At 38.8% G+C, this 57,671-nt stretch carries 55 protein-coding genes (2 of these 55 cut by a window edge); 15 read left to right on the forward strand and 40 right to left on the reverse strand.

Going from position 1 to position 57,671, the window contains the following annotated elements:
* A protein-coding gene (locus ACW6NC_RS01605) for an ATP-binding response regulator (protein WP_457863365.1) crosses the window boundary here: on the forward strand, positions 1-1,964 show its 3' portion. Its footprint begins 457 nt before the window's first position; 1,964 of the gene's 2,421 nt are visible here — the last part of the coding sequence; its start codon lies off the left edge, out of view; it ends in the stop codon at positions 1,962-1,964.
* Here ACW6NC_RS01605 and ACW6NC_RS01610 read toward each other — a convergent pair.
* The 9 genes from ACW6NC_RS01610 to ACW6NC_RS01650 form a co-directional block, all read right to left on the reverse strand.
* Positions 1,954-3,297, reverse strand: a complete 1,344-nt coding sequence (locus ACW6NC_RS01610) for a sigma-54-dependent transcriptional regulator (RefSeq protein ID WP_457863367.1) — start codon at positions 3,295-3,297, stop codon at positions 1,954-1,956. The two genes, ACW6NC_RS01605 and ACW6NC_RS01610, sit on opposite strands and share 11 nt — an antisense overlap.
* A 412-nt stretch (positions 3,298-3,709) precedes the next feature.
* The gene (locus tag ACW6NC_RS01615) at positions 3,710-4,051 is read right to left on the reverse strand and encodes a hypothetical protein (protein ID WP_457863369.1); all 342 of its coding nucleotides are present in this window, start codon (positions 4,049-4,051) and stop codon (positions 3,710-3,712) included.
* A gap of 474 nt (positions 4,052-4,525) precedes the next feature.
* Positions 4,526-4,933, reverse strand: coding sequence for an alternative ribosome rescue aminoacyl-tRNA hydrolase ArfB (arfB, locus tag ACW6NC_RS01620; protein ID WP_457863371.1), 408 nt, complete (start codon positions 4,931-4,933; stop codon positions 4,526-4,528).
* A 5-nt stretch (positions 4,934-4,938) separates the two neighbouring features.
* Positions 4,939-6,492, reverse strand: a complete 1,554-nt coding sequence (locus ACW6NC_RS01625) for a DUF4301 family protein (RefSeq protein WP_457863373.1) — start codon at positions 6,490-6,492, stop codon at positions 4,939-4,941.
* Positions 6,493-6,496: 4 nt separating this feature from the next.
* A complete protein-coding gene (locus ACW6NC_RS01630; RefSeq protein WP_457863375.1) occupies positions 6,497-7,060 on the reverse strand; it encodes an AAA family ATPase in 564 nt (187 codons plus the stop codon).
* Positions 7,021-7,653: a nicotinamide riboside transporter PnuC gene (gene pnuC / locus ACW6NC_RS01635; protein ID WP_457863377.1), complete on the reverse strand. Its 633-nt coding sequence runs from the start codon at positions 7,651-7,653 to the stop codon at positions 7,021-7,023. The genes ACW6NC_RS01630 and pnuC overlap by 40 nt, the downstream gene beginning before the upstream one ends.
* The gene (locus ACW6NC_RS01640) at positions 7,637-7,897 is read right to left on the reverse strand and encodes a thiamine-binding protein (RefSeq protein ID WP_457863379.1); all 261 of its coding nucleotides are present in this window, start codon (positions 7,895-7,897) and stop codon (positions 7,637-7,639) included. Before ACW6NC_RS01640 ends, pnuC begins: the two co-directional genes overlap by 17 nt.
* Positions 7,898-7,974: 77 nt before the next feature.
* Complete coding sequence (locus ACW6NC_RS01645; protein WP_457863381.1) at positions 7,975-8,667, reverse strand: phosphoglycerol geranylgeranyltransferase; 693 nt, start codon at positions 8,665-8,667, stop codon at positions 7,975-7,977.
* Positions 8,668-8,671: 4 nt separating this feature from the next.
* Positions 8,672-9,316, reverse strand: coding sequence for a 4'-phosphopantetheinyl transferase family protein (locus ACW6NC_RS01650; protein ID WP_457863383.1), 645 nt, complete (start codon positions 9,314-9,316; stop codon positions 8,672-8,674).
* 65 nt (positions 9,317-9,381) lie between these two features.
* On the opposite strand from ACW6NC_RS01650, the gene ahcY reads away from it, so the two are divergent.
* Positions 9,382-10,698, forward strand: a complete 1,317-nt coding sequence (ahcY, locus tag ACW6NC_RS01655; protein WP_457863385.1) for an adenosylhomocysteinase — start codon at positions 9,382-9,384, stop codon at positions 10,696-10,698.
* Between the two features lie 66 nt (positions 10,699-10,764).
* Here ahcY and ACW6NC_RS01660 read toward each other — a convergent pair whose 3' ends face one another.
* From ACW6NC_RS01660 to ACW6NC_RS01675, 4 genes are all read right to left on the reverse strand, one after another.
* The gene (locus ACW6NC_RS01660; protein WP_457863388.1) at positions 10,765-11,133 is read right to left on the reverse strand and encodes a hypothetical protein; all 369 of its coding nucleotides are present in this window, start codon (positions 11,131-11,133) and stop codon (positions 10,765-10,767) included.
* An 87-nt stretch (positions 11,134-11,220) separates the two neighbouring features.
* Complete coding sequence (rpmA, locus tag ACW6NC_RS01665) at positions 11,221-11,481, reverse strand: 50S ribosomal protein L27 (RefSeq protein ID WP_075325607.1); 261 nt, start codon at positions 11,479-11,481, stop codon at positions 11,221-11,223.
* Between the two features lie 30 nt (positions 11,482-11,511).
* The gene (rplU, locus tag ACW6NC_RS01670) at positions 11,512-12,003 is read right to left on the reverse strand and encodes a 50S ribosomal protein L21 (RefSeq protein ID WP_457863390.1); all 492 of its coding nucleotides are present in this window, start codon (positions 12,001-12,003) and stop codon (positions 11,512-11,514) included.
* A gap of 99 nt (positions 12,004-12,102) precedes the next feature.
* Positions 12,103-12,567 carry a DUF4199 domain-containing protein gene (locus tag ACW6NC_RS01675; protein ID WP_457863392.1) on the reverse strand — a complete coding sequence of 155 codons (465 nt, stop codon included), beginning with the start codon at positions 12,565-12,567 and terminating at the stop codon, positions 12,103-12,105.
* A 181-nt stretch (positions 12,568-12,748) separates the two neighbouring features.
* On the opposite strand from ACW6NC_RS01675, the gene ACW6NC_RS01680 reads away from it, so the two are divergent.
* Entirely contained in the window at positions 12,749-14,071 is a 1,323-nt protein-coding gene (locus tag ACW6NC_RS01680) for a M16 family metallopeptidase (RefSeq protein ID WP_457863394.1), read from the forward strand.
* 19 nt (positions 14,072-14,090) lie between these two features.
* A complete protein-coding gene (locus ACW6NC_RS01685; protein ID WP_457863396.1) occupies positions 14,091-16,154 on the forward strand; it encodes a M16 family metallopeptidase in 2,064 nt (687 codons plus the stop codon).
* Between the two features lie 57 nt (positions 16,155-16,211).
* Here ACW6NC_RS01685 and ACW6NC_RS01690 read toward each other — a convergent pair whose 3' ends face one another.
* The 5 genes from ACW6NC_RS01690 to mutY all read right to left on the reverse strand — a co-directional run bounded on the left by ACW6NC_RS01690 (position 16,212) and on the right by mutY (position 20,705).
* Positions 16,212-17,117, reverse strand: coding sequence for a DMT family transporter (locus ACW6NC_RS01690; protein ID WP_457863397.1), 906 nt, complete (start codon positions 17,115-17,117; stop codon positions 16,212-16,214).
* A 68-nt stretch (positions 17,118-17,185) separates the two neighbouring features.
* Positions 17,186-17,749 (reverse strand): gliding motility lipoprotein GldD, encoded by a 564-nt coding sequence (gldD, locus tag ACW6NC_RS01695; RefSeq protein ID WP_457863399.1) that lies wholly within the window; start codon positions 17,747-17,749, stop codon positions 17,186-17,188.
* A complete protein-coding gene (locus tag ACW6NC_RS01700; protein WP_457863400.1) occupies positions 17,746-19,068 on the reverse strand; it encodes a gliding motility-associated protein GldE in 1,323 nt (440 codons plus the stop codon). The genes gldD and ACW6NC_RS01700 overlap by 4 nt, the downstream gene beginning before the upstream one ends.
* 21 nt (positions 19,069-19,089) lie before the next feature.
* A complete protein-coding gene (locus ACW6NC_RS01705) occupies positions 19,090-19,536 on the reverse strand; it encodes a single-stranded DNA-binding protein (RefSeq protein WP_457863401.1) in 447 nt (148 codons plus the stop codon).
* Between the two features lie 119 nt (positions 19,537-19,655).
* A complete protein-coding gene (mutY, locus tag ACW6NC_RS01710) occupies positions 19,656-20,705 on the reverse strand; it encodes an A/G-specific adenine glycosylase (RefSeq protein ID WP_457863402.1) in 1,050 nt (349 codons plus the stop codon).
* Positions 20,706-20,830: 125 nt separating this feature from the next.
* Here mutY and ACW6NC_RS01715 point away from each other — a divergent pair, with 125 nt between their 5' ends.
* The gene (locus ACW6NC_RS01715; protein ID WP_262506692.1) at positions 20,831-21,139 is read left to right on the forward strand and encodes an HU family DNA-binding protein; all 309 of its coding nucleotides are present in this window, start codon (positions 20,831-20,833) and stop codon (positions 21,137-21,139) included.
* 295 nt (positions 21,140-21,434) lie between these two features.
* Positions 21,435-22,976 (forward strand): Rne/Rng family ribonuclease, encoded by a 1,542-nt coding sequence (locus ACW6NC_RS01720; RefSeq protein WP_457863403.1) that lies wholly within the window; start codon positions 21,435-21,437, stop codon positions 22,974-22,976.
* Positions 22,977-23,049: 73 nt separating this feature from the next.
* Here the strand turns inward: ACW6NC_RS01720 and ACW6NC_RS01725 are convergent, their stop codons facing one another.
* On the reverse strand, positions 23,050-24,495 hold the full coding sequence (locus ACW6NC_RS01725; protein ID WP_457863405.1) for a serine hydrolase: 1,446 nt from the start codon (positions 24,493-24,495) through the stop codon (positions 23,050-23,052).
* 103 nt (positions 24,496-24,598) lie between these two features.
* On the opposite strand from ACW6NC_RS01725, the gene ACW6NC_RS01730 reads away from it, so the two are divergent.
* Positions 24,599-25,081 carry a regulatory protein RecX gene (locus tag ACW6NC_RS01730; protein WP_457863406.1) on the forward strand — a complete coding sequence of 161 codons (483 nt, stop codon included), beginning with the start codon at positions 24,599-24,601 and terminating at the stop codon, positions 25,079-25,081.
* A 7-nt stretch (positions 25,082-25,088) separates the two neighbouring features.
* Here ACW6NC_RS01730 and ACW6NC_RS01735 read toward each other — a convergent pair whose 3' ends face one another.
* From ACW6NC_RS01735 to ACW6NC_RS01795, 13 genes are all read right to left on the reverse strand, one after another.
* Positions 25,089-25,958: a cupin-like domain-containing protein gene (locus ACW6NC_RS01735; RefSeq protein WP_457863408.1), complete on the reverse strand. Its 870-nt coding sequence runs from the start codon at positions 25,956-25,958 to the stop codon at positions 25,089-25,091.
* Positions 25,959-26,054: 96 nt separating this feature from the next.
* Positions 26,055-26,477 (reverse strand): monovalent cation/H(+) antiporter subunit G, encoded by a 423-nt coding sequence (gene mnhG, locus ACW6NC_RS01740; protein ID WP_457863410.1) that lies wholly within the window; start codon positions 26,475-26,477, stop codon positions 26,055-26,057.
* Positions 26,474-26,749 (reverse strand): cation:proton antiporter, encoded by a 276-nt coding sequence (locus ACW6NC_RS01745; RefSeq protein WP_457863412.1) that lies wholly within the window; start codon positions 26,747-26,749, stop codon positions 26,474-26,476. Before ACW6NC_RS01745 ends, mnhG begins: the two co-directional genes overlap by 4 nt.
* Positions 26,746-27,225 (reverse strand): Na+/H+ antiporter subunit E, encoded by a 480-nt coding sequence (locus tag ACW6NC_RS01750; protein ID WP_457863414.1) that lies wholly within the window; start codon positions 27,223-27,225, stop codon positions 26,746-26,748. Before ACW6NC_RS01750 ends, ACW6NC_RS01745 begins: the two co-directional genes overlap by 4 nt.
* Complete coding sequence (locus ACW6NC_RS01755) at positions 27,225-28,748, reverse strand: proton-conducting transporter transmembrane domain-containing protein (protein ID WP_457863416.1); 1,524 nt, start codon at positions 28,746-28,748, stop codon at positions 27,225-27,227. The genes ACW6NC_RS01750 and ACW6NC_RS01755 overlap by 1 nt, the downstream gene beginning before the upstream one ends.
* Complete coding sequence (locus ACW6NC_RS01760; protein ID WP_457863418.1) at positions 28,745-29,098, reverse strand: Na+/H+ antiporter subunit C; 354 nt, start codon at positions 29,096-29,098, stop codon at positions 28,745-28,747. Before ACW6NC_RS01760 ends, ACW6NC_RS01755 begins: the two co-directional genes overlap by 4 nt.
* A 3-nt stretch (positions 29,099-29,101) precedes the next feature.
* A complete protein-coding gene (locus tag ACW6NC_RS01765; protein ID WP_457863420.1) occupies positions 29,102-29,515 on the reverse strand; it encodes a Na+/H+ antiporter subunit B in 414 nt (137 codons plus the stop codon).
* A gap of 10 nt (positions 29,516-29,525) precedes the next feature.
* Complete coding sequence (locus tag ACW6NC_RS01770) at positions 29,526-31,835, reverse strand: putative monovalent cation/H+ antiporter subunit A (protein WP_457863422.1); 2,310 nt, start codon at positions 31,833-31,835, stop codon at positions 29,526-29,528.
* A 294-nt stretch (positions 31,836-32,129) separates the two neighbouring features.
* Positions 32,130-32,417 carry a F0F1 ATP synthase subunit epsilon gene (locus ACW6NC_RS01775; RefSeq protein ID WP_457863424.1) on the reverse strand — a complete coding sequence of 96 codons (288 nt, stop codon included), beginning with the start codon at positions 32,415-32,417 and terminating at the stop codon, positions 32,130-32,132.
* A gap of 41 nt (positions 32,418-32,458) precedes the next feature.
* The gene (gene atpD / locus ACW6NC_RS01780) at positions 32,459-33,973 is read right to left on the reverse strand and encodes a F0F1 ATP synthase subunit beta (protein WP_457863426.1); all 1,515 of its coding nucleotides are present in this window, start codon (positions 33,971-33,973) and stop codon (positions 32,459-32,461) included.
* Positions 33,974-34,235: 262 nt separating this feature from the next.
* Complete coding sequence (gene glmS / locus ACW6NC_RS01785; protein ID WP_457863428.1) at positions 34,236-36,083, reverse strand: glutamine--fructose-6-phosphate transaminase (isomerizing); 1,848 nt, start codon at positions 36,081-36,083, stop codon at positions 34,236-34,238.
* A 33-nt stretch (positions 36,084-36,116) separates the two neighbouring features.
* Positions 36,117-37,679, reverse strand: a complete 1,563-nt coding sequence (locus tag ACW6NC_RS01790; RefSeq protein ID WP_457863430.1) for a DUF4270 domain-containing protein — start codon at positions 37,677-37,679, stop codon at positions 36,117-36,119.
* Between the two features lie 12 nt (positions 37,680-37,691).
* Positions 37,692-38,504 carry a glycogen/starch synthase gene (locus tag ACW6NC_RS01795; protein WP_457863432.1) on the reverse strand — a complete coding sequence of 271 codons (813 nt, stop codon included), beginning with the start codon at positions 38,502-38,504 and terminating at the stop codon, positions 37,692-37,694.
* 110 nt (positions 38,505-38,614) lie between these two features.
* On the opposite strand from ACW6NC_RS01795, the gene panC reads away from it, so the two are divergent.
* The 6 genes from panC to ACW6NC_RS01825 are packed head-to-tail and all read left to right on the forward strand — an operon-like array spanning position 38,615 to position 44,536.
* Entirely contained in the window at positions 38,615-39,463 is an 849-nt protein-coding gene (panC, locus tag ACW6NC_RS01800) for a pantoate--beta-alanine ligase (RefSeq protein WP_457863434.1), read from the forward strand.
* A 6-nt stretch (positions 39,464-39,469) separates the two neighbouring features.
* Positions 39,470-39,820: an aspartate 1-decarboxylase gene (gene panD / locus ACW6NC_RS01805; protein ID WP_457863436.1), complete on the forward strand. Its 351-nt coding sequence runs from the start codon at positions 39,470-39,472 to the stop codon at positions 39,818-39,820.
* 4 nt (positions 39,821-39,824) lie between these two features.
* Positions 39,825-40,793 (forward strand): lysylphosphatidylglycerol synthase transmembrane domain-containing protein, encoded by a 969-nt coding sequence (locus ACW6NC_RS01810; RefSeq protein WP_457863439.1) that lies wholly within the window; start codon positions 39,825-39,827, stop codon positions 40,791-40,793.
* A gap of 33 nt (positions 40,794-40,826) precedes the next feature.
* Entirely contained in the window at positions 40,827-41,975 is a 1,149-nt protein-coding gene (locus ACW6NC_RS01815; protein WP_457863441.1) for an alpha/beta hydrolase, read from the forward strand.
* 20 nt (positions 41,976-41,995) lie between these two features.
* A complete protein-coding gene (gene radA, locus ACW6NC_RS01820; RefSeq protein WP_457863443.1) occupies positions 41,996-43,360 on the forward strand; it encodes a DNA repair protein RadA in 1,365 nt (454 codons plus the stop codon).
* 42 nt (positions 43,361-43,402) lie between these two features.
* Complete coding sequence (locus ACW6NC_RS01825) at positions 43,403-44,536, forward strand: peptidoglycan DD-metalloendopeptidase family protein (RefSeq protein ID WP_457863445.1); 1,134 nt, start codon at positions 43,403-43,405, stop codon at positions 44,534-44,536.
* Here the strand turns inward: ACW6NC_RS01825 and ACW6NC_RS01830 are convergent.
* The 6 genes from ACW6NC_RS01830 to ACW6NC_RS01855 form a co-directional block, all read right to left on the reverse strand.
* Complete coding sequence (locus ACW6NC_RS01830; RefSeq protein ID WP_457863447.1) at positions 44,533-45,567, reverse strand: aldo/keto reductase; 1,035 nt, start codon at positions 45,565-45,567, stop codon at positions 44,533-44,535. The genes ACW6NC_RS01825 and ACW6NC_RS01830 overlap by 4 nt on opposite strands.
* Before the next feature lie 24 nt (positions 45,568-45,591).
* The gene (locus tag ACW6NC_RS01835; RefSeq protein WP_457863449.1) at positions 45,592-46,539 is read right to left on the reverse strand and encodes an OmpA family protein; all 948 of its coding nucleotides are present in this window, start codon (positions 46,537-46,539) and stop codon (positions 45,592-45,594) included.
* A gap of 19 nt (positions 46,540-46,558) precedes the next feature.
* Positions 46,559-47,320 (reverse strand): exodeoxyribonuclease III, encoded by a 762-nt coding sequence (locus tag ACW6NC_RS01840; protein WP_457863450.1) that lies wholly within the window; start codon positions 47,318-47,320, stop codon positions 46,559-46,561.
* 107 nt (positions 47,321-47,427) lie between these two features.
* Positions 47,428-50,403 carry a GEVED domain-containing protein gene (locus tag ACW6NC_RS01845; RefSeq protein ID WP_457863451.1) on the reverse strand — a complete coding sequence of 992 codons (2,976 nt, stop codon included), beginning with the start codon at positions 50,401-50,403 and terminating at the stop codon, positions 47,428-47,430.
* Positions 50,404-50,521: 118 nt separating this feature from the next.
* A complete protein-coding gene (locus ACW6NC_RS01850) occupies positions 50,522-52,057 on the reverse strand; it encodes a glycine--tRNA ligase (protein WP_457863453.1) in 1,536 nt (511 codons plus the stop codon).
* A gap of 63 nt (positions 52,058-52,120) precedes the next feature.
* Positions 52,121-53,005, reverse strand: a complete 885-nt coding sequence (locus ACW6NC_RS01855; RefSeq protein ID WP_457863455.1) for a hypothetical protein — start codon at positions 53,003-53,005, stop codon at positions 52,121-52,123.
* Positions 53,006-53,344: 339 nt separating this feature from the next.
* On the opposite strand from ACW6NC_RS01855, the gene ACW6NC_RS01860 reads away from it, so the two are divergent.
* Positions 53,345-54,958, forward strand: coding sequence for an Ig-like domain-containing protein (locus tag ACW6NC_RS01860; protein ID WP_457863457.1), 1,614 nt, complete (start codon positions 53,345-53,347; stop codon positions 54,956-54,958).
* Here the strand turns inward: ACW6NC_RS01860 and ACW6NC_RS01865 are convergent.
* Entirely contained in the window at positions 54,945-55,724 is a 780-nt protein-coding gene (locus ACW6NC_RS01865; protein ID WP_457863459.1) for an amidohydrolase, read from the reverse strand. The genes ACW6NC_RS01860 and ACW6NC_RS01865 overlap by 14 nt on opposite strands.
* A 102-nt stretch (positions 55,725-55,826) precedes the next feature.
* On the opposite strand from ACW6NC_RS01865, the gene ACW6NC_RS01870 reads away from it, so the two are divergent.
* Positions 55,827-56,333, forward strand: a complete 507-nt coding sequence (locus tag ACW6NC_RS01870; protein ID WP_457863461.1) for a DUF1440 domain-containing protein — start codon at positions 55,827-55,829, stop codon at positions 56,331-56,333.
* A 1-nt stretch (position 56,334) separates the two neighbouring features.
* On the opposite strand, the gene ACW6NC_RS01875 is transcribed toward ACW6NC_RS01870, so the two are convergent.
* A protein-coding gene (locus ACW6NC_RS01875; protein ID WP_457863463.1) for a ligase-associated DNA damage response DEXH box helicase crosses the window boundary here: on the reverse strand, positions 56,335-57,671 show its 3' portion. It continues 1,135 nt past the right edge of the window; the window shows 1,337 of its 2,472 coding nt (coding positions 1,136-2,472); the start codon falls outside the window, past its right edge; the stop codon is at positions 56,335-56,337.

A 57,671-nucleotide genomic window follows, 5' to 3' on the forward strand; every position in this document is an offset into this window, starting at 1 on the left:
CTTTTAATGCGAATAATTACGAAGAGCGCTTTGCCAACCTCGAGCCCCATCAAAGAAGGGTGCTTATCAGACTACTGGAATTCTCCGAAGAAGAAAATGCGGAACAGCTAACCAACCGAACCGCAGATTCCCTTATAGGGTCTGTAAAAAATGTGCTTAGCGAACTTGAAACCGCAAACCTGGAATTTCGCCAGCAAATTATTGAAAAAGAGAATGAACTTCTGGATAACGATCTAATATTAAATCAACAACTTCGAAGTGTCCTAGCTACTATTGAGCAGGAAGAACGAGAGGCCTCACTCATCCGTGCGCAAAGTTCAGAAAATATGTTGAAGGACACTTCAATGATTATGATCGCAGCCGGTTCGATCAGTATTATTATCATCCTGGTTTTCCTTTTTCTTATCATCAAGGATGTCAGCCGAAGTCAGCGTTACCGAAGCCAGCTGGAAGAGGCCAAAACCTTTGCCGAATCACTTTTGAAGAGCCGGGAACATTTCATGGCAGCCATTACTCACGATCTGAGATCTCCATTGAACACGCTCATTGGCTATACGGATTTGATGGGTAAAACTGCACTAAACACCAAGCAGAACCACTATTTAACCCATGTTAAGAAGTCGTCAGATTTCATACTAAGGCTTGTCAATGATTTGCTTGACCTTTCCAAATTAGAAGCCGGAAAAATGCTGGTAGAGAAGTTGCCATTTAATCCTAAGAAATTAATTGAGGATAGTGTGCATAGTTCTTTACCCGGGGAAAATAACAAAGATGTCGAGATCATAATAGACATGGCGCCTGAAACCGATGTCCAGGTGTTAAGCGATCCGTTCAGAATAAAACAAATCATCGCAAACCTGGTTACCAACGCTTATAAATTCACACATGAAGGTGAAATTAGAATTAGCAGCAGGCTCAGAAAAGATATTGAGGACAGTTATACCCTTATCATTTCGGTAAAAGATTCTGGAATCGGAATTCCAAAGGAAAAACAAGAAGAAATATTTGAAGAGTTTTCCCAGGAGAATAATAAAATTGAGAAACAATATGGAGGTACTGGGCTTGGACTTACCATTTCCAGGAGTCTAACCAACCTGCTCAAAGGTAGACTAGAATTGATTAGTGCAGCTGGAGAAGGCAGTGAATTCATCATATATATACCGGTGGTCCGGATTGAAAATCAAGAGAAAATCATTCCTGAAGAGAAAGAACAAACTCCTGCTCCAAAACTGCTTAAAAATAAGAAGGCATTAGTCGTGGATGATGAACCTTCTCAACTGGCGCTCACCCAGGAATTGGTTAAGTCTTTAGGTCTTACCTGTGAAAGTAGTTTAAATGGGTATGATGCCTTAAACAAACTGAAATCAGGGAACTTCCAATTGGTGCTCACCGATATTCAAATGCCGAGAATGGATGGTTTGGAGCTTATCTCGAAAATTAAAGAGAACCCGAAAATTAAGAACGTACCGGTGATTGCGATCTCGGGCAGGACAAGCCTTGATCCTGACTTTTATATCAAGGCAGGATTTGCAAAAAGCCTCATAAAGCCTTATAAACCCCAAGAGCTTTTAAATAGTATTGCTGAGATATTCGAAGTTAGCTTTAGGCCTAATAATTATCTCGCTCCCGGCAAAAAACCAGGGACCGAATATGACCTTGAAGAGATCTACCAGTTCTCAGGGGGTGATCACAAGGCTATGCACATCATTATAAATGCCTTTCTGGAAAGTTCAGAAAAAAACCTGAATGCCCTAGAGAAAGCTTTTGAAAAACAGGATCAGGAAAAAATGGCTAACGTAGCTCATAAAATGCTACCTATGCTTAAACAAATGAAGGCACATTTTATTGCGGAAAAGCTAAGAGAGATTGAAACTCATAAAGAATTAAACAGATCTGAATTTATCGGCTTAATTAAAAATATTCGGTTATTAATGAATCATCTCAAAAGTGAGCTTACAGCTTAATTCCGTATTGCTTTAATTTATTGTAAAGGGTTTTGCGGTCTATAGAAAGTAACCTGGCCGCTTTACTTTTGTTTCCACCAGATTTTTCTAAGGCTTCAAGGATGAGTTGTTCCTCATTTTTATTTTTAAATAAACCGTACTCAGTTTCAGTTTTTTGTGCCGTTGAAATTTCATGAGGCAGCACTTTTAATGGGATCAAATCGTCCTGGGTCAAAAGTACAGCACGCTTGACCATATTTTTTAATTCTCTTAAATTTCCGGGCCAATTGTAATTTTTAAAAGCCTCGATAGCTTCTTCCGTAAAGCCGATCACATTTTTTTCAAGCTCGGTATTTGCTTCATCGAGAAAATATTCCGCAAAGATCATAAGATCTTCTTTTCTATCTTTTAGGGCTGGCACCTTTATAGAAAATTCATTTAACCTGTGATAAAGGTCTTCTCTGAATTCTCCTTCTCTTACTGCCTGGGCAAGATCTTCATTAGTTGCAGTGATCACACGAATATCAACTTCAATTTCGTTGTTACTCCCAACGGGTTTGATCCTTCTCTCCTGAAGGGCGCGAAGTAATTGCACCTGGAGCTCATAGGATAAATTTCCTATCTCGTCTAGAAACAAAGTTCCCCCATTGGCAGCTTCAAAGTGACCAGTTTTATCATTGATCGCCCCGGTAAAAGAGCCCTTAAGATGACCAAAGAATTCACTAGATGCAAGTTCTCTAGGGATTGCCCCACAGTCAACCGCTATAAAAGCTGCATTTTTCCGCTTACTCTGTGAATGTATACTTTTGGCAACCTGCTCTTTCCCTGTTCCGCTCTCCCCTATTATAAGAACTGACATATTTGTCGGTGCAACAAGCTCAATATAATCGTTAAGTTTACGGGAAGCATCACTGACACCCTTTACAAAACTATCTTTTTGAGACGTGGATTTTTCAGGCTTGACTGGTTTTTCGATTTCGGCTGCACTGGCCTGATGATGTTTTAAGGCATTTTCAATAGTTTGGAGGATAGATTCAGGTCGAAAGGGTTTAGATACATAATCAAAGGCGCCATCTTTCATCGCTTGCACTGCCATACTTATCTCAGCATAGCTAGTCATTACAATGACCTGGGTTTTGGAATTCTTTGCCTTCACCTCCTTTAAGATATCTAGGCCATCTTTATCCGGAAGTCGAACATCGGTAAGAATAAGGTCAAAATCCTTTTCATTTATATTTTTCAACGCTTCTGTAGCCGTGAAAACAAGCCCAGCCTCATAGTCTCTTTTTTGTAAGAACGTTTTAAGCATCGTGCCGAAAGCGACATCATCTTCTACTATGAGGATTTTAGTCATAAATAATGCTGAATTAAAATGTATGGTGCAAATTTAACAATCTTAGGTTCATAGATTTTAAAATTAAGCATAAAAAAAGAGATCAAATCAATTGACCTCTTTTTTCGACAAATCTAAAGAATATACTTGTCGGTTACTTATTGGATCCATTTAACAGAAAAATATAGAATATCTTCAACATCTTCCAAAATGACTCTTTTTAAAGTGTTAGTTGATCAAAGAATCCTTGTTCCCTGAGAGTCATTTTTTCAAATTAAATATCAATTAAATTGATAAAAATTCTAATTTTTCCGTTGCCGAAAGAGTTGGCATCTCTGTAGTTTTCGGCCAGTGGTTAAAACCGCCATAAGCTATGGTAGGGCATAATATGGCGGTTTAAATTGGTTAGTTAAGAGTTAAAAACGACTCGGATTTATTTATCCTTGTCATCTTTATCTATCCAGTTACCGTCCTGGTCTGCATAAACTTTCTTTTTCTCACCTTCTACATTAAGCGAAAGTTTATACACTGTTTTCCCGTCTTTCTCTTTTACCCATGCTTCTTCGGTTACTGCACCGTTAAAGTCAGTCATGACAGCATCCTTAACCGGCTGTGGAAGTGCTACGACATCAATTTCTTGGAAATCTTTTTGTTGCTGAGCATGAGCTTCCACTTGCGTATTGGCTTCTACCTCTCCCTCAACCTGGGCATTTGCATTTTCAGTGTAAAAAAACATTGCGGTTACTGCTAGTAAGCTTAATCCTAACTTTTTCATAACTTTTAGTTTTAGTGTGTTTATATTTTAGTTGCTAGATATAAAGGAACAATTATACCAATTCAGTTAAATTGATGTCAAATCACTGATATACAGACGTTTTAACTTTTAGGGGTTTGTTGTTCCGGTTAATTTTATGTGGAAATTCACTAATTTTAAGAGTTCTTTATGTGGAAATTCCGACCACATTTCTTCAAATAAGTGTACCTCAAAATAAAAAAGAGGCCCTAAAGCCTCTTTTTTCTCCGAAAATCTAAATTATACAACAGTTATCCAAGCTGTTGAGTTTAGTTAGTTTGAATCAAGTTTTTATCAAACTCCAAAGGTCTTAAGTCAAAATCGTACCATTTCAGAAATAAAAATACATTGACCTGATAACTAAACTATTAGGTTTACATGCAAAAAATAAGGGAATAAAAAAACTGGGGAAATCATTATCACCTTCTACAATTATGTAGAAAAATTACACAGTCACTAAGGGGATTGAGGGGGATTTTTTCTTCTAGCCTTTTTATCTGCCTGAATCTTCTTTTTCTTTAAACGTTTTTCCCTAGCTGCAAGAGATGGTTTAGTCTTTTTTCGGGGTTTGCGTTTTTTAAGGGCTTCTTTAATCAAATTAAGAAAGCGAAGGGTTACATCTTTTTTATTTTGATTCTGACTCCGGGAAACATCACTCTGGAGCGTTAATTCCCCTGACCCGGTAATCCTGTTAGCTAATTTCTTAAGAACCCTGATTTTTTCTTCATCTGATAAAGCTTCCGAATTTTCCACAGGAAAATAGAGTTCCACTTTAGATGAAGTCTTATTTACATGTTGGCCGCCGGCCCCGGAACTCTTAACTGCCTTAAAGTGTAATTCCTGTATTATTCTTTCCTGGTCCACTAACTTTACTTTGTACGATGATTCGGTTTCAGCAGATCCGATACAGTCTTAACGGGATTAAAAGTAGTCACCGGCACTTCTACAAAAACCGTATTCCAAAAGGCCATCCCCCCATTCCAAAGACCTGGACGTTCTAGAGCTTTCAATGGCTTTCCATCTTTGGTTTTATGAGCAATAAAGCTCATTCGTTCATCGACATACTTATGAAGATCGTATTTCTCACCTTTCCAATTATAAATCCCGCACACGATATCCACCGGATTGAAATGAGTGGAATTATTTAGTATCTTGAGTTGTTCCTTATTTTCCTTATCGATTTGAGCTCCTTCAATAATCTGTAGGTTTACTTCCCCTGACTCATCTTTAACTAAAAAGGGACCCCCTCCAGGTTCTCCCTCATTTTTAACCATTCCACAAACACGTAAAGGCCTATCAAGTTTCTCGCAGAGATATTGAGTCTTCTCTTCTCCCGTGAATTTATTGAAAGAAGTCGTTATTTCCACAGTGAGCTCATTTTCTATAAAATGAGCAATCTCATCAAGCTTAGCCTCAGAATTATTCCCAGCTTCCAATAGGTTTAAATAATTAAATATCTGCTCCTGAAGTTGAAGGATTTTTCCACCCAACATTTTTTTATGCTCTACAACATCCCCAAGATTCTTCTCAAGCACTACATTATCTATATTTTTAATAAAGATAAGATCAGCCTCCTGATTATTGAGGTTTTCAATTAGAGCTCCATGTCCACCAGGTCTAAAAAAGATATGGCCTTCTTCATCCCTAAAAGGTTCATTTTCCTGGGTTACTGCAATGGTATCTGTTTTAGGATCCTGATAGGAATAGGTTATTTCAAAATTTGTTTCGGTGGCCTTTTCCACTCTCTCCTTTATGGCCTCAAATTCATTTTTGAACTTATCCTTATCCCCGTGGGAAATCGTAAAATGTAACCTGGCCTGGCCATTTACGTTTAAGTATCTGGCAGCACCGTAGAGGTGTTCTTCAAAAGCAGTAGCAATTCTGTTTCCATATTTATGAAAAGGAACCAGCCCCTTTGGAAGACTATTAAGATTAAGACCATCTTCATAGAGCATTGTCTTGACCAGAATCAATTGCTGTTCATCCTTAGGTTTATTATCAAAAGTTGAATCCTTCTCGCTGGCTAATTTCAGAGCCTGGTAGTAAAAAGGTAACTGTTCCATCCCTTCAAAAAACCGTTGGAGTGAAGCATCCCCTTTTCGGTCCAGATAATCCCTAATGCTTTCCTGTTCAAAGTCAAATTCATCGGCGAATTTATGAAGGGCCTTAAACATTCTGGTAGCGGCACCCGAAGCCGGCACAAACTTTAGAAAATTCAATTGAGGTTTTCTATCTTCATAATGTGCGATAAAGTCTTTTTTTTCTTTTTCGGAATAAACAAATATCCCATTACCAGGTGTCGCAGCCTTCTGAATATCAACTTTTATATTACCTTTTTCAAATAATTTAAGTTGGCGTTCTACTTCTTTTGAACTTAATCCTTTCTCCTCAATCTGTAAAATATCAATTTCGCTGAATCCCACGTCTTTACGTTTTTAAAAGTTTATTAATTTCCGAAACCGCAGTTTGAAAACGCTCGTTTAAATCACCTTTTAGAACCACATAGGGCTTTCCGGTGAGAATTAAAGCTTCTTCAAATCGCTTAAACATCCCAATACGGTCCAGGGGTTTATCCCGAAGATCGTCGGGAGTCCAGGGAACGTCAATATACATCAAAAAGTATATATCGTACCGGTTGTTTAACGCATGTTTAAGAAGTTGCGGATCGCAGAATCCATTGTAATACGCTTCAGAATACACTTTTAATTCTAATAGGTCCGTATCGCAAAATAAAATCTTATTCGATTTTTCGGCCAGTTCATTTTCTCGCCGTATTTGCCCGCCAGCGATTGGCAACATATCCTTTGGTTCACAAACTTTTTTTTCTAAATCCCATTTTTCTTGTAGGTACTCCCTCATATGTTCCTCTACCCATCGGGTATCGAAATGCTCCGCCAGCATTTTGGCAAGAGTAGTTTTTCCAGTGGATTCCGGCCCAAAAAAGACAGCCTTTAAGACGGACGAAGGTCGTTGCGCAAGTGTTTCTTCCATGCTTTGTAGCCGTATATAGCAATTATGGTAAATACAAAATATTGAATTGCCGTGAAAGTAAGTCCTTTATAGAAATACAAAGGAACTGAAATGACATCTCCAATAATCCAGAAAATCCAATTCTCGATCTTTTTATTGGCCATTTGCCACATTCCCACAAAGAAAATAGCAGTAGTTAGGGTGTCCACATACGCTGTCCAGTTATTCCATTTATCGAACCATCGGTAAACAATGAAAACAAACAAAAGCGTACCTACGAAGATGAATAGGCTTTGCCAGTTTTCCTTATTGGTAGTATTGGTAATCGGAGTGAAATGGGTAGCATCTATTTTTCGCGTCCAAACATACCACCCATAAATGCTCATGGAAAAATAGTAGGCGTTAATCATCATATCCCCTAATAACTGCCATTGCCAAAGCAAAAAAACGAAAATGAGGGTACTGATAATCCCCGTAGGATATACCAGGATATTATTTTGTTTTGAATACCAGACCGATAAAAATCCAAAGATCACCGCAATGAGCTCAAGAACTATATATAAAGTAGGGTACCCTGAATATTGGTCGAAGAAAAAATCAAAAATCGGCTGCATAATCGCTGCGGTCAGATTTTACAATTTTCATATACAGCAGTCCTCGATCAATGGCTTCAAAAGCAGCCTTTATTTCTGTATTAAGCAAGGCCATCACTGTGTCATAATCTCCATACACTTGGGTGCTCAAAGGGTTCTCTTTTACAGTCAACCCGGAAGTACGAATTTTCTTTATAAAATTAATGATCGCAGGTTCAAAATCATCCTGAATGGGAGTCAAAGTAAGTTCTACTGAAATTTTCATATTTGGGATTTTTAGCTCAAAGCCAAATTTAATAGTTTGAAGTTAAGAATGGGAAAGAGAAAACAATTAATCTGCTTTCATCTTTCAAAATGGGATCCCATAATTAACAAATCAACCCCTGCCTCATAGGCTTCCTTTTGTTGAATTGTGGTCCGGATACCACCACCTACTAATAAAGGAACATCTATGGCTTTCTTTACGGCTGTAATTATCTCCTGAGAAACTGGTTTCCTGGCACCACTACCGGCTTCTAGGTAGATAAGCTTCTTTCCGGAATACTGTCCTGCAAGTGCAGTATTTACTATAGTATCTACCTCTAATTGAGAAATGGGCATGGTATTACTTACTCTTTGAACCGCAGATTTACTACCACCATCAATTAAAATATAGCCCGTTGGTATAATTTCAAGGTCAGAATTTTTCAATTTTGGAACTGATTTCACTTGTTGCCCTATAAGATATTCAGGATTTCGTCCAGAAATTAAACTAAGAAATAAAATCGCATCGGCCTCTCTAGTGATTTGCGTATGATCGCCCGGGAAAAGAAAAACCGGCAACTGAGTTTTAGCCTTTATAACTTTTACGATTTCCTCTGTTTTTTTTTGTGCAACTGTGCTCCCTCCTATAAAAATATGGGAGGTGTTTCCTGGTATTCTACTAAGAAAATTCTTGGCTTGATTTTTTTCGAACTTATCTGGATCTATAAGAATAGAAAGTAACTTCCTGTTTTGTGCAGCTGCAGCTTCGATCTCCCTGTAAAAATTCAGCATCGAATCAGTTTTCTAGAGACTTCTTGACCCAACCATACACGCAGGTAAACCCTTCGAATTCCAAAAATTCCATCTCATAATAGGATTTTTTTCCTTTGAAGAACACCTTTGCTGTGGTCCTTGAATCATCAAAATCGAAATCCGTCACATTAATATGCTGCAAAAAACCTAAGCCCGGTTCTGCGAACATTTTATAGACAGACTCCTTAGCTCCCCAAACTATAGTGAGTTTTCGGATCAAGGCATCTTCGTTAGCTAAGGTATGGTATTCTTTTAGCGGTGTAAATTTATTAGCTATTTTCAGAATTTTTTCTCGCTGTTTTTCAATATCAATCCCCACCTTTGCCTCACTTACAATGATACCCGTGAAGTTAAAGGAATGTGTAATAGAGATATTCTTCCCATCCTTCAAATGGGGTTTTCCTATTTTATCATAATAAAGATCGGCATCCACATAACCAGCTTCAGCTAACAAATGACGGATACTCATAAATCCTCTGCGATGAATTTCAGATTTCATTCCATCTACCCTGCTTTGGCAATGATCGGTGAGTTGGATCCCTTCACTAAGCGCTTTAAATTCCTCTTCCACCTTCCAAATGAAGACTTTAGTATGGGCGTTTGCTGTTATTGTTTTGTAAAGTGGCATGTAGGTTTGTTATAGATTCCTTATTTTTGCGAGACAAAAAATTGCTAATATTCAAATATAATAATATGTCGACTAAAACAGTGCCTTATACCGCTTATAAAGTTAAGGATATTTCCCTTGCTGATTGGGGAAGAAAAGAAATAGCACTTGCCGAATCTGAAATGCCGGGACTAATGGCACTTCGGGAGGAATATAAAGATGAACAGCCTCTAAAAGGGGCACGTATAGCGGGCTGTTTACATATGACCATTCAAACAGCTGTGCTGATTGAAACCTTAGTGGCCCTTGGAGCTGAAGTAACCTGGAGTTCCTGTAATATTTTCTCCACTCAGGATCAAGCCGCTGCTGCCATTGCTGCTGCCGGAATTCCGGTTTATGCATGGAAAGGAATGACTGAAGAGGAATTTAACTGGTGTATTGAACAGACCCTATTTTTTGGAGAAGATCGCAAACCCTTGAATATGATTCTTGATGATGGGGGTGATCTTACCAATATGGTCTTTGATAAATATCCTGAGCTCGCCAAGGGAATCCGAGGCCTCTCTGAAGAGACCACTACTGGAGTCCATCGTCTTTATGAAAGAATGAAAAACGGTACCTTAGTAATGCCAGCCATTAATGTAAACGATTCTGTAACCAAATCGAAATTCGATAATAAATATGGGTGCCGCGAGAGTGCAGTAGATGCTATTCGCCGGGCAACCGATATTATGCTTGCAGGAAAACGTGTAGTGGTATGTGGCTATGGAGATGTTGGAAAAGGTACTGCGGCCTCATTTAAAGGTACAGGCGCAATTGTTACCGTTACAGAAATAGATCCAATTTGTGCACTGCAGGCAGCCATGGATGGTTTTGAAGTAAAAAAACTCGAAAGCGTAGTAGACAAAGCAGATATCGTAATCACCACCACTGGTAACAAAGACATAGTAAGAGGTGAGCATTTCCAAGCAATGAAAGATAAGACCATCGTTTGTAATATCGGTCACTTTGATAACGAGATTGATGTAAGCTGGTTGAATGAAAATTATGGCGAGACCAAAGACGAAATAAAACCACAGGTCGACAAGTACACCATTAACGGGAAGGATATAATTCTTTTAGCTGAAGGCCGATTAGTGAATCTTGGATGCGCTACAGGGCACCCCAGTTTTGTCATGAGCAATTCATTTACCAACCAGACTTTAGCCCAGATAGAACTTTGGAAAAATGCGGATAAATATAAAAACGAAGTGTATATGCTTCCTAAGCATTTAGATGAAAAGGTCGCAAAACTTCACCTGGAAAGAATCGGTGTGGAATTAACCGAGTTAAATCCAGACCAGGCCAAATACATAGGTGTAGAAGTAGAAGGTCCATTTAAGCCTGAATATTACAGATACTAATAGATTTCCGCAAAGGCGATAAACTTTTTAAAAATCCCTTTTGAATACTATTTCAAAAGGGATTTTTTATGGAATCATAAACCAGGTAAACAAAATGATTGCGATAAGCACAACAAGTCCTACGAGAATTAAAATCACCCATTTATTAATCATGGGTTTATCTCTGGAGTCTGGAAGGCGACTTCTATGGGTTGTTTTAAAATGCGTCTCTCCACCGGCATTGGCATAACCATGTTGGGTAAGGATCCTGTTAGCCCTTTCCTGCTGTTGCTCTTCAACCTGAATTCTGCTTTCTGAAGATTTAATGTCTCTATTTTCGTTCGCAGCGGTTTCTGTATCGAGAATTTTAAAGTTAATACTTTCTCTGACAAAAATCTCTTTAATACCCGAGACCTCAGTAATATCGGCAGTCCTATAGACAGTTATGTATTTCATTGCTTAATCGGTTGGTTTACTTAAAGATACAAAAAAAGCCTCTTCGTTTCCGAAAAGGCTTTTGATTTTAATCTAAAGCAAAGTCAATTAAGCTTCAAAGGGTTCAATTGAAACGTATGATTTATTGTTCTTTGTTTTAGAAAATTTTACAACACCGTCTACTTTGGCGTGTAAGGTATGGTCTTTTCCTGCATACACATTCTCTCCTGGATTGTGCGCAGTACCTCTTTGTCTAACGATGATGTTTCCGGCTACGGCAGCTTGTCCGCCAAAGATCTTCACGCCTAAACGCTTCGATTCTGACTCTCTTCCGTTCTTGGAACTACCAACTCCTTTTTTGTGTGCCATTTTATTTTAGGTTTTAAGTAGTTTAATTAATTAACTTAAAGCTTCTATTAATTCAGCTTTCTTCATTGAAGAATAACCTTCAAGTCCTTTTTCTTTAGCCATCTCTTTTAATTCAGCGACAGTATACTGGCTCAAATCTTCAGATTTCTTATCGGCTTTGCTTTCTTTTTTCGGCTCCTCTTTTTTTGCTGAAGAAGCTTTCTTTCCACCTTTAACATCAATGCTTTCAATTACGATTTCGGTTAAAGCCTGACGGTGTCCGTTCTTTTTCTTGTAACCTTTACGTCTTTTTTTCTTGAAAACAATTACTTTGTCCCCCTGAAGGTGACGGGAAATTTTTGCTCCTACAAGAGCGCCTTCTATAGCCGGGGCGCCTAAAGTAATGTTGTCACCATCGCCAGTAAGAAGTACCTTGTCAAAAGAAACGCTGTCTCCTTCTTCCCCTGGTAAACGATTAACAAACACTTTCTGGTCTTTTGCAACTTTAAATTGCTGCCCTGCTATCTCTACAATTGCGTACATAGTGTTTTTATTAGATTTATGCTTTACAAACGCCTGCTTTTTAGCAAGCGGGTGCAAATATACTCCTAATTAATTAATTCACAAACTCTTCTAAAGTTTTTAATATGTATGCTTTTTCCCTTCTTTGGTGTTCCAGGAATCTTTGTAAAGTTGCATAAAAGCCAAGGTAAGCACAATACTGGTAGCAAAACCCATCAAGGCAACTGTAAAGAGCAACATCCCGATATTGATAAACCAATCGTCTACCCACATGGTTACTATTTCATCCTTAAAACCAGGATCGATTTCAGTGGCATAAATCCCAAAGAAAATGGTGAAGATTATCGTTGCATTAAACCCGGTCAAAAGACCAGTCATAAAACCTTTTTGATATTTAAATTTATTCCCTGCAGAAAGCCTGTAATATTTAATCGCTTCCCACATCCCAAAAGCCATTATCACCCCGTTGAACAAACTGAAAACAGGGTATTTATGAGCTCCGAATAAGGAGAGTATTAAAAAATAAGCAATCAGACCTGCAGCAATAGCTACTCCATGTTTTATTGGAATACTGAATTTTTTCATAGTTCACATTTGGTTTTACACTAGTAAATTTCTTAAAAAACTACCGGTTTCACCCTTAACACCTTGTTAATTTTGGATCTAGCGTATTTCTAAGTATTATCTTTTGAATTTAATTCAAATTTTGTAACAATTCTGTATTTCCAGGGACTAATTACTGTATTATTAATAAAACCAACTAAACATGTTTAAACAACTTAAGCTTACTGCCTGCGCCTTATTGGTTAGTGCAGCAGGAGTTGCCCAGGAGGTAGAATTCATAGAGTACAACCTGGATAATGGATTACACGTCATACTTCATCAGGATAAAACAGCTCCTGTAGTTTCGACTTCCGTGATGTATCATGTGGGCGGGAAAGACCTGAAAAATGATAAAACAGGATTTGCTCACTTTTTCGAACACCTTTTGTTCGAAGGCACCAAGAATATTAAAAAAGGGGAGTTTATGTCAATTATAAACTCAAACGGAGGTTCTTTTAATGCCACCACCTCATTAGACAGAACATATTATTATGAGACTTTCCCTTCCAATAAATTGGAACTTGGCCTATGGCTTGAATCTGAAAGGATGCTTCATCCCGTTATAGGTCAGGAGGGTGTAGATACTCAAAATGAGGTTGTAAAAGAAGAAAGAAGAAGAAGTTATGATAACCGTCCTTACGGGAACCTACTTCAGGTTGTACAACGCAATCTTTTTACAGAGCATCCCTACAAAGATCCGAATATCGGCAACATGGAAGACCTTGATGCCGCAACCCTGGAGGAGTTCAATGAATATTTCGATGAATACTACGCTCCAAACAATGCCACCCTGGTGGTTGCCGGGGATTTTGAAATAGAAGAAACTAAAAAACTTATTGAGGATTATTTTGGGGCAGTACCTTCGGGAAATGAGGTTTCCAGAAAACGTATTGAAGAAGAACCGATAAATACTACAGTGACCGATACTTTTTACGACCCAAACATACAACTACCTATGTTCCTCCTGGCATATAGAACCCCGGGAATGGCAACTAAAGATGCTCAAATACTCGATATGGTTTCTTCCTTACTTTCAGGAGGAAAATCTTCCAGGCTTTACAAGAAACTTGTAGATGATCAAAAGCAGGCGCTTCAGGTTTCTGCTATAAACCTGGCTTTTGAAGATTACAGTGCTTATGCAATCTTAAGCTTGCCTCTTGGAGATACCGAATTAGAAACCTTAAAACAGGAAATCGACGAGGAAATAGTTAAACTTCAAAACGAAACAATTTCTGAAAGAGAATTTCAGAAACTTCAAAATACTTTTGAGAACAGGTTCGTAAACGCCAACAGCAGCGTTTCGGGAATTGCAGAATCTCTTGCAACTTACCATGTACTTCATGGAGACACCGATTTAATTAATGAACAAATAGATATTCTACGCTCTATTACTCCTGAAGACATTAAAAGAGTAGCCAATGAGTATCTAAACAAAAACCAAAGAGCAGAGATATACTACCTCCCAAAATCGGATGATGTTCAATAAAAATTATAAAGAAAATAAAATGAAAAAATATATTCTTACTATAAATGCCCTATTGTTTCTGTCATTTTCAAGCATTGCACAAATAGATCGAAGCACTCCCCCGGAAGCGGGCCCTGCGCCAAAGATCAATCTAGAGAAGCCTCAAAGCTTTACTTTAGATAATGGTCTTAAGGTAATGATTGTGGAAAACCATAAGTTACCAAGGGTTAATATGACTCTCATACTGGACAACCCCCCTCATTCAGAAGGAGAGAAAGTAGGTGTATCCTCTTTAACCGGTGGTTTGCTAGGCACCGGTACTAAGGAAACTTCAAAAGACGAATTTAATGAAGAAGTAGATTATCTTGGCGCAAGACTTAATTATAGTGCTGGAAGCGCTAATGCCAACACTTTATCGAAATTTTTTCCAAGAGTTTTGGAGTTAATGGCTGAAGGTGCCCTGCAACCCAAGTTCACCAAGGAAGAGTTTGAGAAACTTCAACAACGCCAAATTGAGAATCTTAAAAGCAATGAAAAGGATGTGGCTTTTAATGAAAGACGTTTAAGAAATGTTCTGACCTATGGAAAGGAGCATCCTTATGGCGAGTTCAGTACTCCGGAAAGCCTGGAAGAAGTGAGCCTGGAAGAAGTTAAATCATATTATAATACTTACTTCGTTCCCAACAATGCCTACCTGGCCATTATTGGAGATGTAGACTTCGACGATGCCAGGGAACTGGTTGAAGAAAATTACAGTGACTGGAAGTCAAAGGAACTTCCAAAAAAAGAACTACCCGAGGTACAAAATGTTGAATCTACCCAGATTAACATTCTTGATATGCCAAACGCAGTTCAAAGTCAGATCGCGGTAGTGAACAGTGTAGATTTCAAAAAGAAAAACGCTGATTATTTCCCTGCTATCATTGCCAACCAGATCCTTGGTGGAGGTGGTGATGCCCGTCTTTTTATGAATTTAAGGGAAGATAAAGGTTATACTTATGGCGCTTATTCTTCATTGGGAAACGATAGATATGCCTCTGCCTTTACAGCAACTGCACAGGTCCGTAATGAAGTAACAGACAGTTCGGTTGTTGCTTTCCTTGAGGAGATCCATAGAATTCGCACTGAGAAAGTTTCCGAAGAGGAATTAAGTAATGCCAAGAATAAATATGTAGGAAACTTCGTGCTATCTCTTGAGCAGCCGTCTACAATTGCAAGATATGCTCTTGATATTGAAACTGAAGACCTACCTGAAGACTTCTACGAAACCTATCTGCAAAAGATCAATGAGGTGACTGTAGAAGATGTTCAACGTGTAGCACAGAAATATTTTAAGCTGGATCAGGCAAGAATAGTTGTTGCCGGAAAAGCTTCAGAAATTGCAGGAAATCTTGAAAAGATTGAATTCAACGGAAAAACATTGCCCGTGAAATATTACAACAAACTCGGCCAGGAAGTTGAAAAACCAAAGGCAAAAGAAATTGATGCATCAGTAACAGTAGATAAAATTTACGCAGATTATATAAAAGCTATTGGTGGCCGGGAAGCCGTAGAAAATGTTGAAACAGTAGTAATGCTAGCTGAAGCCACCGTTCAGGGAATGGCTTTAAACCTGAGCATGAAAAGGACCACAGACGGCAAGTTAAAACAGGAGGTTTCTGTTGGCGGAAATGTAATGAGCAAACAAGTTTTTGATGGCGAAACAGGCTTTGTAGTAGTCCAGGGACAAAAAACACCTTATAACGAGGACCAGATCAAAGCCGCTAAATTGGACGCCAATCCATTCCCAGAGCTTGAAGTCGGAAATGCAAGTCTAGAAGGAATGGAAAATGTTGAAGGAAGAGATGCTTATGTTGTAGCTCTAGGAGAAAGTAACAAAGCTTACTATGACGCCGAAACCGGTTTAAAGATAAAAACGGTACAAACCGTTTCTCAAGCGGGACAAACTATGAGTATTCCTACAGGGTATAGCGACTATCAGGAAGTAGAAGGAGTGAAATTCCCTTTTTCTATCCTCCAGGCCGCAGGTCCACAAACCTTTGAGTTTAATGTAACTGAGATCCTTGTGAACGAAGGTGTTACACCAGAAGATTTTAAAGAATAGTCTTTTTTATTAATGTTAGAGGGCGAGAAAACCGGCTATATAGCTGGTTTTCTCTTTTCATACCGCTTGCTTTCTGAATTTACTAAACAATTTTTTCGACCGGTTTACTATGAAAACTCCTGCCAGGATAACCATAGCAGATATCAATTGCCAGAGACTAAAAACTTCTCCATCCAAAATTCCCCAGCCAAGTGCTACCACAGGAATAGTATAAGTCACCGAGGTGGTAAATACCGGGTCTGATATCTGCACTAGCTTATTAAAAATTATCATGGCTATTCCCGTCCCGATTATCCCTAAAACAGCTACATAAGCGATCGAAAGTTGAATCCCGGGATTAGTTATTTCTTTCTGAAGAAAACCTGAAAAAAACAAGATAGCAGATGCAGGAATAAGCAGCACTGCAAAGTTACCGGCAGCTATTGCCAAAGGGGAAATATCTTCCATTTTTGTTTTAAGAATATTTACATTTACTGCATAACAGGCGGCAGCCGTAATCACCAATAGAGAATACATATAATTTTGATCAGGGTTTATTTTGGCGCCACTAAGTACCAAGCTAATTGCTCCTAATAAGCCAATTCCCACTCCAATAAGCTTATTTTGGGTAAATACGGCTCTGAAAAAGAAAGCGCCAAAAATAAGCGTTAGGATAGGAGTGGTAGCATTTAAGATGGAAGCAATGGCACTATCGATTTCGGTTTCAGCGAAGGCAAATAAATAAACCGGAAAAAAAGATCCCAAAAATCCAGAAATTACAATCCATTTCCACTGGCTCTTAGAAAGCCTTTGCAGGCTTTTAAAACCCACCAGAATAAGAAAAAGCGCTGCAAAAATAATTCTGAAAGAACCAACTTCGGTGGCGGAAAGCCCAACAAGACCTTTTTTAATAAGAATAAAAGAACTACCCCAAACCAGCGATAATAATATAAGATAGATCCATTTAAGTTTTTGTAATGGCATATAATTTTTGCTTTTAAAGCGCAAAAATCGATATTAATTCATGCAAAACCATTACTTCTTCACTTTTTCTACTGCCATTGTAGACTTTCCATCAAATGCCTCATATCCTTTTTAAGATAATCGGCCGCTGGTATTATGGAATCGAAATTCGGTTTACGATTAAAATAAATTGATCCAGTCAAAAAATGCTCAAGACTATCTGTAAGATAAAACTGCGCCTGGGAGGCTGCATCTCCTTCAACCTCATAAAACATTCCGTAAGTATCGTGAAGTTGGTTTGTATACATATCTCCTTCAATAATATCAGCCTTTATGGTATGTTGGAGAGGTAGGTTTTGCGCATCCTTCAGTAAGGAATCGAGATTATTCCTAACCGGTTGATAAGTAATAAATATCACCCCGTCCATATCTTTATATTCCAGGTTTATCCAACAGGGGATATTATTTCTTGAGGGCTTAATGACAGCTTGTTGATTTTTTTCAAAGTTGTAGGGGCAATTCAGGTTAGTTGGCGTATACACAGGTTCCTTGTAATCCAGGGCCAAAAAAGCTTTAGGTTTTGGCCGGATATCTTCATCCCCACAAGCTGAAAGCATGAATACGAAAACTATTATGGCAAAGGCTGACCTCATATAGGCGTAATACTAAACTTTATTTGTTTGATCCGTTTATTGTCCACCGCTTCTATGGTAAAGGCATAGTTCAGGAAAAAAATCTGATCATTTTTCTTGGGAAGACCTCCCGATATCTCCAAAAGAAAGCCAGCTAGGGTCTCGGCTTCACCTTTTTGCTCTTCGAAAACTTCCGGGTTCTCCATCTTTATAATCTTGTAGAAATCCTTCAACGGTGTTTTTCCCTCAAAAATAAAATTATGCTCATCTAATTTTGAGAAAATCAAATCTTCATCATCAAATTCATCACTTATGTCTCCAACGATCTCTTCAATAATATCTTCCAGAGAAATCAAACCGCTGGTTCCGCCGTACTCATCGACTACTATGGCCAGATGATTTTTTTTATCCTTAAAGTCATTAAGCAAATCATCAAGTTTTTTATTCTCAGGGACAAAGTATGGCTCCCTTAACAAAGTATTCCATTCAAATTTATTTTTTTCAATATAAGGAAGAAGGTCTTTCACATAAAGGATCCCGATAATGCTATCAATATTTTCCCTGTAAACTGGAATACGGGAATAACCATTTTCGATTATTTCAGGGATGATTTCCTTATAAGTCTGATTCTCGTTGAGTGCAAAAATATCTAACCTGGGACGCATCACTTGTTTAGTGTCAGTATTTCCGAAGGAAACAATCCCCTTCAGGATCTTTTGTTCCTCCTTGGTGGTATCCTCATCACTTGTAAGATCAAGGGCCTGTGATAGATGATCCACATTCAAAAATGAACGTTGCTTCCCAAGTTTTTCGTGAATAAAAATAGTAACCGAACGCATAGGCAGACTAAGTGGAGAAAAAAAGCTATCTAAGAAATTAAGAGGTTGCGCCATAAAGTTTGAAAACTGCACCTTATTTCGGCTTGCATAAACTTTAGGTAAAATCTCACCAAAAAGCAGAATTAGAAAAGTTACAACTCCTACCTCTACGATAAGTTTAAAATCCACACCCCAGTAAACAGTTCTAATCTTACCGAAGAATTCATCGGTTAGCGTATCAAAAAGTAGTACGATGGCAATGTTTATAAAATTATTAGCCACCAGTATAGTAGCCAATAGTTTTTTAGGCTTATCCAAAAGATTGACCACAATTTGTTGTGCCTTACTTCTCTTCCCATCATCGGTTATCACATCGGCAGGGGTAAGAGAAAAAAACGCCACCTCTGCACCTGAGATAAGTGCAGAACAAACCAGCAAAAGCAATAAGATAATTAAACTAATTATCTGGGTGAAGTCAATAGTGGCCCAAAACAGAATCAAACTGGGAGGTTCTGAGTCCAAATGCTATGGTTTTAGTTAAACTTAAAAGGGAAGATCATCTTCATCTTCTTCCTGTGCAAATCTATCATTTTTTGGCTGGCTTTGAGGATTTTGTGCCCTATTTTCCTGCGGCGCATTTCCACCAGTCTGATCTTTGGGGGTTAAAAAAGTAAATTCGGAACAGTGGATTTCAGTAGAATATTTATCATTCCCCTGGTCATCCTGCCACTTACGGGTCTTAAGTCTGCCTTCTATGTAAACCTTATCTCCTTTTTTAAGGTATTTTTCGCAGATTTCTGCTGCTTTATTGCGTACCACAATATTATGCCATTCGGTATTAGTAACCTTTTCTCCAGTGGTTTTGTTGGTGTAGGTCTCATTTGTGGCAAGGGGAAATCTTCCCAGAGAATTTCCACCTTCAAAATAATGCATTTTCACATCATCTCCTGTATGCCCTATCAGCATTACTTTGTTTAGCGTACCTGTCATCTTTTTAAGTTTAATTTTCACCTCAATCAGAGGTTCTTACAGTTTTAAATTTATTCTAAAATACTCAAAAATTTTGAGCAGCCTAAAATTGAAGGGAATAAAGTTTCAACTCTTTTTATTTAATAATCCTCAAATCCCGACTCTTCGAGGAAATTCTGGATCAAAACCGGAACTGGATAATTTTTAAGCTTTTCAATAGGAACCCCATTCTTTTGCAAAGATCCAGATTTAACCATCCAAAAATGGGTGTAGATATGCTGGTGAGAAAGTTTATGAACTACTGGTTTATCGTTATATAAAATAACTTCAGCCCCAGCAACACCCGTTTTTTCCAGAATCCTATCTTCTGAAATAAATGTTTCGTCAATTGCGGATTCGCCTGTTTCGATCAGAGGAAATTCATAAAGTCCTCTCCAGATTCCTTTCCCTGTTCGTTGTTTAAGAAGAGTTTCATTCTCCTTAGAAGCAAAAACCAAATAGTGGAAATAACGCTTCTTTACCTTTGTCTTTCTAAGCTTTACAGGTAATTCCTGAATTTTTTTGTTTTTTAATGCCAGGCAGCGACCATTAAAAGGACAACTCTCACATTTCGGGTTACGGGGTTTACATTGTATGGCTCCAAACTCCATAAGACCCTGATTAAACAAAGAGGGATTTTTCTTATCTAATAATTCATTGGCTAGCAACTTAAATTGTTTGATTCCAGATGAAGAATTTATTGGAGTTGCCACACCAAAGCATCTGGAAAGAACCCGGTAAACATTTCCATCAACTACAGGCACGGCTTCATTATAACAAATAGAGGCAATCGCACTAGCGGTATACTCCCCCACGCCTTTGAGTTTCTTAAGGTCTTCATAGTTATCTGGAAAAACACCTTTTCGCTCGAAAGCAATGTATTTAGCTGTTTGATGAAGATTTCGGGCACGTGAATAATAACCTAAACCTTGCCATAGTTTAAGTACTTTTTCCTGGGATGCTTCAGCCAGGTCAAACACGGAAGGGAAAGCCTGCTTAAATCGGTTATAAAAAGGCAAACCTTGTTCTACCCTGGTTTGTTGCAGCATAATTTCACTAAGCCAAATAAGATAAGGATCTGCGGTTTGGCGCCAAGGTAAATCACGCTTATTATTTAAATACCAATTAATCAGTATTTTAGAAAATTCCATAGTAATAATAGTTGCGTTGCAATATTAAAAGTTTATTCCGTTATTATTTAATGTATTAGGCTTGAAATATTGGAGATTTAATTCTTATATTTGCGCCCTTGAAAAATTAGAAACCCCAATTTATAATATTAAATAGCACGAAAATGACGAAAGCAGATATCGTAGCAAACATTTCAGAAAAATTAGGAATGGAAAAAGGTGATGTTCAGGCTACTATTGAGACCTTCATGGATGAGGTTAAAACTTCATTAGAGAGTGGAGACAACGTATACTTGAGAGGATTTGGAAGCTTTGTAGTTAAGACTAGAGCCGAAAAAACCGGAAGAAATATTTCAAAGAATACAACCATTAAGATTCCAGCTCACAACATTCCGGCATTTAAACCGGCTAAAATATTCGTGGAAGGCGTTAAGTCTAATGTTGAAGTAAAGTAAAGATCTGCAACAGCAGACAAAAGAAAATAAGTTATTAATTAAAAACGCACACTATGCCAAGTGGAAAAAAAAGAAAAAGACATAAGGTAGCTACGCACAAGCGTAAAAAAAGAAGAAGAGCTAACCGCCATAAGAAAAAGTAGTTTTCACACTACTTTTTTTGTTTAAAAAGTTCATTGAAATCGAAATCCTAAAATCCACCTGTGGTGGAAGTTAAGATTTCTTCAGGAATAAAAACCTGTGAGAAAATAATGTTTAATCCATCCCGATATTATCGGGACAAAAATCTAAAAGAGTGGACAAAGAATTAATTATTAGGTCCGAATCCTCTGCTGTAGATTTTGCCTTACTAAAAGATGGAAAACTTATTGAACTCAACAAGGAAGAAGATAGCAATAAATTCAATGTTGGCGATATATTTCTTGCCAAAATTAGAAAAGCTGTACCCGGATTAAATGCCGCATTTGTAAATGTAGGTTATGAAAAAGATGGTTTTTTACACTATCACGATCTCGGGCCTCAAATCTCTTCCCAGCTTAAGTTCATCAAACGTGTAAGCACAGGTAAATTAAAAGATTATTCACTTAAGAATTTTACTTTTGAAAAAGATATTGACAAGAACGGACAAATCACCGATGTTCTTAAGTCAAATCAATCGGTACTGGTTCAGGTTGTAAAAGAGCCTATTTCTACCAAAGGCCCAAGGATAAGCTCAGAGCTTTCCATTCCGGGTCGTTATATAGTCTTGGTTCCTTTTTCTAATCGGGTTTCGGTTTCACAAAAAATCGAGAGCAAGGAGGAAAAAGATCGACTAAAAAGACTGGTAAAAAGCATTAAACCCAAAGGATTCGGGGTTATTGTAAGAACCGTAGCCGAAGGCAAAAAAGTAGCAGAGCTGGACAAAGACCTTCAAAATTTAGTTGGTCGATGGACAGCCATGAGTAAAAAACTGTATAAGGCACCTCACCCTTCAAAAGTATTGGGAGAACTCAACAGAGCCTCCTCCCTGCTTCGGGATATCTTCAACGACACCTTTACTTCTATTATCGTTGACGATGAAACGCTTTATACTCAAATTAAAGATTATGTAGGGGAGATTGCCCCGAGTAAAGAATCAATTGTAAAATTATATCAGTCGAATGTTCCAATCTTTGAAAAATACGGTATCGAAAGACAAATAAAAACTACGTTCGGGCGAACGGTCTCTATGAGCAAAGGCGCCTACCTGGTGATAGAACACACCGAAGCGATGCACGTTATAGACGTGAATAGTGGTAACCGTTCTAACAAATCAAAAAACCAGGAAGATACTGCATTGGAGGTGAACATGATAAGCGCCACCGAAATAGCCCGCCAGTTGCGACTCCGCGATATGGGAGGAATAATTGTGGTAGACTTTATCGATATGGGGCGAGCCGAGAATCGGAAAGCCCTTTACGAACACCTTAAAAAAGAGATGAGCGACGACCGTGCAAAACATAAAATTTTGCCGCCAAGTAAATTCGGATTGATCCAAATTACAAGACAACGCGTACGGCCGGAAATGAATATTAAAACCCGGGAAACTAACCCCAATGGAAGTGGTGAAATTGAGGCACCAATACTTCTGATAAATAAAATAAAAACCGACCTGGAAAAACTCATCAAGAAAGATCACAAAAAGATCACTTTGAGTGCGCATCCATTTATTGCAGCCTTCTTAACCAAAGGCTTTCCATCACCCCGTTCGCAATGGTTTTTAGACCATAAGCGATGGGTTAAAATTTTACCAAGAGACGCTTACACGTACATGGAGTATCACTTTCACGATAAAGAAGGGAAAGAGATCAAACTTTAAATTAAAACGCCTTTCGTTAATTCGGAAGGCGTTTTTTTTTGAAGTCTTTTGAGATTGATCCTATTTAAGGGTTCTAGCGCTTTGTTTTCTTAGAATAATTTCCATGAGATTTATACCTGGTTATTTCACCGGTACTCCCTCTTTCAAACTCCAGGGTTTCCCCTAATTCCTTATCATCTCTTATTCTTTTGAAGGTATCCCCTTCAATGTGTTTATAAAATCTCATTGCTTCGGCAGGGGAATCGGTAGGCAGGCCAATCATAACCAGTTTATTCCCCCAGGTACCAATATAAACCTCACTGGTCCAGGGACGGCTATCATAATAACCCACATAATCCTGAAGTTTATAAATTCCTCTGGATTCTTTTCTATACTCGATATCCTCCTTCTTGTTTTCAGTTTTAATTTTATTTAAAATCGCGTGGATCCCTTGTACATACTTTCCTGGATTTGTTCCATTAGCATTAATTAAAACCGCATAGGTTCGTTTGGATGCAGGATTAATCATAATAATGGAGCGGTAACCTGGGCAGCTACCACCATGACTAATCCAGGTAGAACCATCGGAGCCTTTTTGCACAGCGAATCCTAACCCCCAAGTGGTCTCCCAATCCGAATCAGTCCAGTGGACTCTTTGCATTAATTTCAATGTGGAAGGTTTTAAAATTTCAATAGCTGATGTATCTCTTAACCTTAATTGCCAGGCTCCAAATTTCCCGAGATCTTCTACCGTGGAGGAAAATCCAGCTGCTGGCTGAACACCTCCGGCGTCAAACAGCTTCAATTTCTCCCTTGTACCATCTCTTTTTAATGGCCCAAACCCCACAGCAAGCTGGTTCCCGTATTTCTCCTCAGGCAGGAAAGAATAAGTATTATCCAGGCCCAAGGGATCAAGAATGTTTTGCTGAACATATTCTTGATAAGGAATTCCTGAAATCTCTTCGACTACTTCCCCCAAAAGGGTAAGGCCCAAATTACTATATTGAAAATATTTGGAAGCGGGATATAAGGTTTTTTGTTCCGAAAGCTCTTCTCTTATTTCTTCCTTATCCGGAAAAGCAAACTCGGGACCTGTCCAGTAAGGAAAGTTAGATTCTCTGGGCAGGCCGGAAGAATGAGTCAGTAAACTCCGGATAGTGATAGGAGCTGTATCCTCATACTGCTGCTCTAAATCATACCAGGGTAATAAATCCTCAATTTTATCATCCAATCTAAGTTTACCTTCATCGTATAATTTCATTACGGCAACCGCCGTAAATAGTTTGGAAATTGAGCAAATACTGCATAGGGTCGACACATCAGCTGGCGTATTATTCTCAGGGTTTGCAACTCCAAAAGCCCCTGACCAGATTTTATTCTGATCTTCAGTCACACTTGCTATTACTGCCGGAAGCTTTTCGTAATCTTTTTGAGCATCTAACCAAATTTCTATGAGTTGTATTGCGTCACCATAATCCTTCTGCGCATTTACAGATACAGTTATCACATAGAAAACTGAGAATAAAAATATTTTCTTCATACCTCCAGTATTAAATTAATTATATTAAAAAAAGTCATTGAAGCCATTGATAAAAGTAAGGCTAAAAAATAATTTTGTTTTGATTTGACTAATTTTGTTCAATATGGATACAGGTCAACCTCATAAATCATATACCGTCAAAGAAGCAACGATTAAAATGATGCAATTTTGTGCCTACCGTGACCGTTCCCACAAAGAAGTGGAGAAAAAATTAACAGAGATGAGAATGATCCCAGCAGCACAAGAACATATTATCATTCAATTAATTGAAGAAGATTTTTTAAATGAAGAACGCTTTGCACGCAATTTTGTCCGAGGCAAATTCAGAATAAAGAAATGGGGAAGGATTAAGATCAAGCAAGCGCTAAAATTTCAGGAGATTTCTTCTCCAATATTAAAATTGGCCTTAACGGAAATTGAGGAAGAATCCTACCTACAGACCTTAGAAGAACTTGCCATTCAGAAGCAACTTACCATAAGGGAGAAAGACCCATATGTAAAAAAGAGAAAATTAGCCGATTTCTTACTTAGAAAAGGGTATGAAGCTGGTTTGGTATACGAAAAGGTAAATTCATTAATTAAATAGGCTTATTTTATCTCTCAGTACGTTTTATGGCTTGCTCGTTTTTGTAATCTATCCATTTTTGCCCTTTCCATTTTCTCATCAAATTATCAAAATGTCGCATAAAGAGTAGATTATACACCGCTTTGGAAAAATTTTTTACATTTCGAGGAAATGCTCTCAAACTCATTGAGAATCCGGGAGTGAGGTATGTCATTTGATGCCAGTACCCTTCAGGCATATAAAGACACTCTCCGTGATGGAGTTCAGTAACATAGCCTTTTGCTTTGGCCAGCATAGGAAAAGCTTTAAGATCAGGATTGTTAAAATCAATATCTTCTCTCGAAATCAAGGCATGAGGCACTTTATAAAGAAATTTTGTTTCGGAGGGTGGAAATAGAATACACCGTTTGGTTCCATGGAAATGAAAATGAAGAATATTAGCAAAATCGATGTCATAATGCATAAACACCTTAGAATTTTCTCCACCAAAAAACAATGTCGGTAGTTTTTTAATGAATTGAAGACCTAAGTCTGGGAATTTGAAATCCTGTTGAAGTATTGGCACCTCCTTGAGGAGATGATACAAAAAAATACGGTAGTTGGTAGGTCCGGATTGCAGCAAATCTAAATAATCCCCCATTTTCATCATGGCGTGGGGCTCGTTGAATTTATATTCTGAAGATATTGGCCGATCATCATAGAGAGGTACGGTTTTATCTCCAGCCACTTTCTCTATATATTGAAAATTCCATTTCCGGTAAGCTGGCCAGTCTTCTATTAGTCGCTCAATAACTACGGGCTTTTGAGCCTTCACATACTTTTCAATAAAATCCTCCTTAGAGATTCTTGCTACCCTAGGGATTTCAGCTAACTCCAGTTGGTTATGTTTCTTCATCATTCCTCTCCATTGTATCTCAACATGCCCATGCTAATTTCCTTTTATCTGCAATGTTGGATTTATATTTCCGTATCAGTAACAAAATTAACGAATTAACTATTTTAATTCATCTTCATTTTCATTCTTGTTAAAGTTATGCACCACATTATCCCCTGGGGTATTGTCGGTTTCGCTTTTCAGTACGTGGGTTTTCTTTTGATACTTGCCACGTAAATCATCCATAACGGATTTATTCCAGAGTTTAACACCCATGAAATAAGAGGCCCTACCAATTAAATGTGCGCTAACTGGTGCTGTAAGAAGCACAAACAGGATGATTACTAAAGCTCGGGAAGTTACTGAGGTATCATTAAAATAAATAGCAGAGGAAACCAACAACAATCCAACACCCAAAGTTGCCGCCTTAGTGGTTACTGAAATTCTAAGATAGGTATCCGGCATCCTCACCATTCCAACTGCAGCAAGGAGAATGAACAAGGTCCCAAGAGTTATTAATATGACTATAATGATTGTAATCATTTCTTTTTATTTCTTTTTTCAATGTAATAAGAAAATGCTACCGTACTTAAAAATGCAATTAGAGCAAGAATCATTGCGGTATCCATAAATGTAGACCTACCATGAACAATACTGTAAACAGCTATAATTCCTATCCCTGTAGTTATTAGAAGATCCAAGGCGATTATTTTATCCGCGATACTAGGCCCTTTGAAAAACCTGTAAAAAATCAGCAGAATAGAAAAGGCCAAAACAGGTAAAATTACATAATATATATAGTCGTTTAATGTCATTTCCTAAAAATTTCCAGTAAGCGTTTTTCAAAACCGTTTTTAATTCCGCGAATAAACTCCTCCTTATCTGTGATATACATGGCATGTACAAAAAGTACTTTCTTGTCATTTGAAACATCTAAACTAAGGGTACCAGGAGTAAGTGAGATCATATTGGCCAGCAAGGTAATCCCAATATCGGATTGAATATCCAAGGGCACCTTTACGATTCCGGGTTTCATTTTTAAGTTTGGAGTACCCACCTCATAAGCAACTTGTAAATTAGCCTTAACTAGTTCAAATAAGAAATAAAATACGAATGCAATCAGTTTAGGAACAATCGTAAAATAATTTGATTTTCTTTTTTCCTTACTTATTAACCAAAGGATAAAAAAGCTCAGCACAAAACCGAAAACATAGTTGTTTAAGGCGAAATTACCGGTTAGTGCAACCCAGATAAATGTGAGCAATAAATTTGCGACGAACCTGCTTTTCATTATTGGGAATTTTGAGCATTATTAAACACAGCGTCAATATACAATTGATTATCCATAAGTTCCTGGGCTACACGCGATGAAAGGATCTGGATGTTTTCGGCACCAAAACCAATGTACAGAGAAACAAAACCTAAAAAAACTATGGGGGCGACAAAGCCGAGTTTCCGGTATCTTCCCATTTTATGAAAATAATCAAATTTAATTCTCTCACGAAGTTCACCAGGATTTTTCCAGAACACTTCTGCCCAGAGTTTAGCTATAACCACAAGAGTTATGAAACTAGCAAAAATAATCCCTGCCAACCCCCAATAACCTTCAGTATCAAAACTAGCAGTAATCAGAGAAATCTTAGGCCAAAATCCTGATAATGGTGGAACTCCTACCAGGGAAAATAAGGGGATAAAAATTAAAAGGCTTAGTTTTGGGTAATCGCTGTAAAAACCACCAAGAGCTCGCATACTGCTTGAGCCTTTAATTCTATAAATAAGCCCGCTTACCATGAAAAGGTTGGTTTTAACAATAATGTCATGAATAAGATAGAAAATTGTTCCCGCAATAGCAACTTCGGTAAACATTCCTAATCCAAGAATCATATATCCTATATGACAAATTATAAGATAGGAAAAAACCTTTTTTACATTATTTTGAATAAGAGCTCCCACACCTCCACTGAAAAGGGTTAAAATCGCTATCACTAGAAGCAGTTCGTCCAAAAAGGCATCTCCTACAAAAATTAGGGTAAAAACCCTGATAAGAGCATATACTCCTACTTTTGTAAGTAACCCCCCAAATATCGCTGAAACCGCTGACGGTGGCGTATGATAAGAGGCAGGCAGCCAGAAATAAAGGGGGAAAACCGCCGCTTTTATCCCAAAGCCTATTAAAAATAATACGGCAGTGATCTGAACCAGCGCTCTATTTTCAACTTCCGCCACCTTTATGGCAAGATCAGCCATATTTAGGCTTCCCGTCAGCCCATAAAGTACTGCAATGGCTGTAAGAAAGATCATTGAAGCCAGAAAATTAAGCGTGAAATATTTTACAGCACCTTCCAATTGAGCCTTTTCTCCTCCCAGTGTAATCAACACAAAGGAACTTATAATAATTATTTCAAACCATACGTAAAGATTGAAAATATCCCCGGTTAAAAAAGCTCCATTTAGACCAAGCAATAGGAAATGAAAGATGGGGAAATATCCAAATTTCAGCCTATCAGGGATCATTGCTGAGGCAGAAAAAATGGAAACAGCTAGTCCGGCAATGGCCGTTAGCAGTACCAGAGTTATCGATAGAGAATCAGCAATAAAGGTAATACCAAAAGGTGCCTCCCAACTTCCAGCCTGCAGAGTTTGAGTCCCATTATTCCAGATAAAACTGAAAACATAAATCGTTAATCCCAAATGCAGGATACTTCCTAAAATACTAATAAACCGCTGTGCATTGATCCTGTACCAGAAAAACATTAGAAGAATGCTTAATAGTAGTTGCAGCAATAACGGATATAGAATTAACTGTTGTGTCATGAATCTTCGTCGGTTGCGTTCATTTCGTCTAAGTCGTCGGTCTTCACTACCTTATGAGCTCTCTTTACAAGGATAATAGCAAAAGACTGCAGACCAAAACTAATTACGATAGCTGTTAAAATAAGTGCCTGCGGAACAGGATCGGCATAGGCTTGGAGAAAAACCTTTGATTCTTCTGGGATAATCGGTGGGGCTCCCTCTGTTATTCTTCCCAGAAGAAAAATAAGAAGGTTGGCACCATTGCCAAGCAAAATAATCCCAATAATAAGTTTAACCAGGCTTCGGCGCAGAATCATATATATTCCTGAAGCATATAGCACTCCTATTATTATTGCAAAAAGTATTTCCATAAATTAAGCCGATTCCGATATTGTAAAGATTATTGTTAAAGTTACACCCACCACAACAAGGTAGACCCCAATATCAAAAAAGAGGGCGGACCCGACATTCCCTATTACAGGAAAAGGATCAGGAAACCAAAGTCCTGTCATAAAAGGATCATCCAATCCAATTACTGGGGCAATCCCACTGAGAAAAGCAAGCCCCAAGCCTACTGGCATTAGAAATCCAGGATGAATTTTAAGCAAATTCTTCGATTTAGAGAGACCATTGGCAAATGCGTGTAATACAAAAGCTATAGCCGCAATAAGACCTCCAACAAAACCACCGCCTGGCAAATAGTGCCCTCGGAGGAGAATAAATACGGAAAACACCAACAATACCGGTAATAGGTAAATAGATGCTGTTTTTAATATTAATGTCTTCATTTTTTATTTTTTAGTTAGGCCTATCTGAACTTTTTACTCGTAATTTAAGCAAACCATAAACACCAATTGCCGCAATAGCTAGTACTGAAATTTCTATCAAAGTATCTGTTCCTCTAAAGTCGACCAGGATAACATTTACGACATTCTTTCCATGTGCCATTATATAGGCGTTTTTAGCATAGAAATCTCCAACATCACTACTAACGGGTTCGGCCAGAACCTGTAAGGCCAAAAGGCTTATTAAACCACCAAAAGTAAGAGACAGAATTCCATCACGGATTCTCATCTTGTAATCCGACAACACCAGGTATTTAGGTAACCTGTATAGTACAAGCACAAAAAGGATAACAGTGAGTGTATCAATGGAGAACTGGGTCATTGCTAGATCAGGAGCACTATAAAAAACAAACAATAAACAAATGGCCAGACCTACCACCCCCATTGCTGCCACGGCACCAATACGTGATCTTGTAAAGACTGTGTAAAAGACGCCTGCAATAAGAATTAAAGTTACTGCCAGTTCGTAGGCAGTAATTTGAGACAATTTGGTATGATCTATAACCAGGCGTGAATTTCCGATAAAAATGTAACCTATTAGAATTACCAGGAAAAGTATAATTGTAGTAACATAATTGCGGAGATATCCATTTTGGAAAACATTCGTCCAAAATTTTGAAAATACCGCAAAAAAGTAACTCCCTTTTTTTATAATACTTTCTGGAGAAAGCGGTTCTAATTTTCCAATTCGGTTCTCGAGTTTCTCCGAAGGCTTTAACATAAAGTAAAGTAAAATTCCTACCGCAATTGTAATTATACTCAATATCAGGACCAAATTAAATCCATGCCATAAAGCCAGATGGATACTCGAAGCATCTTTACCGAGAGAGGTTACCACAGGTTTTACAAGTGATGACTCGATAAGGGAAGGAAATATTCCAAATAAAATTCCCAGAATTGCTAACAATAAAGGAGGCACCCACATCAAAGGTCCAGGCATTTTTACCGAAGTAAATTTTTCAGGTAATCCCCCAGTAAAAGGTTTTATACCAGCAACAAATCCTGCATAGAGCAATAGAATTTTCGTAAGTACAATGGCCGCAACTATTAGAACCACCATTCCAGTGGAATGGGTACTGGCTTCATAAGTAAGCTCTTTTCCGAGAAAACCGACACTTGGTGGGATTCCGGCACTGGAAATCGCTGCAAGAAAGCCTGCTAGGGCAACTGGCATCATTACTTTGCGTAACCCTGCCAAAACCGTTACATTTCTTGTTCCTGCCTGAAGGTCTATTACCCCGGTGACAAGGAATAAGGTAGCCTTATAAAGGGCATGTACGATGATAAATACAGCTGCTGCCAGGAAGCCCCCCTGACTTCCCAGTCCTATCAGAAAAACCAGAATACCAAGGGCCGAAATGGTGGAATATGCCAACACTCCCTTAAGGTCCGTACGGAATAAAGTATGAACAGCTGAGTACAACATTGTTATTGCTCCCACGATAATAAGGGTAGTATTCCAAATATTAGTATCTCCCAATACAGGAGTAAAACGCATTAATAAGTAAACTCCTGCTTTCACCATAGTTGCAGAATGCAAATAGGTCGATACTGGGGTTGGCGCTTTCATTGCCCCGGGTAGCCAAAAATGAAAGGGGAATTGGGCAGATTTGGTAAAAGCAGCTCCGAAAATAAAGATGACGGCAAGGATATACAGTTCATCTCCTGCAAGAACCTCCTTCATAGTCAGCATTTCGGTAATGCTGTAAGTGCCAGTCATACTCCCAAGCAACAGGGCACCGGCCAATAAAGAAAAACCCCCAAACCCTGTAATTCCTAGAGCTGTAAGAGCAGATTTTCTTGAGGCTTCACTTGTATTGTTGAACCCAATTAGAAAAAAAGAACTGATACTGGTAAGCTCCCAGAAAACAAACATAGAAATAATGTTATCTGAAAGAACCAAACCTAACATAGCTCCCATAAAAACACTCAAATAGGCATAAAAGCGATCCAGGTACTGATGGTTTTTTAAATAAGAAGAAGTATACACATAAACCAGAAATCCAATTCCTGTTATCATTAAGGTAAAAAGAAGGGAGAGACCATCTAAACTAAACCCTAAATTGACCCCAAAGGAAGGAACCCATTCATAAGTTCTGCTAACAACTTCTCCAGAGGTAATCCTCGGGATAAATGAAGCGAAATAAATAAAAAGTGATAACGGGACAAGTGCAGAAACTACAGCCAATTTACCTTTAAAAATCTTCCCCGTAAAAACGAGGAACAAAGCAAATAAAAACCCTAAAAGTATAGCTGTTAGCATATTTTTCTTAAAAATTCCGTTCTCAGCAAATATAGCAGATATTATTTAAGTTTAATAAGGAAAACAAGGCATAAACTGCGGTTTTACAAGGTTGCGAATTTAGATTCTCTTAAAAAAGCAAAATTTCAGCCACTTTCTTAAATTTATAAAAATTCATTATTTAAAAATAGAACCTGGAGACAACCTAATACTAGAATGGCTTAAAAAATAATCTACAGCTTTTACAAAGTTAGAGCATTAAAAAAGCCGAAGGAATTTCCTTCGGCTTTTTTAAAATATTTTGGGTCTAAAAACCTAATCTGCAAGGATTATCGCCTTATTATCTTTCATTTCTAAAACTCCACCCTGAATCGGATAATACAGCACTTTTTCGCCTTCCTTTTTAAAATCTGAAGAAAGATCCTCTAAAAAATCCTTGTTTACGGTAGTAAGGTTGATCTTAATATCACCTGCAGTCAGTGTAGAAACTATTGGCGCGTGATCATTAAGCATCTGGAATTCACCATTTGCTCCTGGGACCTTCACAGCATCGACTTCCGCCTGGAAAACTACCGCTTCGGGTGTTACGATTTCTAATTGCATAGGTATCTAAAATTTTGAACTTCGGTAATGGTGAAAAATTTCTAGTCTTCCTCAGCGAGCATTTTCTCACCGGCTTCGATAGCTTCTTCTATAGAACCTTTAAGGTTGAAGGCAGCTTCAGGGAGGTGGTCTAATTCACCATCCATAATCATATTAAAACCTTTTATCGTTTCTTTAATATCCACTAACACCCCTTTAAGTCCAGTAAACTGCTCGGCTACGTGGAAGGGTTGAGAAAGAAAGCGCTGTACTCTTCTTGCACGAGACACCGAAAGCTTATCTTCTTCCGAAAGTTCTTCCATACCTAGGATAGCGATAATATCCTGTAATTCCTTATAGTGTTGTAGTAATTCTTTTACTCGTTGCGCACAGTTGTAATGTTCATCCCCTAAAATTTCGGGAGTAAGAATTCTTGAAGTTGAATCAAGAGGGTCTACAGCTGGATAAATACCTAATTCAGCAATCTTACGAGACAATACCGTAGTTGCATCAAGGTGTGCAAAAGTTGTCGCAGGCGCCGGATCGGTAAGGTCATCAGCAGGTACATATACCGCCTGAACTGAAGTAATCGATCCATTTTTTGTAGAAGTAATGCGCTCCTGCATCGCTCCCATCTCCGTAGCAAGAGTGGGTTGGTACCCTACTGCTGAGGGCATACGCCCAAGCAGTGCCGATACTTCTGAACCCGCCTGGGTAAAACGGAAAATATTATCTACGAAAAACAACACGTCTTTCCCCTGTCCTTCTCCGGCACCATCACGGAAGAATTCGGCAATAGTAAGTCCTGAAAGCGCTACCCGGGCCCGCGCTCCTGGTGGTTCGTTCATTTGGCCAAAAACAAAAGTCGCCTTGGACTCACGCATGGCTGTTTTGTCTACTTTTTTAAGATCCCATCCGCCTTCTTCCATAGAATGCATGAAATCATCACCATATTTTATAATACCGGATTCAAGCATTTCCCTGAGAAGGTCATTTCCTTCACGAGTTCGCTCTCCTACTCCAGCAAAAACCGAGAGACCACCGTGGCCCTTGGCAATATTATTAATCAATTCCTGAATAAGAACAGTTTTACCTACCCCGGCACCACCGAAAAGTCCAATCTTACCACCTTTTGCGTAAGGCTCAATTAGGTCGATTACCTTAATTCCAGTAAATAAAACTTCAGTAGAAACAGATAAATCCTCAAATTTTGGTGCATCACGGTGAATAGGCAAACCATCTTTTCCTGCCTTAGGTAAATTACCGAGACCATCTATAGCATCTCCCACTACATTGAACAATCTTCCATACACATCACCGCCAACAGGCATTTGAATAGGAGCACCGGTAGCCACTACCTCAACTCCTCGGCTCAATCCATCGGTAGAATCCATAGAAACCGTTCTAACAGTTTCTTCACCAATATGAGACTGAACTTCCAATACCAAAATGGAACCGTCTTTTCTTGTAATTTCCAAAGAGTCGTAGATCTTTGGTAAGTCAGTATTTTCTGAGTCGAACACAACATCAACTACAGGACCAATAATCTGGGCAACTTTACCTGTTACTTTAGACATTATCTATTTCTTTAATGTTTAGTATTTAAAAATCTTAAAACCACCGTCGGGAAATTAATATGAATCAAAATTCCAAACAGGTTATTTTCAGGCTGCAAAGATAGTTTTTTCTTGATAAAATCATACCCCAGCACAAATAAGTTTTTACCACCTATTTTGATTGCCGCTTAATGCAGATTATTCCTTATTTTTTCGGGATAAAAAGCAAAAACCTTCCAGATTATAGCCTGAAAGGTTTTGATAGATTAACGTTCTATTTATCTTACTCTACTGTGACTGATTTAGCAAGATTTCTCGGCTGGTCAACATTTTTTCCGAGCATGACCGCAATGTGATATGATAACAATTGAAGCGGAATGGTTGTCAACAATGGCGTCAATAACTCCATAGTCTCCGGCACTTCGATAACGTGGTCGGCAAGCTCTCTTACTTCCTGATCTCCCTGAGTAACGACAGCAATGATTTTACCTTTCCTGGATTTTATTTCCTGAATATTGCTTACTACTTTCTCATAATGACCTTTTTTGGTAGCAATAACAATAACTGGCATCTGTTCATCTATCAGTGCTATAGGACCATGTTTCATCTCTGCTGCGGGATAACCCTCAGCATGGATATAGGAAATTTCTTTTAATTTCAAGGCACCTTCAAGAGCCACGGGAAAGTTAAAGCCTCTACCGAGATACAAGCAGTTTCTCGCTTCTTTGTAGATATCAGCAATAATTTTGATATTTTCATTAGACTCCAATGCCCTTTCAACCTTGGCGGGTATGCGCTCCATTTCCTGCAGGTGAAGCATGAAACTCGAATTAGAGATTGTCCCCTTATGCTTAGCCAATTTTAGAGCCATCAAAGTCAAAACGGTGACTTGGGTCGTAAATGCTTTAGTGGAAGCCACTCCAATTTCAGGTCCGGCATGAGTATATGCTCCGGCGTGAGTTTCACGCGAAATTGAAGAGCCTACTACATTACAAACTCCGAAAACAAAAGCACCTTTTTCCTTGGCCAATTTAATTGCTGCCATAGTATCGGCTGTTTCTCCACTTTGAGAAATAGCAATGACTACATCATTTTCGGAAATAATTGGATTGCGATACCTGAATTCTGAAGCATATTCAACCTCTACAGGTATACGCGCAAGATCTTCAAAAATATATTCTGCCACAAGACCAGCATGCCAAGAGGTACCACAGGCAACTATTAAAATTCTCTTAGCATTGGAGATTCTTTCAATATTATCATCAACCCCAGCCATTCTGATAATCCCTTTATCCGGAAGCATTCTTCCACGAAAGGTATCACTAATAGCACTTGGCTGTTCATAAATTTCCTTGAGCATAAAGTGTTCATACCCACCTTTTTCAATTTGCTCTAGATTAAGCTGAAGTTCCTGTACATACGGATCAACGAGAGAATCGTCCTTGATTTTTCTAACCTTTACTCCCTTATCGCGTCTTACCACAGCCATCTCCCCATCTTCCAGGTAGATAGCATTGTTAGTAAATTCAATAAATGGAGAAGCATCAGAAGCAATAAAGAATTCGTCTTCGCCAACACCGATTGCCAAAGGACTTCCCAGTCGCGCAACGACAATTTCATTTGGTTTTCTTTTATCGAAAACGGCTATTGCATAGGCCCCCACGGTTTGGTTAAGAGCGATTTGCACTGCTTTTCCTAGCTTAACATCTTCTTTATTTGAAACATCCTCAATTAGATTCACAAGAACTTCTGTGTCCGTGTCACTTTCGAAAGAAAATCCACGGGTTTTAAGTTCTTTTTTAAGAGCATCATAATTTTCGATGATCCCGTTATGAATTATGACAAGATTTCCTGAATTGGAATAATGAGGATGAGAGTTAATATCATTCGGCACTCCATGAGTAGCCCAGCGGGTATGTCCTATCCCTACATTTCCCTTATTGGAAATTGAACTTTCGAGTTTTTCTTTTAAATCGGCAACTTTACCTTTAGTTTTACAAAGTTTAAGTTCCCCCCCATCGTAAAGGGCCATCCCGGCACTGTCGTAACCGCGATATTCCAGTCTCTGGAGTCCTTTGAGCACTACAGGATAAGCATCCCTATGCCCAATATAACCTACAATTCCGCACATAATTTAAGTTATTGGTGATTAAGTTAATAGTTTTTACTGGCTGGTTCGCGTATAATAAATCCGAAGTTTTGGTTGCTTCTCTTCATCTTCAGCAGCATTCCCGTAAAGAACGGTTCCTAGCGGCGCCAAGACAGACATAGCAGGCACGCGGCTTACTTCACCACCATCTCTCACATCAGAGTTAGCGGTTTGGTTAATATTTTGTGTGATTACTAAACCAAGCCTCACGTTCTCTCCTTCATTATTAATAATTTCATTAACGTGTTGAGTAAGGTTTAAAGTATATTTCAATCCTTCTCCATTGTCCTTCCTCTCCAGGGGTTTTGAAAAAGTTTTCAACGACTCTGAAGGGTCTTCAGGATTAAAATCGCCTATGAATTGTTCGGCAAAAGAGTAATCAGCAAGCACCTTGTTGTTATCCAGGTCATAGATATACAACCTTTCCGGCTCCTGGCTACCCCCCAAAAGATTTTGATTCACATAAAATTGAAGATTAACTTCATTAATAAGCCAATTATTTTCTCTTAGTTCTTCTAATTGAGATTCATCCTCGAAAAGCTCGACTATAGCCATACTTCCCTGACCTCCTTTAAGAAAAAGATTCTCTTCTCCGTTTACAGAATCTGCATTCGTTATCTCCTGTAGCACATCCGCAGGAAACTCACCTTCAAAAGTATTAACGGCATTGCTTCCAAATTTCAGTTCATAGCTAGCCTCTTTTTCAATGGTTTCCATATCTCCATCATCATTGGTTTCTTCTGCTTCATAAGTATAATAAAGGTTGATATCCCCTTCTCCTAAGTTAAAAAGCACAAGACTACCTGAATCGCTATTGGTTTCAGCCTTTAGAAAAAGACCACGAAAAAAATCTCTAAAATTATTATTATTACTTAATTCAGAGGAACCTTCCTTATTTATTATTTTCTGTTGAAAGTATGCTACCGGAAGCTTAATTCTCAAAGCAGGACCAGTTGTAATGGTATCTGCCTCCCCTACTTCATCAAAACCATAGCTTACGATCGCGTCGGAAGAAGGCCTAAAGTCTTCATTTTCATACAATACATCACCTACAAGATTTTGTTCAATGAGATCTTGTTGATCTGAATAATATTTCTGTCGACTCTGGAAATCGGTATCAGGATCAAAATCTGCCAAGAAATAACTGGCCTCCTGAACCGAAAGCTTAAAGCTTCCATCTCCAAATATGGAATCCAGGCTGTATTCGATATTACCCTCTTCATCACTTTCACCTTCAGTACTGTAATACGGAATAGTGAGCACTACACTATCTAGTTTAGTGTTCTCTCCAAAATCCGGATTAGTCGTAGTGAGTGAAACTTGGGAATAAATGCTTGCTGTGGTCTCTCCGTAAACAGGGTCACTATAGGTTCCTAGTAAATAATCTGAAAGGTTATTGGTTTGTACCGAATTTAGTTTTTTACTGTAAGTTGTCACTTCCAGTTCCCGCAATTCTACATCGGCCGGGTTTTCAATTATTTCTCCTCCTACAGTACTAAACTCATCATCACATGCGCCTAAAACAAAACCTACAACTACAAGTGCTGCAATTTTGCTTGTCAATCTCTTAAAATTCATTCGGTATTTTTTCTATTGGGGTAAAACTTTTTCGGTGTAAAATTCCTGATAAGCCTGGGCAAATTCTTCCCGGGTCTTATATGGAAGTATGGGTTTTTTGAGTTTGGTCATATAATCCGACAACTCGGCTGGGATTTCTTCGCTACCCTGAATTAGAGCATCGGAGTGATCCGCAGCGGTTTTCATTAGATTAACGTAATTAGGATTTTTCAGATGCTTCACGTCCTGATTCTCCATGCCGTCAAACAACACCTTCTCTTGCATGTCTTCACTTAATGTTCCCTCAAAACTTTGATTGTATACCGAGGTCACAATTTTTGCATCACTAAACAAAGGTTCATTTCCGTAATAACGTCTTAGGTATAGAGGTAATAAGGAAGCTAGCCAACCATGAACATGTATAATATCAGGAGACCAGTTCAACTTTTTCACGGTTTCAATTACTCCTTTTGCAAAAAATATTGCCCGCTCATCATTATCATCGAAAAGATTCCCCTCTTCATCGGTAAGCGTAGCTTTCCGCTTAAAATAATCTTCATTATCAATAAAATAGACCTGCATCCGTTCTTTAGGTATTGAGGCCACTTTAATGATTAGAGGCATATCAAGATCATTAATTACCAGATTCATCCCAGAAAGCCGAATTACCTCATGTAACTGGTGGCGTCGTTCATTGATATTACCAAACCTGGGCATGAAAATTCTAATTTGACCCCCAAGATTGTTTACCATTTTTGCGGCTTCAAAAGACGTGGATGATATTTCGGTTTCAGGTAGGTAAGGTATAACTTCAGACGAGACGTACAATATCCTCTTATCTTTCATAAATTCATTGCTTTAATTGCAGTTGCGAATAAAAAACACGCAAAATTACAAAATTTTATGCAGATTGCCCTTAATATATTAAGTTTGCACGCTGTTAATTTTTTAATAATATGCAGATTTTTAAGGAAAAAGAGTCCCTTCAAACAGCGGTAAGCCAGCTCAAATCTGAAGGAAAAACCCTGGGATTGGTACCTACTATGGGCGCGCTTCACGAAGGACATCTGTCTTTGGTGCAGAACGCCTTAAAGATCTGTGACCAGGTGGCGGTGAGTATTTTTGTTAACCCCACCCAGTTCAATAACCCTCAGGATCTCGAAAAGTACCCAAGAGGCCTTCAACAAGATATTAATTTATTAGAATCCCTTAACCCAGATATATGGGTTTTTGCTCCCACTGCCCAGGAGCTTTACGGGGATGATGTTATTTCAAAAGAATTTGATTTTGGCACGATGGGGAAAGTAATGGAAGGGGAGTTTCGTGCAGGACATTTTGACGGTGTAGGAACCGTAGTAAAGCTGCTCTTTGAAATCGTGAAACCTCATAAAGCCTTTTTTGGACAAAAGGATTTCCAACAGTTACAGATTATCCGCAAATTAACAGAGGATGAAAAACTTCCAGTAGAGATAATTGGCTGCCCTATACTTAGAGAACCCAATGGATTGGCACGTAGCTCCAGAAATGAACTTCTAGATCCAATACAAAGAGAAAACGCTTCATTAATTCATCAAACTCTTCTGAAAGCCAGAGAATTATTTGGCACAAAAAGTGTTAAATACATCACAGATTGGGTAAACGCTCAGTTTAAAAACCATCCAGTTTTAAAACTGGAGTACTTCGAAATTGCTGATGCATCAACCCTAAAAAAAATTAATCGAAAAAGGAAAGATCAGGATTGCCGTGCTTTTATCGCGGTCTATGCCGGGGAAGTTCGGTTAATTGATAATATAGCCTTAAATTAATTGAAAATGCAAGTACACGTAGTAAAATCTAAAATTCATCGCGTAAAAGTGACAGGCGCAGATCTCAATTACATCGGCAGCATTACCATAGATGAAGATCTTATGGACGCTGCAAATATAATAGAAGGGGAGAAAGTGCAGATCGTGAATAATAATAATGGCGAACGCCTAGAGACCTATGTTATACCAGGGCCGAGAAATTCCGGAGAGATAACCTTAAATGGGGCAGCTGCAAGAAAAGTAGCTAAGGGCGATATACTTATCATTATCGCCTATGCCATAATGGAATTTGAGGAAGCAAAATCATTCAAACCCGCATTGGTATTCCCTAATGAAGAAAATAACCTCCTGATTTAATTTATTGAAACAAAAATCCATTAAAATACTAAAGATAATTCTCCCCCTATTACTCGGGTTTATTTTCATTTGGTACTCCCTACAAAGCGCAACTCCTCAGGAACGCCGTGAGCTTTTAGACAATATCATCAATGCTAACCCCATATGGCTTATTCTTTCCCTCATTTTTGGCACCTTATCACATATATCCCGGGCATATAGATGGCAATATATGCTTGAACCTATGGGCTACAAACCCAGATTTGCAAATTCCTTTATGGCAGTCATGGCAGGTTACCTTGCCAATTTTGGTATTCCCCGATCCGGAGAAGTGCTAAGAGCAGCTACACTTTCCAGCTACGAAAAAGTTCCTTTTGACAAAGCCTTTGGCACCATTATATCAGAAAGGATTGCAGACATAGTGGTAATGCTTGTCATCATGGGATTTACCCTAATTCTCCAAACTGAACATCTGCTTACTTATTTCAGAACTAATAAGATCAACCCCTTAATTACCATCGCAATATTATTTCTAATTCTCCTTGCCGGTGTTGGAGGCATTTGGTTAATCAAACGTTCCAATCTTCCCCTTCTCGTAAAAGTTAGAAAAATGGGACAAGGTCTAATAGAAGGTATGCGAAGCATTTTCAGGATGAAACAAAAATGGGCTTTCCTTTTCCATACCATGTTCATCTGGTTGATGTATATTCTAATGTTTTATGTTATAAGTTTTTCTGTACCTGAGATGGTTCCCCCTGGAGCAGGTATGATGTTCGCTGCCTTTGTCGTTGGCTCATTGGCCATTTCGGCAACCAATGGCGGAATCGGTGTTTACCCGGTAGCTATTGGAGCGATTCTGGTACTTTTTGGGATAAGCAAACAGTCTGGCGAAGCCTTTGGTTGGCTTACCTGGGGTACACAAACCCTTTTAGTACTGGTGCTAGGAGCTCTTTCCTTCATTCTATTACCTATTTTTAACCGTAAGAATAATTGATTATCTTGGGGTTATATAACCAAATTAACACCTATGATGAAAAAATTACTCTTAATTTTAGTATTTATTGCTCCAATAATTACTTTTTCACAAACAATCTACCAAACAATTAATTCGGACAAACTCGGGGAGGAGCGACAATTAAAAATTCAGTTACCCAGAAATTATAAGGCAAATGCTGAAAAAAAATATCCGGTAATGATTGTTTTGGACGGAGATTACCTCTTTGAACCAGTTGCAGGGAATGTAGATTATTTTTCCTATTGGGAGAATGCTCCCGAGATGATCGTTGTTGGAATCAACCAAAACGGAAGTCGTAATTATGACGCTGCTTACGACGAAAAGAATTTTCTTCCCTCAGGGGATGGCGCCGCCTTTTTCGAGTTCCTGGGGATGGAATTGCTACAACATTTAGATAATAAATACCGCACCACCGATTTCAGAGTTATCGTAGGCCATGATTTCACTTCCAACTTTATTAATTACTACCTCTTCAAACCAAACCCTATTTTTGATGGGTATATCAACCTTAGTCCAGATCTCGCACCTCAAATGACCGAAAGGATCAGCAACTCTCTATCCAGGTCAGAAACGAAAAAATGGTACTATCTGGCTACAGGAAGTGATGATATTGCCCAACTTAAGGAAAAAATACTCTCCATGGATAACAAGCTTAAGACTTTGGACAATGAAATGGTGAAATACCATTTTGATAATTTTGAGAATACTACACATTATTCTCTTGTGGGAAAAGCTATACCCTCCGCACTATCAAGTATGTTTGAGGTTTACAGTCCAATTTCGGTAAAAGAATATAACGAGATTCTATTACAAACTTCTATATCTCCGGTTAAATACTTAACGGATAAATACGAAAGTATCAACGAGCTCTTCCAAGTAGACAAGCAAATAAGACTAAACGATTTTATGGCGGTATATAATGCCATTGAGAAAACACGGAGATGGGATGATTATCAAGAATTAAGCAAATTGGCAGAAGATCACTATCCCGGCACTATGTTGGCAACCTATTTTGAGGCGCGCTATGAAGAGGAAACCGGCAACCCCAGAAAGGCGATGCGAACTTACCAAAAAGCCTATGGACAAGAAAAGATTGCATTTCTGGACACGGATTTTATGCTTGCTAAAGCCGATGCGATTAAAAAAGATTTCGGTTATTAGCATAAAAATTTAGAGCTTAAATGGCTAAAGTAAAGACTACTTTTTACTGCCAGAACTGTGGCAGCCAATATTCAAAATGGCAGGGTAAATGTTCTGGCTGCGGACAATGGAATACTATAGTTGAAGAAGTGGTACAAAAACCAGATCCAAAAGACTGGAAATCTCCCACTTCTAAAGAAATTAAAAGATCAAATCGACCACTAAAAATCTCAGAAATAGAGACCGCACCGGAAAATCGCTGGAGGACTTCCAACGAAGAACTGGATAGGGTACTAGGTGGCGGTCTTGTTCCTGGGTCCCTAACTTTACTGGGGGGAGAACCTGGCATAGGTAAAAGCACCCTTTTACTTCAGATTTCTCTTGAGCTTAAATATAAGGTTCTGTATGTATCTGGCGAGGAAAGCCAACAGCAGATAAAAATGCGGGGCGAGCGAATTAATCCTAATCCAGCAAACTGCTATATCCTCACCGAAACCAAAACCCAGAATATCTTTCGGCATATTGAAACTATAGAACCTCAGGTGGTCATTATTGACTCTATTCAAACCCTGCATAGTGATTACATTGAAAGCTCCCCTGGGAGTATTTCACAAATAAGAGAATGTACTGCCGAACTTATAAAATTTGCAAAAGAAACGGCCACCCCCGTAATTCTTATTGGTCACATTACCAAAGAGGGTAGTATCGCTGGTCCTAAAGTCCTGGAACATATGGTTGACACAGTTCTTCAGTTTGAAGGTGATAGAAATCACGTCTACCGAATCCTTCGCGCACACAAAAACCGTTTTGGTTCAACCCATGAACTGGGCATATACGAAATGCAAGGAAGTGGACTAAGAGAGGTTACCAATCCATCGGAAATCCTTATTTCGAAAAATGAGGAGGATCTTAGTGGGACTGCCATTGCAGCCACTCTAGAGGGAATGCGCCCCCTAATGATTGAAATTCAGGCTTTGGTAAGCACTGCAGTATATGGAACCCCTCAGCGCTCGGCAACAGGTTACAATGTAAAAAGACTTAATATGCTCCTGGCAGTTTTGGAAAAAAGAGCAGGGTTTCGATTGGGTGCGAAAGATGTCTTTCTCAATATTACAGGAGGGATAAGTGTAGATGATCCTGCAATTGACCTAGCGGTGGTTGCTGCTATTCTTTCTTCTAATGAAGATATTGCCGTAGAAAAGGATATTTGCTTTGCAGCTGAAGTGGGTCTGGCGGGTGAGATAAGGCCTGTAACAAAGGTAGAACAACGAATTATGGAAGCTGACAAACTTGGTTTTGGGAAAATTATGATTGCCAACCAAAGTAAAATTCCAAAAACTAATTTTTCAATACAGATAATTAAAGCGGCTAGAATAGAAGATGTGGTTAGCCATCTCTTTGGATAATCTGGCATAGTTCCTGCTTGAATGCGGGCGACTATGAAAAAGATGTTGAAGATAAAAATACTCTTAATAAGCCTTGTTTTATTAACCAATGCGTGTTCTCATATCAAAAAGGCTTCCAACTTCATTTCCAAACCAACGGCAAAGGAGAAATATCAGCAAGATTTTAATATTTCTGAGGAGTTATATGAAATATGGTTGTCTAGGGCGGATCTTGCCCTTACAGATAGCGTGAATATAGAACTTCCCTATCTCGAATCGGGTAAATTCTTACCCCGAAGTTTTCAGGTCTATGCCTATGAAATGGAACTTAAAAAGGGCGAAATTCTCAAAGTTAAAACGAAAACAGATTCCATAAAGGATTTGATTTTCATGGAGCTATATAAGAAAAAAGAAGATTCCCTCAGGCCATTTGAAAAAATTAAGACAGCAGATTTCCAGGCCAAAGAATTTCATTTTGAACCTAAAGAAAGCGGTAGCTATAAATTAATCATTCAACCTGAAATTGAAGCCAGCACCTCTTTTGTATTTAAAATAGAAAAAAGACCAGCCTATGAATTTCCGGTTAAAGGAGGTAAGAACAGTTCCATTCAAAGCTTCTGGGGTGCAGCCAGAGGAGGTGGCACTAGAAGCCACGAAGGAATAGATATTTTCGCCAGACGCGGAACACCAGTGATAGCCGCAACAGATGGCCAAATCACCTATACTGGCAATAAAGGTCTAGGAGGTAAACAGGTTTGGCTACGAGATTATCAAAGAAATCAATCCTTGTATTATGCTCACCTAGACAGTATCCACCCGAATTCGGGAAAAGTGAAGAGGGGAGACACCATTGGATATGTAGGAAATACCGGAAATGCTCGCACCACTCCACCCCATTTACATTTTGGAATCTACCAAAGCTATAGCGGTGCGATAGATCCACTTGCATTTGTATTTCAAACACCAAATCTGGTGAACGAAGAAGCTTCAGAAAGTCCCTATCCAGAAAAGCTTCTGATTACTTCTTTAAAAGCAAACCTGAGAAATCGTCCAGGAACACAAAATTCAAAAGTTCTTGAAACCCTCAAGGCTAATGACACGTTAGTTACGCTAGGAAAATCCCAAGATTGGTATCATGTAAGGACCTTTGAAGACCGAGCTGTATTTATTCATCAGAGTCTAGTCACTCCCATTTAAGGTGCGGGATTTGGAATTCTCTGGTGGACCGCATTTATCTGTTCAATGACCTCCGGTGAAAGTTCTAGATCTATGCTTGCAATGTTTTCTGCAAGTTGATCCAAATTAGTTGCACCAATAATATTGCTGGTAACAAATGGCTGTTGATTGATAAAGGCCAATGACATTTGAGCAAAGCTAAGTCCATATTTTTTAGCTATTCCCTCATATTCCCGGGTGGCTTTTACCGCCTGCTCCCCCGAATATCTCTTATACTGTGGATATAAATCCAGCCTGCTGTTCTTTTTTATCCCATTTAGATGTTTTCCTGACAAAACACCCATTCCAAGAGGAGAATAGGGAAGGTAACCAACCTTTTCACGATGAAGGACCTCTGTCAATCCAATTTCGTCCTTTCGGTTTAATAAGTTGTACGGGTTCTGAACTGTTATAACTCGAGGCAGATCCTTTTTGCTTTCTTCGAGAAAACGCATTAAGCCATAAGGCGTTTCATTGGAAAGACCTATATACTTAATCTTTCCTTTTTTTATAAAGTCCTGTAGGTTAGAAAGCACTTCTTCAAAATTTTCCTTCCAAACCTCATCTTCGGTTACCGTAAAATCTCTTTTCCCAAAAAAGTTAGTTTGTCTCTCGGGCCAGTGTAATTGGTAAACATCAATAGTATCGGTTTGTAAACGATTTAAGCTTTTATCCAGAGCCTCCTCAAGGGCTTTTTTTGAATACCCAAGATTTTCACGGATATGCGCTACCTGCTCTCCCGGACCAGCAATTTTTGAAGCCAGGACCACCTCATCCCTTCGTTTGGTTTTATGAAGCCAAGTACCGATAATTTCTTCCGTCCTTCCTTGGGTTTCGGGGCGTGCAGGTACAGCATACATTTCGGCGGTATCAAGAAAATTCACTCCTTTATCCAGCGCTAAATCAATTTGTTGATGACCTTCGGCCTCTGTATTCTGTTCTCCCCAGGTCATCGTGCCCAGACATATTTTACTGACTTTTATTTCGGTGCCAGGTAAGTTAGTATATTTCATATTTTAATTTCCTACGAAGATCCTTTATTCAGTTTGGTTAAGCAATCTGGTTACCTCATCAAGTTTAGGAGTAAGAATGACTTCAATTCTCCTGTTCTTTGCTCTGCCTTCGGCCGTTTCATTTGTAGCAACAGGAGCATGTTGTCCTCGGCCTGCAGCGGTAAGATTTTGTGGTTCAATATTATTATTTGCCCTAAGGATCTGGACAATGGAAGTTGCCCTTTTTGTGGAAAGATCCCAATTATCTTTTAAAGGTCCACTACCGCCGTATGGTACATCGTCGGTATGGCCTTCTATCAGTACAGCGATATCAGGATTTTGTGCCAAAACCTGCCCTAACTGTTGAATTGCTTGTCTTCCTTCGGCATTTACGGCCCAACTCCCCGAACTAAAAAGTAATTTGTTTTCCATAGATACATACACTTTCCCCTCGCGCTGTTCCACACTTAAACCCCTTCCTTCAAAATCGGTAAGCGCTTTCGAAATGGCATTTTTAAGGGCATTCATCTTAGCATCCTTGGCTGCTATAAGTCCTTCCAGCTCATCAATTCTCTTTGACCTAAGATCCAAATCCCTTTGTAAGCGATTAAGTCGAGCTTGCTCTTTTACCAGTTCATTTTCTTTTTCCTCTAACTCTGCAAGAAGTTGCCGATTTTGACGGGAATTGTCTGCGATAGCGGCTGAGCTATTCTCTTCCAGGGCATCATACGAGTCCTTAAGTGTTTCATAATTCCGTTTAATGCTAGTCAGTTCTTTTCTTAAACTATCTCTTTCGGAAATAACTACACCATAATCCCTTTTCAATACCGCAAAATCTTCTTCCAAATCCTTATATCTGTCCAGATCGCTTTTGAGATTTCTGTTCTCTCTCTTCAGCTCCGCGTGTTTACTTTCAAGTTCATTGTAAACTTTTGAAGAAACACAAGAATTCATGGAGAAAACTATTATAAACAATAAGGCTATTTTATTCATATATAAAATTTTCGGGATTTTATTCAAGTTCTAGCAAGACCGGACAATGGTCACTATGACAAGCCTCAGGTAATATCACGGCTCTTTTTAATTTATCCTCCAGCGGCTCTGCAACCAGGTTATAATCTATTCTCCAGCCTTTGTTATTGGCGCGTGCATTGGCACGGTAACTCCACCAGGAATACTGGTCCGTCTCATCATTGAAATACCTAAAAGAATCAATAAAGCCACTTTTCATAAAATTATCCAGCCACTCCCGTTCTACGGGTAGAAAACCAGATACATTCTTTAAACGAACCGGATCATGGATATCAATGGGTTGGTGACAAATATTATAATCTCCACAGATTATTAAATTAGGCACTTCAAGTTTAAGATTATCAATATATCGTTGAAAATCGTCCATATATTGCAATTTGTGCTCAAGACGATTAATATTTGTTCCCGAAGGCAGATAAAGGCTCATAATAGAAAAATGTTGAAAATCTACTCTGATATTACGTCCTTCAAAGTCCATATAATCTATCCCTGTCCCAAATTCTACATTTTCAGGTTTGGTTTTGCTTAGAATAGCCACCCCGCTATATCCTTTTTTTTGTGCAGGATACCAGTAATGATAATGATATCCAGCCTCTTCAAAATCTTCGAGATTAAGTTGTTCGGGTTGGGCTTTTATTTCCTGAAGGCATACTACATCGGGGTTTACCTGTTGTACCCAATCTAAAAATCCCTTTCTCAGCGCTGCTCTTATTCCGTTTACGTTATAAGAAATGATTTTCATTTAATCGATTTTGTTCAAAAATAAGCTTTCCTCCAAAAACCACAAGGCGGAGAATTTATTAAAAAAGAATACTATTATTTATAAAATTTATCAAGGAAAATCGTGTTCTATTTCACGATAATTCGTTTAACCTTCCCAATCTTCCTGGTCCCTACCCTTACAAGATAGACCCCTCTGGCCGCATAGCTCATATCAAACTCGTATACGTAAGCGCTTCCATCGGTTTCGACCTGATTTTCGATCATTTGTTGCCCTAGGATATCATAGACACTTATCCGTAAAGGTTGATCATATGTAGTCTCCAGAATGGCCTTAAAATGCTGCTGATCCTGAGAAAGAATAATAAATTCCGCTTCCGAGAGAAGCATATCCTCAATATCTAAGGTGCTATCAGTAATAGTAACGGTATAATCATGAGTAGTTCCGTATTGCATTACCGAACACGGAGAATTCAGGTCTCCACTCCATTGAGGATCAGTATCCCCTGCCCTAATCCTTAATAAGTGTTGCCCAAGCGGAGCATCTCCTGGAAGATCAAATTCAAAAGTTTCCCATGCCTTATATCGGGTTAAGGCCTGAGATTCAATAATCAGTTCAGAGTCTTCAAAAACGGCATTATCATTAAAGTCTATCCACATTGAAAATTGCTCTCTTTCCTGTGCAACAAAAGAGGTTTGAACCGATACTTCAAAAGGTCCCTGCGAGCGGTCCAAAATGGTTGTCTGATCGGTAAAATCAGCATAGCCATTCCCGCATGGGATATTTTCATTTAAAATATCACCAAGTTGGAAAGACCAAATACCATCACCAAAGCTGCAATCACTGCCTCGAGGAATACAATCCATACTCACGATGGTTTCCACCTGCGAATCATTTTCAGGCTTTGAATCTGTCTCAAGAAGAGTACTGGCCTCTATTCTATACCAACCAGATTTAGAAAGATCAACAGTTTTAGAGAAAGTATAAACTTCATCTTCACCAACTCCAAGGGATCCGGGAAAATTCTCCACTACACTAAAATTATTACCTAGCTGATAACTCACCTGGAAATCCTCCTGTGGCATTCCACCATAATTTTCAATGGTTACTACCACCTCTTCGGTAGCATCCAAAAACTCCCCTGTTAACGGGGAATCTATAGAACTTATCCCAATATCATTGGGCGGAAGATGAAGAATGCTTTCTGTGAGTTCATTATTGCTTTGATTCTCATCAGAAGCAAGGTTGATATTTAGGCTGATTTCATAAGTTGCACCGGCTTGTGAAAGATCAACGGTTTGATCAAAGGTATATTCCAACATTTCTGTACTCCCTATAGTTTCACTGATAATTTCGGTGACTGTTTGTCCACCATTTACAGTATAACTGACCTCTATATCTGATTGTGAATTCCTTCCTAGATTCCTGATTCTTATGGTAATTTCTTCATTTTCTCCCAAGGTAGATTCTACTGGTGCAACCAATTTTGTGAGAGCTAGATCATTATTATATTCGGGTGCAATTCTGAATGTACCAACCTGATTTATGCGTTGATCTCCTTCAAATACCTCACCTATATACCAGAAAGTTAATCCGTCAGCTGCATCAACACTCATATGCGAATAATCTCCATACCGGAAACTTGGATTAGGACTAATTCCCTCAATAATACTCTCTTCTTCCACAGTCATCACCCCTCTTTGATCACCTTCAAACCTACCGGTAAAACGGAGTGAGGGTGGGATAGGGTGCTCTGGACTATCATCCAGCACAGTGTAACCTAAACCTATATTACCTTCAGCATCAATGGCAATACTACCACCGAATCTGTCACTTTTATCTGGAGCATACGTGCCCTCCTGATATACTTGCCATGGTTGGCCATCCTGCCGCTGGCGAAGCTCATACCATCTCACAGCAGCATGTTCAGCTGCGCTGGGCTCCACATCTACCACAAAATTCATTACCACCGAATTATGGGTTCCAAACCTTCGGTATTGTGTAGCGTACATCATTGTGGCCTGCAGCGCATCGATATCCAGGGCATCAAAAGGTTGAGATAAATTTTTGAAAGAACCGCCGTCAAAAGTAGAATGAAAAGGTGAAACTCCTTCAGCAGCTCCCAGTTCCTGCGATTCGGAGATCGTAGAATTACTTGGTTGATCCCAGTCCACATTGACCAACCAAAGCTTTAAATGATCTTCATTTATACCTTCCCAGGAATCATCCTGCATATAAACTATGGGTGAATTCCCCGGCGGAGGCAATTCCTTACCATTAACATTAAATCCTGCTGGACTATAAAACCGACTAGTTTTTATCCCGGGAAGTGGGAACCCAATAACTTTAGCCGATTCTCCCCTTAGCATTTTATCGCGTTCCATAACGTATATGACCTCACTTTGATCAGCAGTTGTATTGTCTTTATTGGTGGTAAAATAATATCCATCTGACCAGACAGACATCTTTGGATAATCGGGAAACATCCCATTAGTAGGGAATCGGTATGTGTACCACCCTGAATTTACAGGATCCGGACCTTGCGAAACAGCTATTAAAAAACTTCCAGGGAGCGTGTCCATTTGACTTATAAGGTAACGCTCAGCATTTTCATCATAAACCACTATCGGATCTCCCCCTCTTTCGTTAGCAAATTCACCACCCAAACTCGACAGGTCTGCCGGAGGGATCAATTGATTTCCGTTCTTATCAAATATTGAAAAAGCAGCATTCCATGCATTTACATAATGATTGGGTCCTGCAACTCCCGTAGGATCAGAAGGAGTCGCCCTGGTATTTACCGCTTGAAAATTGAGCTTTTTTGCTCCAGAAAGTTTAACATCCCCCATTTTATACTGCCTTACCGGGTCTTCCCCTTTTGGCAGCCCTTTCCCCGGGACGATTTTATTGATACCGCGATCCCTGGGATTAAATAATTTGTATGCTGTTGTAGGAGGTACAAATCTGGATTTTGAAAAGGCCGCAGATGGCACTGCCTGAGCAGAATCAACATACGCAGGCCCGGCCACTTCCCTTTCCTGTGCTACGGTAGAATGTTGAAAAACATAGAATAATAAAGTAAGCAGGAATAGTATTTTTTTCATCTACAGCGTTTCTTGATATATTCTTTAAAAATAATCAATATCAGGATAATAGAAACAAAAGAGGCATCTAATAAAGTATTAAATGCCTCTTTTTAAACTGAGCTGGATAAAACGATTTCTATTTCAGCCATTTTTTAAAATCGACTTCTTCTCTAATTAGGGATGCCAGATCCGAAATTTTCACGCGTTTTTGCTCCATGGAATCTCTATAACGGAGGGTTACCGTTTGATCTTCCAACGAATCATGGTCAACCGTAATACAGAACGGTGTTCCCACAGCATCCTGTCGACGATATCTGCGGCCAATGGCATCTTTTTCATCATATTGCACCTGAAAATCCCATTTCAATTCGTCTATGATTTCCTTTGCTAATTCCGGTAAACCATCCTTTTTAACCAAAGGCAGCACTGCTGCCTTAGTAGGAGCGAGCACGGCAGGAAGTTTTAATACAGTCCTGGTTGTCCCACCTTCCAGCTCTTCTTCTTTTAAAGAAGCGGAAAATACTGCAAGAAACATTCGGTCTAAACCAATGGAGGTTTCTATCACATAGGGAACATAATTCTCCTTGAGCTCAGGGTCATAAAACCGTAATTTCTTTCCTGAATATTCTTCGTGAGCTTTAAGATCAAAATCTGTACGGGAATGAATTCCTTCTAACTCTTTGAAACCGAAAGGAAAATTAAATTCTATATCTGTAGCAGCATTGGCATAATGAGCCATTTTTTCGTGATCGTGAAAACGGTAATTTTCATTTCCCAGCCCGAGAGAATCATGCCATTTTTGGCGTGTTTCTTTCCAATGCTCAAACCACTTCAACTCTTCTCCCGGCCGAACAAAAAATTGCATTTCCATCTGTTCAAATTCTCGCTGCCGAAAAATAAACTGCCTGGCTACAATTTCATTTCTAAAAGCTTTTCCTATTTGTGCAATTCCAAAAGGTATTTTCATTCTGCCGGTCTTCTGCACATTTGAAAAGTTTACAAAAATCCCCTGGGCAGTTTCAGGCCTGAGATACAGGTCGGAAGCAGTTTCCGATGAAGCTCCTAATTTGGTACCAAACATCAGATTGAACTGCTTTACATTGGTCCAGTTTTTTGAACCGCTCTCAGGGCAAGCTATTTCCAATTCTTCAATAAGTGCCTTAACATCATCCAAGTCCTCTTCTGTTAACGACTTTGCTAGCCGTTCCAGAATTTCTTTTTGTTTCTTGCGATACCGAATTACCCTAGGGTTGGTGGATATAAATTCTTCTTCATCGAAAGCATCTCCAAAACGCTTTCGAGCTTTGTTAATTTCCTTCTCCGCCTTTTGATGGATTTTCTCGACATAATCCTCCACAAGCACATCTGCACGATAACGCTTTTTGGAATCTTTATTATCAATAAGTGGATCATTAAAAGCATCTACATGGCCTGAAGCCTTCCAGGTGGTCGGATGCATTAAGATTGCCGCATCGAGGCCAACAATATTCTGATGCAATTGAACCATGCTTTTCCACCAATAATCCTTGATATTCTTTTTTAATTCAGCACCGTTCTGACCATAATCATACACGGCGCTTAAACCGTCATAAATTTCACTCGACGCAAAAATATACCCATACTCTTTTGCATGGGATATTACATTTTTAAATAGATCTTCTTGTTTTGCCATAGCGCAAAAATAAAAAAACCGCCCCGATATTAGTCAAGGCGGCCTTTGAAATTTAATTATTAATTACCGAAGACTGAAAGATCCTGTACCGAGTAAGTTATCCTCAGCATAAACATAAACCTTATAGGTTCCTTCCAGTAGTTTATCTTCGATGGTATTTGCCAGAATACAAACGTCGAGTTCATTATTTTCATAGTAAACTTTAGAAGCCGCACTATACACCATAGGCCCTCCTTCATGATTAACTACAATTTTATCGCCTACTAGCTCATTTTCAGGATTATAAACCTGAACATACATATTTCTTTCACCAGGACCAGCCAGATCATTGGCGGTAATAGTAAAACAGGTTCTTATCTGGTCAATTCGTCGGGTGCGGTCGTTTTCCACTAGTTTCCCACTATTTCTTACAATCACACCTTCTCCCGAAAGACTCGTGATTTTCAATTGTGAGGCCCGGTCTACCTTGTTGGCTAAATTTTGATTTGTATTTTGAAGAGAATCGGAAAGCCTGGTCCTTTCCTCAAGTGCAAGACTAGTGCTATCCAGACTTGTTGCCATTCGCTGATTCTGAGCACTTAAACTGTCTACAATTCGGAATAATCGTTCCCTTTCTACCTTTAAGTTAGAGACCTCTCTTTGTAAACGGGTATTCATAGCGTAGGTAGCATCGTAATCTTTAACGGAATCCAGAAGGCGTTCTATTCTATCGCGGGCGTTCACTAGGTCCTGGTCCAACACTTCATTTTCCTCTATCGCCTCATCATATTTAATAATGAGGTCATTGAGTTCATCCTCAATAACTGCTTTCTCTTTTTGAAGGATAGCTTTATTTTCCTTTTCTTCATTGTAAAATTTAATGGTATAAATGCCCAATACTAAAAGGGCGACTGCCAGAATTCCGGTTAAAACCTTCAAGGCTGTATTGTTCTTCTTTTCAGTCATCATATAATAGAATTTAGATTGTAAATTTATGAGTTTAGTCAGGGAACCGACAAGTTGTTAACAAATGTTTCACGATTTGATTAATTTATTCTACCCAAAAAATTGTCAATTTAGCCAAACCTAATTGAATAATTAAGAAATCATTTTAGACTGATTGTTAACGAGTCTTCATTTTCTTACTTCCATCTTGATAACGAGAACACTACCGAAAAAGTATTTATAGGAATGCTTAGTATGGAAAATAGGGTTGGCTTTTGACTGCCAGGTAAGCCAATTACCGATTGATGTATGCCGCAAAAACTAAAATTATCGTTTCTTTGTGTAAAGATTCATTGCGAAAATATGCTTCATCGAATTCCGAATTTTCTTATTATAATTTTCCTGGCCCTGGGAATGGTTCAATGTGCAAAAAAAGGTATGCCTCAGGGCGGTCCAGAAGATGAAGAACCACCAGTATTTGTAAGGGCCACCCCTGAAAATTTTAGTACCAACTTTAAAGGCGAGGAGATTCGTATCTTTTTTAATGAATACATCAAACTTAATAAACCACAGGAACAGATTATTATATCCCCCCCAATGGATCCAAAACCTACTATTCTTCCATTGGGCAGTGCTAGGAAAGATATAAGGATTGAGATCTTTGATACGCTTCAGGATAATACCACTTATACCATCAATTTCGGAAAAAGTATAGTTGACAACAACGAAGGAAATGAATTGGATTATTTTAAATATGTGTTTTCCACGGGAGACTATCTCGATTCGCTATCTGTCCAGGGAACTGTAAGTGATGCTACGCTGAAAGAGCTTGAAGCCCCAGTTTCAATATTTTTATACGAAGTGGATTCCACCTTTTCCGATTCAATTGTCTTTAAAGAAAATCCCAGATATGTCACCTATTCCAAAGACAGCATCTTCACTTTTGAACTAGAAAATCTCAAGGCAGGAACATACCAAATGGTGGCGATTCAGGATAAAAATTCAAATTATAAATTTAATCCCAAGTCAGAGAAAATAGGATTTATTGAAGAATCAATCACACTCCCCACAGATACTAGCTACCATATTTCACTTTTTAAAGAAGAGCTTGAATTCGAAGTGGAAAGGCCTAAATTATTAAAAGGTAACCAGATCTTATTTGGCTATGAAGGAGTCACAGATTTTGACAGTCTTGAAATAAACCTTTTAATGACCAAACCAGAAGGCTTTCGCTCCCGCGTGATAAAAGATCCCAAAACGGATACACTCTATTACTGGTACAACCAAAAACCCCATTCCGACAGCCTTTCATTTGAAATAGTCACTCCTAGAAAAAGAGATACTCTTTTCACCAAAATCTCTGAACTGGATCGCGATACCCTTATGGTGACTACTGAACCAAGTGGAAATATCGAATTCGATCAAAATTTTATATTTCGTGCTAATACCCCCCTTGTAGAAAGCAATGCAGAGCTGATAAGAATTTTAGATAAAGATTCTTCAGAAGTAAATTTCTCAGCAGAGCTTTTACTATTTGAAAATGAACTTCAAGTTCATTTTGAGAAGGAAGAAAATAACCAATATCAAATCCGCGCTTTGCCTGGTGCGCTTACCGATCTTTTCGGAGAAACAAACGACACTATAAGTACGCAAATCACTACAAGACCATACTCAGAGTACGGTAGTGTGATCCTTCGATTACAGAATGTAGAAAACACTCCGATTATAGCCCAACTAACCAATCTCGATGGAGAAGTTCAGGCAGAAAGATATTCAGAAAACCAGACAGATTTCAATTTCAAATTTCTCAAACCGGCAAAATACCTGGTAAGGGTAATTATAGATGAAAACAGTAACCAAAAATGGGATACCGGCAATTATCTTAAAAAGCGCCAAGCAGAAAGAATTATTTACCATAGTGACACCCTGGAGGTGCGTTCCAACTGGGATTTAAATGAGCGGTTTATTTTAAAATAAAATCATCTCTATCCTGAAGAAACCTTAACTGCTTCCTGGTATTCTCTACATGATCTTTCTCCAGACCTACTTCCTCCACAAAAGGTAATTCCCTGTATTCCCCTGTTAAGTTCTCTCCGAGACAGTTGTAAGCAGCACTGTGGCCTGAATAATTATGGCCACTACCATCAATCCCGGTTCGGTTAATGCCAATACAATAGCTCATATTTTCAATAGCTCTGGCTTTCAATAAGGCATCCCATGCGGCCACCCTTTTTTCAGGCCAATTGGCCACGTAGATTAGTAAATCATAAGCTTCTGTATTTCTTGACCAGACCGGAAAACGTAGGTCGTAACAAATAAGGGGACAAATTTTCCATCCTTTATAGTTCACAATTAATCTTTCATTTCCAGCCGTATAGGTCCGATCTTCTTTAGCCAATGTAAAGGTGTGACGTTTATCGTAAGATTTAAAGCTTCCATCAGGAAAGACAAAAAACAGACGGTTATAGTATTTACCATTTTCAGTAATAATAAGGCTTCCAGTTATGGCAGCATTTTTCAACCCGGCCATCTCCTTCATCCAGTTAAAACTGAGTCCATCATTCTTTTCCGCTAATTTCTCAGCGTTCATACTAAAACCAGTGGTGAACATTTCCGGGAGAATAATGAGATCTACTTGATCTGAAAGTGCTTTGATTTCCTTGGAAAACAAACTGCGGTTAGCCTGTGGATCTTCCCATTTAAGATCAACCTGCAACAAAGCTGTATATAATGTTTTACTCATACCTTAAAATTATCAATTTTTAAACAACTCATCCCAAATACGTGTTAAACAATTGCATAAACATCGAGTATGAAATAGCTTTAACATTAAATACTTTTAGTCATGAAACTAACTACCATTCTAAACAAAGATTCTTTCACCCCAGAAACACAAAGAGCAGTAATTTCAGGAATTTTAGGAGGGCTTGCCGGAACCGCCGTAAAAAGTATTGTAGAACGTTATTTGCCTGTAAGAAAAGTTGAACAGCGATCAGCACAAATCAGAATTTTGGATAATCTTTCTACAAAGATTACAGGTGGACCTATAAGTGTTCAAAATGAAGCATTGGCTGAACAACTAGTGAATTTCCCAGTTGGAGCAAGTTTAGGTGCCGCTTATGGTTATGGAAAAAAAGACAAGGACCATCTAAAAATTACAGATGGAATGATTTTGGGTGCCTCCATCTGGTTTACGACCCATGAAACCTCCCTTCCCATGCTGGGACTTGAAGAAAACCCCAAAGATATTCCCCTTAAAACCCAGGCAAACGAGTTATTTGCTCACTTACTATTTGGAGTGACTACGGAGTTGGTTAGAAATTATATAAACAAAAGTCTGAAAAATCGGTAATTCATTTTTCTAATTCCTCGACCATCCGGCGAATCCTATCTTCCAATTTTTCTGAGGATAATTTTTCCCGAAGCCTGTCGGTAATGATAGGAAATGAAAATGGAGTGGGTTTTTCACAATCTTTCCACACAACATACTGTCTTTCAATTCTCTTTAAGGCTGACCTCAACCTTCCTTCCTCAAGCTGATGTTCGAAAGTTTCCCGGTAAGACTGCTGATAAAGTAAATTTTCTGACTCATAATCTCTAAACACGCTAAAAAGCAACTGGGAATTACTCTGAAGATGTTTACTTCCTATCTGTTTGTTAGGGTAGCCGGCAAAAACCAGGCCCGCTATAACGGCAATATCCCGGAATTTCCTTCGAGCCATCTCTGTTGAATTTAAGCTTTTATACAGGTCATCCATCAAATATTCCGAAGAAAATAGATTATTATCTAACACCTGCTGCATACCGATCTCCTGATCTGACAGTAATTCAAAACCATAATCGTTAAAGGCGATGGAAAATGTAATAGGCCGGAGCAAGCTGATACGATAAGCCAGTAAGCTGCCAAGGGCCTCGTGCACAAACCTTCCTTCAAAAGGATAAAATACGGCATGATAACCTTCTCTTGTTTTAAAGGTTTCGATAAGAAACTCATCTTTTTGGGGAATAATGGATTCCTTTAACTGTCTTTTTAAAATAGGCTGCAAAGCTCGCAATTCACGCGAGATTTCTTTTTTTGAATTAACCGATTCCGCCGCTTTATACATCTCTTCTCTCAGTAAATCACTCATCTGGGCCGAGAAAGTCATTCTTCCACCTGCCCAACTGGGCACCTTTGCGGTTTTTACCTTCGATACCTTAACCAATACCTGCATGTTTTGAATGCGTATCAATTCCAGGTTTCTTCCAGCAAAAGTAAAAACGTCACCGGGATTTAGCTTAGAGATAAACCATTCTTCGATGGTTCCTATATATCCACCTTTTAAGAATTTAACACTTAATACCGCATCACTTACAATTGTTCCTATCTGTAATCGATGCCGCATGGCTACCGAACGATTCTCTACTTTAAACCTGCCATCACCTTTAATCATCACCTTTTTATATTCATCATAGGCTTCCAGACTTTGGCTTCCTTTTGTAATAAAGTTTAATACCCAGCGCCACTCTTCTTTGGTAATTCCCTGGAAACAAAAGGTAGACTTCACTTCCGGCCAAATATCTTTCGGAAAAAATCCGTTGGAAACTGCCAGGGTGATAAGGTATTGCACAAGTACATCAAAACTGAGAAGATATGGAATCCGATCTTCTATATCCATAGCTTTTACCGCCCTCTGCAACGCTGAGGCTT

The sequence above is a fragment of the Salegentibacter profundi genome, assembly GCF_054121475.1.

What these genes read in the sequence shown, in the direction of transcription:
- mnhG (WP_457863410.1), bottom strand. Translation starts at nt 26,477, where the DNA reads ATGATTACAATCATTATAGTCATATTAATAACTCTTGGGACCTTGTTC.
- ACW6NC_RS01705 (WP_457863401.1), bottom strand. Translation starts at nt 19,536, where the DNA reads ATGACAGGTACGCTAAACAAAGTAATGCTGATAGGGCATACAGGAGAT.
- gldD (WP_457863399.1), bottom strand. Translation starts at nt 17,749, where the DNA reads ATGAGGTCAGCCTTTGCCATAATAGTTTTCGTATTCATGCTTTCAGCT.
- ACW6NC_RS01865 (WP_457863459.1), bottom strand. Translation starts at nt 55,724, where the DNA reads ATGAGTAAAACATTATATACAGCTTTGTTGCAGGTTGATCTTAAATGG.
- ACW6NC_RS01775 (WP_457863424.1), bottom strand. Translation starts at nt 32,417, where the DNA reads ATGCAATTAGAAATCGTAACACCCGAAGCGGTAGTTTTCCAGGCGGAA.
- ACW6NC_RS01815 (WP_457863441.1), top strand. Translation starts at nt 40,827, where the DNA reads ATGATGAAAAAATTACTCTTAATTTTAGTATTTATTGCTCCAATAATT.
- ahcY (WP_457863385.1), top strand. Translation starts at nt 9,382, where the DNA reads ATGTCGACTAAAACAGTGCCTTATACCGCTTATAAAGTTAAGGATATT.
- ACW6NC_RS01685 (WP_457863396.1), top strand. Translation starts at nt 14,091, where the DNA reads ATGAAAAAATATATTCTTACTATAAATGCCCTATTGTTTCTGTCATTT.
- ACW6NC_RS01630 (WP_457863375.1), bottom strand. Translation starts at nt 7,060, where the DNA reads ATGGAAGAAACACTTGCGCAACGACCTTCGTCCGTCTTAAAGGCTGTC.
- ACW6NC_RS01745 (WP_457863412.1), bottom strand. Translation starts at nt 26,749, where the DNA reads ATGACATTAAACGACTATATATATTATGTAATTTTACCTGTTTTGGCC.
- ACW6NC_RS01870 (WP_457863461.1), top strand. Translation starts at nt 55,827, where the DNA reads ATGAAACTAACTACCATTCTAAACAAAGATTCTTTCACCCCAGAAACA.
- ACW6NC_RS01840 (WP_457863450.1), bottom strand. Translation starts at nt 47,320, where the DNA reads ATGAAAATCATTTCTTATAACGTAAACGGAATAAGAGCAGCGCTGAGA.
- ACW6NC_RS01735 (WP_457863408.1), bottom strand. Translation starts at nt 25,958, where the DNA reads ATGATGAAGAAACATAACCAACTGGAGTTAGCTGAAATCCCTAGGGTA.
- ACW6NC_RS01725 (WP_457863405.1), bottom strand. Translation starts at nt 24,495, where the DNA reads ATGAAGAAAATATTTTTATTCTCAGTTTTCTATGTGATAACTGTATCT.
- ACW6NC_RS01750 (WP_457863414.1), bottom strand. Translation starts at nt 27,225, where the DNA reads ATGAAAAGCAGGTTCGTCGCAAATTTATTGCTCACATTTATCTGGGTT.
- atpD (WP_457863426.1), bottom strand. Translation starts at nt 33,973, where the DNA reads ATGTCTAAAGTAACAGGTAAAGTTGCCCAGATTATTGGTCCTGTAGTT.
- ACW6NC_RS01645 (WP_457863381.1), bottom strand. Translation starts at nt 8,667, where the DNA reads ATGCTGAATTTTTACAGGGAGATCGAAGCTGCAGCTGCACAAAACAGG.
- ACW6NC_RS01690 (WP_457863397.1), bottom strand. Translation starts at nt 17,117, where the DNA reads ATGCCATTACAAAAACTTAAATGGATCTATCTTATATTATTATCGCTG.
- mutY (WP_457863402.1), bottom strand. Translation starts at nt 20,705, where the DNA reads ATGGAATTTTCTAAAATACTGATTAATTGGTATTTAAATAATAAGCGT.
- rpmA (WP_075325607.1), bottom strand. Translation starts at nt 11,481, where the DNA reads ATGGCACACAAAAAAGGAGTTGGTAGTTCCAAGAACGGAAGAGAGTCA.
- ACW6NC_RS01755 (WP_457863416.1), bottom strand. Translation starts at nt 28,748, where the DNA reads ATGACACAACAGTTAATTCTATATCCGTTATTGCTGCAACTACTATTA.
- ACW6NC_RS01610 (WP_457863367.1), bottom strand. Translation starts at nt 3,297, where the DNA reads ATGACTAAAATCCTCATAGTAGAAGATGATGTCGCTTTCGGCACGATG.
- ACW6NC_RS01615 (WP_457863369.1), bottom strand. Translation starts at nt 4,051, where the DNA reads ATGAAAAAGTTAGGATTAAGCTTACTAGCAGTAACCGCAATGTTTTTT.
- ACW6NC_RS01770 (WP_457863422.1), bottom strand. Translation starts at nt 31,835, where the DNA reads ATGCTAACAGCTATACTTTTAGGGTTTTTATTTGCTTTGTTCCTCGTT.
- ACW6NC_RS01795 (WP_457863432.1), bottom strand. Translation starts at nt 38,504, where the DNA reads ATGAAAGATAAGAGGATATTGTACGTCTCGTCTGAAGTTATACCTTAC.
- ACW6NC_RS01760 (WP_457863418.1), bottom strand. Translation starts at nt 29,098, where the DNA reads ATGGAAATACTTTTTGCAATAATAATAGGAGTGCTATATGCTTCAGGA.
- ACW6NC_RS01675 (WP_457863392.1), bottom strand. Translation starts at nt 12,567, where the DNA reads ATGAAAAAATTCAGTATTCCAATAAAACATGGAGTAGCTATTGCTGCA.
- ACW6NC_RS01850 (WP_457863453.1), bottom strand. Translation starts at nt 52,057, where the DNA reads ATGGCAAAACAAGAAGATCTATTTAAAAATGTAATATCCCATGCAAAA.
- pnuC (WP_457863377.1), bottom strand. Translation starts at nt 7,653, where the DNA reads ATGCAGCCGATTTTTGATTTTTTCTTCGACCAATATTCAGGGTACCCT.
- ACW6NC_RS01790 (WP_457863430.1), bottom strand. Translation starts at nt 37,679, where the DNA reads ATGAATTTTAAGAGATTGACAAGCAAAATTGCAGCACTTGTAGTTGTA.
- glmS (WP_457863428.1), bottom strand. Translation starts at nt 36,083, where the DNA reads ATGTGCGGAATTGTAGGTTATATTGGGCATAGGGATGCTTATCCTGTA.
- ACW6NC_RS01860 (WP_457863457.1), top strand. Translation starts at nt 53,345, where the DNA reads ATGCTTCATCGAATTCCGAATTTTCTTATTATAATTTTCCTGGCCCTG.
- ACW6NC_RS01765 (WP_457863420.1), bottom strand. Translation starts at nt 29,515, where the DNA reads ATGAAGACATTAATATTAAAAACAGCATCTATTTACCTATTACCGGTA.
- ACW6NC_RS01660 (WP_457863388.1), bottom strand. Translation starts at nt 11,133, where the DNA reads ATGAAATACATAACTGTCTATAGGACTGCCGATATTACTGAGGTCTCG.
- ACW6NC_RS01835 (WP_457863449.1), bottom strand. Translation starts at nt 46,539, where the DNA reads ATGAATAAAATAGCCTTATTGTTTATAATAGTTTTCTCCATGAATTCT.
- ACW6NC_RS01640 (WP_457863379.1), bottom strand. Translation starts at nt 7,897, where the DNA reads ATGAAAATTTCAGTAGAACTTACTTTGACTCCCATTCAGGATGATTTT.
- ACW6NC_RS01845 (WP_457863451.1), bottom strand. Translation starts at nt 50,403, where the DNA reads ATGAAAAAAATACTATTCCTGCTTACTTTATTATTCTATGTTTTTCAA.
- radA (WP_457863443.1), top strand. Translation starts at nt 41,996, where the DNA reads ATGGCTAAAGTAAAGACTACTTTTTACTGCCAGAACTGTGGCAGCCAA.
- panD (WP_457863436.1), top strand. Translation starts at nt 39,470, where the DNA reads ATGCAAGTACACGTAGTAAAATCTAAAATTCATCGCGTAAAAGTGACA.
- ACW6NC_RS01650 (WP_457863383.1), bottom strand. Translation starts at nt 9,316, where the DNA reads ATGCCACTTTACAAAACAATAACAGCAAACGCCCATACTAAAGTCTTC.
- ACW6NC_RS01830 (WP_457863447.1), bottom strand. Translation starts at nt 45,567, where the DNA reads ATGAAATATACTAACTTACCTGGCACCGAAATAAAAGTCAGTAAAATA.
- ACW6NC_RS01855 (WP_457863455.1), bottom strand. Translation starts at nt 53,005, where the DNA reads ATGATGACTGAAAAGAAGAACAATACAGCCTTGAAGGTTTTAACCGGA.
- ACW6NC_RS01680 (WP_457863394.1), top strand. Translation starts at nt 12,749, where the DNA reads ATGTTTAAACAACTTAAGCTTACTGCCTGCGCCTTATTGGTTAGTGCA.
- panC (WP_457863434.1), top strand. Translation starts at nt 38,615, where the DNA reads ATGCAGATTTTTAAGGAAAAAGAGTCCCTTCAAACAGCGGTAAGCCAG.
- ACW6NC_RS01730 (WP_457863406.1), top strand. Translation starts at nt 24,599, where the DNA reads ATGGATACAGGTCAACCTCATAAATCATATACCGTCAAAGAAGCAACG.
- rplU (WP_457863390.1), bottom strand. Translation starts at nt 12,003, where the DNA reads ATGTACGCAATTGTAGAGATAGCAGGGCAGCAATTTAAAGTTGCAAAA.
- ACW6NC_RS01825 (WP_457863445.1), top strand. Translation starts at nt 43,403, where the DNA reads ATGTTGAAGATAAAAATACTCTTAATAAGCCTTGTTTTATTAACCAAT.